The following is a 44,961-nucleotide window of genomic DNA, read 5'->3' on the forward strand; positions in this document are numbered from 1 at the left end:
CCGACGAGGGCCTCTGGGGCCAACGGCGAGTGCTCGGGGACGTCGAGGCCCAGCAGGGCGTTCTCGACGACCTCGCTCAGGGCGGGGTGGATCCAGTACTGGCCGCGGGCCATCGTGTGGGCGTCGAGGCCGAAGGACATCGCCTGCACGAGGGGCTGGATGAGCAGGGACGCCTCCTCGCCGATCAGGTGCGCGCCCAGGAGACGCCCGGTGCCCTTCTCGGCGATCAGCTTGCACAGGCCCGTGCGGTCCTCCATGGCCCACCCGTAGGCCGTGGCCCCGTAGTCCTGCACCTTGACGGTGATCTCGCTGCCCTGCTCGACCGCCCACTGCTCGGCCTCCTCCTGGGTCATGCCGACGGAGGCGATCTGCGGGCTGGTGAACACGGCGGAGGGCACGAACCGGTGGTCGGTGGCCCGGAGGTCGCCGGGGTGCAGGAGGTTGTGCTGCACCGCGCGGGCCTCGGCGTTGGCGACGTGCTTGAGCTGGTAGGGCGAGCTGATGTCGCCGAGCGCCCACACGCCCTCGACCGGACGGCCCCCGGACAGCGCGCGCTGGTACTCGTCCACGGCCAGCAGGCCGTCCTCCCGCACGTCCAGGCCGCCCGCCCGGGCGTCGAGCACGTCGGTGTTCGGCTGCCGCCCGGTGGCCACGAGCACCACGTCCGCGGGCAGGCGCAGGACGAGCTCCGGGTCCTGCGGGTCGTGGAAGGTGGCCATCACGGCGCACTCGTCGCCGTCCCACGGCTCGACCTCGCTCAGCGACCAGCCCGTCTCGAGCTTCCACTGCCGGGACGCCTCGCGCGCGAACCGCTCGGCGATCTCCGGGTCGTGGTAGCGCAGGATCCGGTGGGAGCGGTTGACCTGGGTCACCCGCGCGCCCAGGCTGGAGAAGACGTGGGCGAACTCGGCGCCGATGTAGCCGCCGCCCACCACCACCACGCGGCGGGGCAGCTCGTCGATGCGCATCACCGTGTCCGAGGTGTGCACCTGGGGCAGGTCGATCCCGGGGATCTCCGGCCGCACCGGACGGGAGCCGGACGCCACCACGATCTGATCGGCCGTGATGTCCTCCCCCGACGCCGTGCGCAGGGTCCGCGGAGCGGTGAAGCGCACGTGCTCCGCGTAGACCGTCACGTGCGGCAGCGTCCGGCGGTACTCGAGCCCGCCGTGGGAGATGGCGTCGATCCGCCCGAAGATCCGGTCCCGCATCTCCCGCCAGCGCACCCCGTCCACGGTGACGTCGAGGCCCAGCCGTTCGGCCTCGTGGGCGCGGCGGGCCACGCTCGCCGGGTACGCGTACATCTTCGTCGGGATGCATCCCACGTTCAGGCAGGTGCCGCCGAAGGTCCCGCCGTCGACGATGGCGACGTCCAGGCCCTCGTAGTCCTCGCTGAGGATGGAGTTGCCCGAGCCGGAGCCGATGATGATGAGGTCGAATGTCCGCATGGCGCCCATCCTATGCGGGTCTCGCGGATCCGCCGGGCGGAGCCTACCCTGGGCCCACGGACACGGACACGGGGGTGCGATGACGGGATCCGCGGCGGCCGCGGCCGGGTGGGACGCCTGGTGGGCCGAGCACGCCGGCACGGCGGCGATCGCCCGCCGGCAACGGACTCGGCTGGCCGCGCTGGTGCGGCACGCCCGGCGGGCGTCGCCCTACTACCGCCGGCTCTACCGCGGGCTGCCACCGGAGGTGACCGTCCCGGGGCCGCTGCCGCCGGTGGCGAAGCCGCAGCTGATGGAGCACTTCGACCAGTGGGTGACGGACCCTGGGATCACCCTCGCGGCCGTCCGCCGCGACGTCCTGGCCGACCCCGCTCTGGTGGGCACCCGATACCTCGGCCGGTACCGCGTGCTCACGAGCTCTGGGACCGGCGGGGACCCCGCGGTGCTGGTGCACGACCCCCTCTCGTGGACGGTCGCCGGCGCCGTGCTGGGCGTCCGGGCACGACGCACGGTGCTGCGCCCCGGCGTGGTGGGACCCGTGGCCCGTCACGGCGTGCGCGTGGCCGCCCTGCTGGCCACGGGCGGGCACTTCGCGGCACTCACCGCCGCCGAGGACCTGCGGCGGAGCCTGCTCCGGGGCGACCGGCTGCGCGTGCTCTCGGTCCTGCGCCCCCTCCCAGAGCTCGTGGCGGAGCTCGACGACTTCCGCCCCACCGTGCTCGTGGGCTACCCGAGCGCCGTCGCGCTGCTCGCCGCGGAGCAGCGCGACGGGCGGCTGCGGATCGCCCCGGCACTGGTCGCCGTCGGTGGGGAGACGCTCGCCCCCGCCGCCCGCACCCGGATCCGCGCTGCCTTCGGCTGCCCCGTCCTCGACGAGTACGCGGCCTCCGAGGTGCCGGGACTGGCCGTGCAGTGCCACCGGGGCGTACTGCACGTGAACGCCGACCGGTATCTGCTCGAGCCGGTGGACGAGGCGGGCCGCCCGGTACCGCCGGGCACCACCTCGGCCACCGTGCTGGTGACCAACCTCGCCAACCGCGTGCAGCCCCTCATCCGCTACGACCTCGGGGACCGCGTCGAGGTCGCGGCCCGCCCGTGCCCGTGCGGCAGCCCGCTGCCGGCGGTGCGGGTCGAGGGGCGCGCCGGCGACGTCCTCCGCTTCGCCGCCGGCGGCGGGCGGACGGTGCCGATCCTGCCTCTCGCCCTGGGCACGGTCGTCGAGGAGACCCCCGGGGTCCGGCGGTTCCAGGCGGTGCGGACCGCCCCCGACACGCTGGTCCTACGGCTGGAGCCGGAGCCCGGCGCCGATCCGGTGCGCTTGCGCACGGCCGTGGACACCCGCGTGCGGGCCTACCTCGCGACACAGGGCTTGGGCGCGGTCGGCGTCGAGCACTCCGTCGAACCGCCCCGCCAGGACCCCAGCGGGAAGTTCCGCGCGGTGTGGTCGGCCTGAGCCGGGCGGGCCGTCCACGGCAGGCCCGCCCGGCAGGGGTCCGGCCGGCTCAGCCGGCCGTGTCGAGCGCCAGGAGGAGGTCGCCGCCGGAGACCTGGGTGACGCCGGTAAGCGCCACCCGCCGGACGGTCCCTCCCGTGGGGGCGGTGATGGAGGCCTCCATCTTCATGGCCTCGATGGTGGCCACCTGTCCCCCGGCCTCCACGGTGTCGCCCTCGTTCACGGTCACGGTCACGGCCCCGGCGAACGGAGCGGCGACGTGGCCCGGGTCGGACGGGTCGGCCTTCTCGGTCTCCGGCACCGAGGAGGAGATCGAGGTGTCGCGGACCTCGATCATGCGGGGCTGGCCGTTGAGCGTGACCATCACGGTGCGCATCCCCTTGTCGTCCGGCTCCGAGATGGCCTGCAGGGTCACCAGCAGCCGTACCCCCTTGCCCAGGGAGATGACGTGCTCGTGCTCGGAGGTCAGCCCGTAGAGGAAGTCCCGGGTGTGCAGCAGCGCCAGCTCCCCGTACTTGGCCCGGCTGGCCTCGTAGTCCCGGGTGGGCCCGGCGAACAGCAGCCGGTTCAGGGTCGCCCGCCGGGTCGCCGGGTCCCCGGCCAGGGCCTGCGCGTCCTCCGGGGCCAGTTCGGTGATCCCGACCTTCACGGTGCGCCCCTCGAGGGCCTTGGAGCGGAACGGCTCGGGCCACCCGCCGGGGGGTGTGCCCAGCTCTCCTGCGAGGAAGCTGACCACCGAGTCCGGGAGGTCGAACTTCTGCGGGTTCGCCTCGAACTCGGCCGGGTCCACGCCCATGCCCACCAGCTGCAGGGCGAGATCGCCGACGACCTTCGAGGAGGGCGTGACCTTCACCAGGCGCCCGAGCATGGCGTTGGCGGCGGTGTACATGTCCTCGATGGCCTCGAACCGCTCGCCCAGACCCAGGGCGATGGCCTGCTGGCGCAGGTTCGACAGCTGCCCGCCCGGGATCTCGTGCCGGTACACCCGCCCGGTCGGAGCGGTGAGCCCGGACTCGAACGGGGCGTACATCCGCCGGATGACCTCCCAGTAGGGCTCCAGTGCGGTGGCCGCCTCCAGGGGGATGCCGGTGTCGCGGTCGGTGTGGGCCAGGGCGGCGATCAGCGCCGAGGCGGGCACCTGGGAGGTGGTGCCGGCCATCGAGGCCTCGGCCACGTCCACGGCGTCCACCCCGGCGTCGATCGCGGCCATCAGGGTCGCCAGCTGACCGCCGGCGGTGTCGTGGGTGTGCAGGTGCACGGGCAGCTCGAAGCGCTCCCGCAGGGCGGTCACCAGCCTCGCCGCCGCGGCGGGCCGCAGCAGCCCGGCCATGTCCTTGATCGCGAGCACGTGCGCGCCGGCGTCGACGCACTGCTGGGCGAGGTCGAGGTAGTAGTCGAGGGTGTAGAGGTCCTCGGCCGGGTCCAGCAGGTCCCCGGTGTAGCACAGCGCGACCTCCGCCACCGCGGTCCCGGTCGCCCGGACGGCCTCGATGGCCGGGCGCATCTGCTCGACGTCGTTGAGGGCGTCGAAGATCCGGAAGATGTCCACCCCGGTCGCCGCGGCCTCGGCCACGAACGCGTCCGTCACCTCGGTCGGGTACGGGGTGTAGCCCACGGTGTTGCGCCCGCGCAGCAGCATCTGGATCGGGATGTTGGGCATCGCCTCGCGCAGCAGCCGCAGTCGTTCCCACGGGTCCTCGCCGAGGAAGCGCAGGGCCACGTCGTAGGTCGCCCCGCCCCACGCCTCCACCGACAGCAGCTGCGGCAGGGTGTGGGCGTAGGCCGGTGCCGCGGCGAGCAGGTCGCGGGTGCGCACCCTGGTGGCCAGCAGGGACTGGTGGGCGTCCCGGAACGTCGTGGACGTCACCGCCACCGCCTGCTGCTCGCGCAGGGCGGCCGCGAAGCCCTCGGGCCCCAGCTCCTGCAGGCGCTGCCGCCATCCGTCCGGCGGGGTGTGCTCGGAGGGCCCGTCGAAGGGCGAGCGGAAGGGCTCGTCCTGCTTGTCCCCGGGGTAGCGGGGCAGCTTGGTGCGCGGGTCGATGCCCTCCACCCGCTCCCCGTTGGGCCGGTTGACCGTGACCTCGGCCAGCCAGGTCAACGCCTTCGTGGCCCGGTCGCCCGAGGTGCGGGCCTCGAGCAGCTCGGGGCGGCGCTCGATGAAGTCGGTGGCCACGTTGCCGGCCAGGAACTCCGGGTCGGCCAGCACGGCCTGCAGGAACTGGATGTTGGTGGCGACCCCGCGGATGCGGAACTCGGCCAGGGCGCGCTGGGATCGGTGCACGGCCGTGGCGTAGTCGCGGCCCCGGCAGGTGAGCTTCACCAGCATGGAGTCGAAGTGCGGGGAGATCTCGGCACCGGCGTAGACGGTGCCCCCGTCCAGGCGGACCCCGGCCCCGCCGGCGGAACGGTAGGCGGAGATCTTCCCGACGTCGGGGCGGAACCCGTTGGCCGGGTCCTCGGTGGTGATCCGGCACTGCAGGGCCGCACCCCGCACGCGCAGGTCCTCCTGGGCGATCCCCAGGTCCGTCAGGGTCTCCCCGGCGGCGATGCGCAGCTGGGACTGCACGAGGTCGACGTCGGTGATCTCCTCGGTCACGGTGTGCTCGACCTGGATGCGCGGGTTCATCTCGATGAACACGTGCTGCCCGGCCCGCTCCCCGGCGGTGTCCACCAGGAACTCGACCGTGCCGGCGTTGACGTAGCCCAGTTCCTTCGCGAACTTCACCGCGTCGCGGTGCAGCGCCTGGCGGATGCCGTCGTCCAGGTTCGGGGCGGGGGCGATCTCCACGACCTTCTGGTGGCGGCGCTGCAGGGAGCAGTCGCGCTCGAACAGGTGCACCATGCCGCCGTCGTTGTCGGCGAGGATCTGCACCTCGATGTGGCGGGGGCGCAGCACGGCCTGCTCCAGGAAGACCGTGGGGTCCCCGAACGCGGTGTCGGCCTCGCGCATCGCCGCGGCCAGCGCCTCGGGCAGCGCCTCGGGGGTCTCCACCCGGCGCATGCCGCGGCCCCCGCCACCGGCCACCGCCTTGACGAAGATGGGGAACCCGATCCCCGCCGCCTGCTCGAGCAGCGCCTCGGGGTCCGCGGAGGGCTCCGTGGAGGCCAGCGTCGGGATTCCCGCCCGCTTCGCGGCCTTCAGCGCCGCGACCTTGTTCCCGGCCAGCTCGAGGATCTCGGCCCTGGGGCCGACGAAGGTGATCCCTTCGCGCGCCGCGGCCCGGGCCAGCTCGGGGTTCTCGGACAGGAATCCGTAGCCGGGGTAGATCGCGTCCGCCCCGGACTCCTTGGCCACCCGGATGATCTCCGCCACGTCCAGGTAGGCGCGCACGGGATGGCCCTCCTCCCCGATCCGGTACGCCTCGTCGGCCTTCTGCCGGTGGATCGAGTTGCGGTCCTCGTACGGGAACACCGCCACCGTCTTGGCCCCGAGCTCGTACGCGGCACGGAAAGCACGGATCGCGATCTCGCCGCGATTGGCCACCAGGATCTTGGAGAACATCAACACCCGTTCCGTGCCCGGGCCGTCCGGCGGACGCCCGGGCACTCATTCGTCGAAGGTCGTGCGAGGTCGCGCCCACGGTCAGCATCGCCGTCCGCGGGCGCTCCTGACCAGTGAACCACGCCACCCGGGGGCAGACTGTGACCACTGTCACAGAGTGACGTCATGGTCGGCGGGCACCGGTGCGGCGCGGGACCGCGGGCCGTCCGCCGGGGGCTCCGCGCCGCGCCGGGGCGCAGCTCGCGCTCCCGGCTACGATGGGCGCAGCCGTCTCCTCGCCGCGGCCCCCGATCCCGGACCCGAGGAGCCGCTCCTCCCGTTTCCCCGCGAACGAAGGGTGTCCCCTCCGTGCAGATCGTCAGCGTCAGCAGCCTCAAGGGCGGTGTCGGCAAGTCCTCCGTGACCCTGGGGATCGCCTCGGCGGCCCTGCACGCGGGAGTGCCCACGCTGGTGGTGGACCTCGACCCGCACGCCGACGCCACGACCGGGCTGGGGGTGCATCCGGAGCGCGGTCACGACATCGGAGAAGTGCTGCGCAGGCCCCGCCGGGGATCGCTCGAGCGCGTGGTCGTGGCCTCGTCCTGGGCCGTGCGGGACGGCCTGGACACGCACGCCCTCGACGTCGCCCCGGGCTCGGCCCGCTCGTCCCACCTCGACCGCTCCGAGTACCGGGACAAGGACCTCGGCCGGCTGGAGCGGGCGCTCTCCGACGCCAGGGGCTACGACCTGGTGCTGGTCGACTGCCCGCCCACCCTGAGCGCCCTGACCCGCACCGCGTGGGCCGCCAGCGACAAGGTGCTCTCGGTGGCGGAGCCCTCGCTGTTCTCGGTCGCGGGCACCAAGCGCACGATGACGGCGATCGCCCAGTTCGAGCAGAGCCGCACGTGGGCCGTGCCCGCGGCCGGCGTGGTGGTCAACAAGGTCCAGCACTCGTCGGTGGAGCACCGTCACCGCCTGGGCGAGCTGCAGGAGCTGTTCGGGCCGCTGCTGGTCAGCCCGGTGATCCCGGACCTTCCCGTCTGGCAGCAGGCGCAGGGGGCGGCCTGGCCGATCCACCGCTGGCCGGGCGCGGAGGCCCAGGACGCCTCCGGGCGGTACACGGCCATCCTGCGGGGCCTGCTCGACGGCCCGTCCTGAGCCGGCCGGGTCAGCCCGCGTTCTGCCGGCGGGCCCGGCGGGCGGAGAGCTCGTCGTCGGGCAGGGGCTCCTGGACGGGGGCGCGGACGGGTCCGGTGTGCTCGCCGGGCAGCGCCGCGAGGGTTCCCTCGACCTCGCGCCACACCCGGCCCACGGCGATGCCGAAGACGCCCTGCCCGCCCTGCACCAGGTCGATGACCTCGTGGGGGGACGTGCACGCGTAGACGCTCGCGCCGTCGCTCATCATGGTGAGCTGGGCCAGGTCCTCGACGCCCTGGGCGCGCAGGGCCCCCACTGCGGTGCGGATCTGCTGCAGGGAGACGCCGGTGTCCAGGAGCCGCTTGACGATCTTGAGGACCAGGATGTCCCGGAAGCTGTAGAGGCGCTGCGTGCCGGACCCGGAGGCGCCGCGCACGGTGGGCTCCACGAGCCCCGTCCGCGCCCAGTAGTCGAGCTGCCGGTAGGTGATGCCCGCGGCCTTGCACGCGGTGGGTCCCCGGTAGCCCACGGACTCGTCCCGGACCACGGAGTCGTCGAAGAGGACGCCCTGGGTGCCGTGCGCCGGAGGGCTGCCGGTCCCCGCCGTGCCGCCGGGCTGCTCGCGGTCGCTCACGCCGCCTCCTCGCTCGTGGACCCGGTCCTCGCGGCGCCGGGAGTGGATGGTCTCGCAGAGACGTCCGGATCCCCCCGGGAACACCTCGAGTACAGCTTCGACGGTAGACCTCCCCGGGGACGGGGTCAAAGACATCAGCCGCCCGGTCCCCGTGTCGGGCGGCCGGGACCGGCTCAGAAGTCCTCGGGGTCGACGTTGTCGAGGAAGTCGCGGAACTGCTCGACCTGCGTCTCCGGCGGCAGCTGCTGCTCCTCCTCGCCGGCGCGGGGGGACGGCTCTCGCAGCTCCCCGTCCCCGCTCATCACGAGACCGGCCTCGTCGAGGACGGTCTCGGTGCACAGGATGGGGCAGTCGGTGCGGGCCGCCAGGGCGATCGCGTCCGAGGCGCGGGAGTCGACCACCGTCCCGTCCGAGAACTCGAGCGCGGCGTGGAAGACGCCCTCCTCGACCGTGTGGATGCGCACCCGGGTGAGGGTGCGGCCGAACGCGGTGGCCACCGACAGCACGAGGTCGTGCGTCAGGGGCCGGGGCGGCTCGATCCCCTGGACGGCGAAGACGATGGACGTCGCCTCGTTCGTGCCGATCCAGATCGGCAGGTGCCGTCCGCCCTCGACCTCGCGGAGCACGACGACGGGCTGCGCCGACGGCACGTCCATGCGGACGCCCGCGATCTCCATCAGGACCTGCTGCACGGCCATCTCAGCCCTCCACCGTGGCGCGCTCCTGGAGCGCGGCGATCTCCGACCGCACGAGCGAGGTGTGGATGGTGAGGCACAGTCCCGAGATCTCCTGGGCGCGCTCCACGGCCCGGGCCCTCGAGGCGGCGTCCCGGCGGGAGGTCAGGGGCGCCACGGCCCGCTCCACCAGGCCCAGCTCGCGGTCGGCGGCGGCCTTGAAGGGGCGCAGGTGCCGCGGTTCCAGGCCGTGGGCCGTCAGCGCGAGGGCGGCCCGGGTGATGGCGAGGGCGTGGTCGTCGAAGGCGCCGTTCTGCTCCCGGATCAGCCCGTAGCTCACGAGCTCGCGGACGAGCGGGATGCCGGCGCCGGTGCGGGCGGCGAGCTCGCGCAGACTGTAGGTGCGCGGCACGCTGACGACCGGCAGCGGGGCGGTGACGGGGTCGGCGGCCTCGGCGGCGCGCCGGGCGTCCTCGGCCCGGGCGTCCTCGTCGGCGTCCAGGCGCTCCCGGATCACCTTCAGCGGCAGGTAGCGGTCGCGCTGCAGCTCCAGGATCCGGCGCAGCCGGTCCACGTCGGCGCGCGAGAACTTGCGGTAGCCGGACGCGGTGCGCGCCGGATGGACCAGGCCCTTGTCCTCCAGGAAGCGCAGCTTCGAGGCGGTGATGCCGGGGTGGTCCGCGCCGAGCTCCTTGAGCACGGCGCTGATGCCCACCCGGGGCTCGTGCTGGACGTCGTCCCGGTGGGGATCGGTCTCCGCGGGGTCGGTCATGGCTCCCTTCTACTGCTCCGACTGCGGGCGCAGCGAACGGTAGAACGTGAACCGGAACTTCCCGATCTGGACCTCGTCGCCGTTGTCGAGCTGCGCGCTGTCCACACGGTCACCGTTGACGTAGGTGCCGTTCAGGGAGCCGGCGTCGATGATGTCGAAGGAGTCGCCGCGGCGGACGAACCTGGCGTGCCGGCGCGAGACGGTGACGTCGTCCAGGAAGATCTCGGAGGACGGGTGGCGGCCGGCGGGGACCTCGTCCCGGTCCAGGAGGAACCGCGACCCGGTGCCTCCGCTGTCGTGGGCGACCAGCAGGGCGCTGCGCGGCGGGAGCGCTGAGACCGCGGAGCTCTCCTCGGGGGAGAGCTTGTGGGAAGCTGCGTGCGAGAGGACCTCGGCCACGATCTGGATCGACGTGGTCTCCGGCTCCCCCTGGGGTGCGTTCGAGCCGTTCTGGGTTCTGGACATCTCTTCCCTCGACTGGTGACGTGCTGGTGGACGGATCCTGTGGGACCCCTACCCCGCGACCTCCTGTCCCGGCGGTTTCCGGGCGACCGGCCGCAGCCACCCGGTTGCTGTTCAGTGTACCGGGTGGTGGAGACACGGAGGGGCGGCCGGGACACGTCCCGGCGCCCGCGGTCCGGGCCCCTGCGCGGATCAGTCGAGCTGGGCGGCGTAGCCCTCGGCGTCGAGCAGGCCGGACCGGTAGTCCTCGCCGGCGGGACGGACCTCGAACAGCCAGCCCTCCGCGTACGGGGCGGAGTTCACGGTCCCGGGCTCGTCCTCGAGCGCCTCGTTGACCGCGGTGACCTCCCCGGAGACGGGGGCGAAGATGTCGCTCACCGACTTGGTGGACTCGATCTCGCCCACGGCCGCTCCGGCCTCGACCTGCTCCCCCACCTCGGGCAGCTGGACGAACACGACGTCGCCCAGCTCGCTCTGGGCGTGATCGGTGATCCCCACGCGCACCGCGCCGTCGGCGCCGGGGCCCGCGATCCACTCGTGCTCGGCCGTGTAGGACAGGTCGGCGGGGACGTTGCTCATGGGTCACTCCTGGTCCGGCGGGTGCGGTCGGCTCGATTATGGCACAGGCCTCACCGGGGGCCCGGGCGCGCGGAGCCCGTCCGGCCGGGCGCCCGGCGCCCCTCCCACTCGGTGATCTCGGCGTGGATCTCCCGCCGGCGCTCCGTCCCGGCGAAGGACGCGTCCACCGAGTTGCGGGCCAGGGCGGCCGCCTGCTCGTCGGTGAGGCCCAGCGCGTCGCGCAGGCCCTGGAAGACGTCCCCCACGTAGCCGCCGAAGTAGGCCGGGTCGTCCGAGTTCACCGTGACCAGCAGTCCCCGCTCGAGCATGTCCAGGACGGGGTGGTCGGCGAGCGTGTCGACCACGCGCAGCCGCACGTTGGACAGCGGGCACACGGTCAGCGGCACCTGCTCCGCGACGAGGCGGTCCACGAGCTCGGGGTCCTGCAGGCACTGGATGCCGTGGTCCACCCGCTCCACGCGCAGCACGTCCAGGGCCTCCCGGACGTACTCGGGCCCGGCCTCCTCCCCCGCGTGGGCGACGACGTGCAGCCCGGCCGCCCGTGCCCGCGCGTACACCTCCTCGAAGAGGGCCGGCGGATGGCCGACCTCGGCCGAGTCGAGGCCGATCCCGTCGATGCGCGGCAGCTGCTCCCCGAGGGAGTCGAAGAGCTGCCCGGCCTCGGCGGCCGGGCGGTCCCGGAGGAAGCACAGCAGCAGCGTGCTGGTCAGGCCGAGCTCGGCACGGGCGGCGTCGAGGGCCGCGCGGATGCCGTCGATCACCGTCCCGAGCGCCACTCCCCGGACGGTGTGCGCCTGGGGGTCGAAGAAGACGTCGACGTGCCGCAGGCCCTGCGCGGCCGCCCGCTCGAGGTAGGCCCGGGTCAGCCTCTCGAAGTCGGAGGCGTCGCGCAGCACCGCCATCGTGGCGTAGTACAGGGCGAGGAACGAGGAGAGGTCCTCGAAGTCGTACTGGCGCCGGAGCTCCTCGACGGATTCGTGGGGCAGCACCACCCCGTTCTTGGCGGCGAGCTCGAAGGCGAGCTCGGGCTCGAGGGTGCCCTCGATGTGCAGGTGCAGCTCTGCCTTGGGCAGGGTGTGCAGGTCGTTCAACTCCGGCGCTCCTTCGTGGTCGGCCCCGGTGACCGGAGCACTCGACGTCCCGTGCAGTGTATGCGCCGCGGTCCGCGGCGGGCCCCGCTCCCGCCCGGGACCGCCCGGGGCCGTCCGGGGCCGCACGGCCGCCGTCGGTCCCGGGGCCGGAGTGCTCTAGGCTCGCGAGCGGAACCCCTCGGAGGAAGGAGTGCCGGATGTCCGGTGTCGTCGTGGTCGGTCAGGTGGGACGGGACCTGGTGCTGACCGTCGAGGAGCTGCCCGGGGCGGGGGGCTCGGCCGACGTGCTCGCCCGCCAGGAGCTGCTCGGCGGCAAGGGCGCGAACCAGGCCGTGGCGTGCCGTCAGCTCGGCGCGGAGGTCGGCCTCGTGGGGGTCGTGGGCACCGACTCCGCCGGGACGGAGGTGCTCGCGCAGGCCGCGGGCGACGGGATCGACGTCGGCGCCGTGGTGCGCCGCCCCGGAGCCCCGACCGCCCTGCTCGTGGACCTCGTGGGGCCGCGCGGGGTCCGCCGGCTGCTGGAGGACGTGGACGCCCGGATGCTGCTCGGCGCCGAGGACGTCCGCGCCGGCCGGGGCCTGCTGCGCTCGGCGGACGCGGTCCTGGTCCAGCTGCAGCAGCCGGGACCAGCCGTGGCGGAGGCCCTGGCGGCCGCCTCCGCGGGGGGTGCGCTGACGGTGGCCGACGGCGCCCCGGCGGACGGCGCGGTGCGCCGTCAGGTGCTGAGCGCCGCCGACGTGGTGCGCGCCGACACCGCCGAGGCCGAGGCGCTGGTCGGCTGGGCGCCGCAGGACGTGCCGGGGACGGTGCGGGCCGCGGAGTCGCTGCTCGAGCAGGGCCCGCGCGTCGCGGCCCTGGGGACCGGGGAGGGCGACGTGGTGGCCTGGCCGGGCGGGCACGTCGTCCTGCCCCACCTGGGCGAGGACCCCGTGGACCCCACCGGGGCCGGCGACGCGTTCGTCGCCGCGCTCACCGTCGCGCTGCTCCGCGGCGAGAGCCCGGAGTCCGCGGCCTGGTGGGCCGCGGCGGCGGCGGCCGAGGTGGTCGGCACCGCCGGCGGCCGGCCGGACCTCGACCTCGACCGGCTGCGCGAGTCGGCGGCCCGGGCCCGGCGGTAGGCCCGCCGGGGACAGCGGCTCGGAGGCCGGCGGCCAGGAGGAGGCAGCGACGAAAGAAGGCCGGTGGTCCGCGTTCCCGCGGTCCACCGGCCTCGAATCGTCGGGCTGACAGGATTTGAACCTGCGACCCCTTGACCCCCAGTCAAGTGCGCTACCAAGCTGCGCCACAGCCCGAAGTGCTCAGTGCGTTCCCGCCCCGAGCACTCGCATCACATTACAGCAAGCTCCGGCGGAATTCATCTCGGCGGGCGCCTCAGCGCTTCCGGTTCCGCTTCTCCCGCACGCGCATGGACACCTCGATGGGCGTGCCCTCGAAGCCGAAGGTCTCGCGCAGGCGGCGGGTGATGAACCGCCGGTAGCCGGGGTCGAGGAAGCCCGTGGTGAACAGCACGAAGCGCGGCGGGCGCGAGGAGGCCTGGGTGCCGAAGAGGATCCGGGGCTGCTTGCCGCCGCGCACGGGGTGCGGGTGGGCGGCCACGATCTCGCCGAGGAACGCGTTGAGCCGCCCGGTGGGGACGCGGGTGTCCCACGAGGCCAGGGCCGTCTCCAGGGCGGGGACGAGCTTGTCCTTGTGCCAGCCGGTCTTCGCCGAGACGTTCACCCGCGGCGCCCAGGCCACGTGGGCGAGGTCGCGGTCGATCTCCCGCTCGAGGTAGTACCGGCGGTCCTCGTCCATGAGGTCCCACTTGTTGAAGGCGAGCACGAGGGCGCGCCCGGAGTCCACGGCCAGCTGCAGGATGCGGACGTCCTGCTCGGAGAGCACCTCGTCCGCGGCCAGCAGCACCACGGCCACCTCGGCGCGCTCGAGGGCCGCCTGGGTGCGCAGGGACGCGTAGAAGTCCGCGCCCTGCGCCATGTGCACCCGGCGGCGGATGCCGGCAGTGTCGATGAAGCGCCACGGCTTGCCGCCCAGCTCGATCAGCTCGTCCACGGGGTCGCGGGTGGTCCCGGCCAGGGGGTCCACGACGACGCGCTCGGAGCCGGCGAGCTTGTTGAGCAGCGAGGACTTGCCCACGTTCGGGCGCCCGATGAGCGCCACCCGGCGGGGTCCGCCGGTCAGCTCGGTCTCGGCCACGGCGGAGAACTCGGGGAGCACGTCCATGACGGCGTCGAGGACGTCGGCGGCGCCGCGCCCGTGCAGGGCGGACACCGGGTGCGGCTCCCCCATGCCGAGGGACCACAGGTAGGTGGCCTCGACCTCGAGCTGCGGGGAGTCCACCTTGTTCGCGACCAGGATCACCGGCTTCCTGACCTTGCGCAGCATCTTCACGATGGCCTCGTCCGCGGCGGTGACGCCCACGGTCGCGTCGAGCACGAGCAGCACGGCGTCGGCGAACTCCACGGCCATCTCGGCCTGCTCGGCGACCCGGGCGTTGATGCCCTTGGCGTCGTACTCCCACCCGCCGGTGTCCACGAGGGTGAAGTTGCGCCCGTTCCAGGTGGCCCGGTAGGAGACGCGGTCGCGGGTCACGCCGGGGGTGTCCTCCACGACGGCCTCGCGCCGGCCGAGGATGCGGTTGACGAGGGTCGACTTGCCGACGTTCGGGCGGCCCACGATGGCGAGCACCGGGGCGGGCCGGCGCTCCGGGGCCTGGTCGCCGTCCTCCGCCCACTCGGCGAGCAGCGCGGCGTCCTCCTCGTCGAGCTCGTAGTCCTCGAGCCCGGCCCGCAGCGCCTGCGCGCGCTGCTCGGCCTCGTCGTCGTCGATGGCCGCGAGCCGCTGTGCGACGTCGTCCGTGGTGCCGCCGAGGATCTCGGCCTCGTAGGGGTCGTGGGCGGTGTCGTGCGCGGGGTTCTCGGGGTTGCCGGTCATGGCTGTCCTTCGCTGGGCCGGGTGCGGCCGGTCGGGGTGCGGAAAAGTCGGGGAAGCGGGGGTCTAGGCGGAGCGGCCCGCGGCGCGGACGACGACGTCGATGACGGCCTGGACCGTCTGCTCCACGGTGAGCTCGGAGGAGTCGATCGTCACCACGCCGTCGGCGGCCTCGGTGAAGTTCACGACCGTGGCGTCCTTCGCGTCCCGGCCCACGACCCGCGCCCGCAGCTGCTCGGCGTCCTCGACGCCGCCGTTCTGCAGGCCGCGTCGGGCCATCCGCGCCCGTTCGTCGGCGGTGAGCAGGATCCGGGCGTCGGCGTCAGGGGCCACCACGGTGGTGGTGTCCCGGCCCTCGGCGACGATCCGCCGGCCGCTGTCGGCGATGAGCTCCTGCTGGCGGGCCACCAGCACCGCCCGCGCCGCCGGATTGGTGGCCACGGCGCTGACGGCCTCCGTCACCCGGGCGCCCCGGATCTCGGCGCCCACGTCGGCGCCGCCCACGAAAACCAGCTCCCGGTCGGGGTCGGTGCCCTGGGCCAGCGGGAGGGCACGGGCGGCCTCGACCACGGCGTCGCCGTCGGAGAGGTCCACCCCGCGGTCGAGGCACCACCAGGTGAGGGCGCGGTACATCGCGCCCGTGTCCAGGTAGGCGAGGCCGAAGCGGCGGGCCACCTCCCTGGACACGCTGGACTTGCCGGAGCCGGAGGGCCCGTCGATGGCGACGACCAGCTGCCGTCCGGCGGCCGCCGGCGCCTCGGTCCCGGGTGCTGCGCCGCGGGCGGTGTTCGTTCCGGTGTTCACTGCACGACCTTCCATCCGCGCTCCTGGAGCGCCTCGACGAGTTCCTTGCGGCGGTTGGGCAGCACGGAGACCTCGACGAGGCCCACGGGCTGGCCCGGGGAGTGCTCGAGGCGCAGGTCCTCGAGGTTGACGCCGATCTCCCCGATCTCGGTGAGCAGGCGGGCGATCTGCCCGGGGACGTCCCCCACGAGCACGGTGAGGGTCGCGAACGCGCGGGGCGCGCCGCCGTGCTTGCCCGGGATGCGGGCCCGGCCGGCGTTGCCCTCCGCCATGAGCTGGGCGATGTCCAGCCGTGCGCCCGGGGCCTGCGGGGCTTCGAGGGTGGCGATGAGCCGGTCGAGGTCCTGGCGCACCCCGTGCAGGGACGCGACCACCGGGGCGGCGTTCGCCGAGAGGATCTGCACCCACAGGCCGGGGTCGGAGGCGGCGATGCGCGTGGTGTCCCGCAGCCCCTGGCCGGCGAGGGAGAGGTGGTGCAGCGGGGTGTCCTGCAGCCGGGAGGCCAGCAGGGAGGACATCACCTGCGGCAGGTGGGAGATCAGCGCCACGGTCGCGTCGTGCTCGCGGGCGTCCATGAACGTGACGGTCGCCCCGAGGTCCACGGCCAGGTTCTTCGCCGCGGCGAGCGCCGCGGGCGCGGAGCGCCCGGAGTCGCACACGACCCAGGGCATGGACGTGAACAGCTCGCCGCGGGCGGCCACGGGGCCGGAGCGCTCGCGTCCGGCCATGGGGTGGGTGCCCACGTACCGGGTGAGGTCGCCGCCCAGGGCGCGCACGTCGTCGAGCACGGCCTCCTTGACGGAGGCGATGTCGAGGACGACCGCCTCGGGGTGGCGTCCCAGCGCCTCGACCACGGTCTGCGCCGTGACGTCCGGCGGGGTGGCGACGACGACGAGGGCCGGCTCCGGGATCCGGTCCTCCCCCGCCGCACGGCAGGAGCGGCCGGCGCCGATGTCCTGGGCCACGGCCTCGGCGGTGGGCGAGGCGTCCTGCAGCCAGACGTCCACGCCGAGGTGGCGCAGGCCCAGCCCGATGCTGGCGCCCAGCAGGCCGGCGCCGACCACGAGCACCGGCCCGGAGGTCGCCGCGGGGGCCGGCGGTGCGGAGGAGGTCTGCGTCATGGGCGCTCCCTACATGCCCACCGAGGCGAGGAGGTGCCCGACCTCGGTCCTGGAGAGCCGGCGGACGGTGCCCTGGCGCTGGTCCCCGATCCGGATGGGACCGACCTCGGTGCGCACGAGCTTCTCGACGGGGTGGCCCACGGCGTCGAAGAGCCGGCGCACGATGCGGTTGCGCCCGGAGTGCAGGACGACCTCCACGAGCAGGTGGCCGGGGGTGGAGTCCACGAGCCGGAAGGAGTCGACGGAGGCGATGCCGTCCTCGAGCTCGATGCCGGCCTTCATGGCCGCGCCGATGCCCTTCTCCATGGGCCCGCGCACCTGCACGAGGTAGGTCTTGGGGACCTCGTAGGAGGGGTGGGTGAGCCGGTTGGTCAGCTCGCCGTCGTTGGTCAGCAGCAGCAGGCCCTCGGTCTCGACGTCGAGGCGGCCCACGTGGAAGACGCGCTCGTTCTTCTGCTGGTTCAGGTAGTCGGACACGCACGGCCGGCCCTCGGGGTCCTCCATGGTGGAGAGCACGCCCTCGGGCTTGTTGAAGGCGTAGTAGACCAGGTTCTCGTCGAGCTGCACGCGCACGCCGTCCACGTGGATCTCGACGGTGTCCGGGTCCACCCGGATGCCGAGCTCGGTGATGGTCTCGCCGTTCACCTGCACGCGGCCGGCCTCGATCATCTCCTCGCAGACCCGCCGCGAGGCCACGCCGGCCTGGGCCATGAGCTTCTGCAGCCGCACCCCGTCCGGGTCGTGCTGGTCGAGCCGGTCCACGGGCGGGTTCTTGGGCCGCCGCTTCCGGTGCGGCGGGCGGTACGGGGTGGCGGGCATCCGCCGGGCGCTCTTCTCGGAGGACGCGAACGGGCGGGGCCCGCGGTCCTGACCGGCGCCAGTCGAGGCGCCGCCCTTGGCGCCGCCCTTGGAGGTCCCGCCCTTGCCGCCGGACTTCGCGGTCCCGGCCTTGGCGGGACCGCGGGCGGGAGCGCCCTTCCCACCCTGGAACGACGTGCCGCCCTGGCCGGTGCGGGGCTTCTGGCCGCCCTGGGAACCGGGGGCGCGGCGGCCGCCGGGTCCGGGGCGGCCCGATGATGAACGTGAAGTGGCCATGGTGGTGTCTCAGTCCTCGTAGTGGTCGATCTGGTCGATGCCCGGCAGATGAGGGGCGATGTCGGGGAGCTCGTCGAGCGAGCCGATGCCCATCTTCTCCAGGAAGAACGTGGTGGTGCCGTAGAGCACGGCGCCGGACTCGCCGTCCCGCTCGAGCTCGCGGATCAGGCCTCGCTGCACGAGCGTGCGCACGACGCCGTCGACGTTGACCCCGCGGATCGCGGAGATGCGTCCCCGGCTCACGGGCTGGCGGTAGGCCACGACGGCCAGGGTCTCCAGGGCCGCCTGCGACAACCGGGCGGTCTGTCCCTCCGCGACGAACGCGGAGACCACGGGGGCGAACTCGCTGCGCGAGTGGATCCGCCAGCCGGCACCGGTGCTGCGCAGCTCGAACCCGCGCGGCGCCAGCGTCCCATCATACCCCGGATCCGCGGCGACGCCGTCGTACTCCGCGCGGAGCCGGTCGAGGACCCGTTGCACGGAGGCCACCGGGACCACCAGGGCGGCGGCGATCTCGTACTCGCTGACGGGCTCGTCGGCGACCATCAGGATCGCCTCGACGGCGGCCCGCACGCCGCCGGGCAGCGCCTCGAGGTCCGGTCCGCCCTCGGTCGCGGCGCTCATGCGGACGCTCCCGAGACGGCGGGCACCCGGTCCGGGGCCCCGTCCTCGGGGCCCGCGGCGTCCTCGGACAGCCGGTCGGCGGTCCACCCGGTGCCGGCCCCGGTCCAGCGGACGGTCAGCTCGCCCAGCGGGTGCTCCTGGGCGAGCTCGAGCACCGCGTCACGGTACATCTCGAGCAGCGCCAGGAACCGCACCACCACCGCCAGGGTTGACCCGGCGTCCGCCACGAGTGCGCGGAAGGAGCGCGGGGCGCCGTCCTCGAGCAGCGCGGCGAGGATCTCGGCCTCGTCCCGGACCGAGACGGCGGCACCGTGCAGGTGGTCCACGCCGACCTCCGCGGGCGCGCCGGGGCGGGGCACGAAGACGGCGCGGGCGATCTCGGCGAACTGCTCGGGCGTGGTCCGCCAGTCGAGCTCGGGCAGCACGGCCGCCACCTCCGGGTCCAGCGGCACCGACCGGGGCAGCCGGGTGGACTCGGCCCGCATCCGCTCGTCGAGCAGGACGGCCACCTCCTTGAACGCCTTGTACTGCAGCAGGCGCGCGAAGAGCAGGTCCCGCGCCTCGAGCAGGGCAACGTCCTCCTCGTCCTCGACCTCCCCGCGCGGCAGCAGCCGGGCGGCCTTGAGGTCCAGGAGGGTCGCGGCGACCACGAGGAACTCGCTGGCCTCGTCGAGCGCGCGGGCCGAGCCGTGCTCGTGCAGGGCGCGCACGTACTGGAGGAACTCGTCCGTGACGGTGGCCAGCGCGATCCTGGTGATGTCCAGTTCGTGCTGGGCGATCAGGGAGAGCAGGACCTCGAAGGGCCCCGCGAAGTCCTCCAGCTGCACCGCGAAGCCGCCGGGCCCGTCGGGGACCGGCGGCTCCCCGGGGTGCATCAGGGTGCGCCGCCGCGCGAGATGAGCTCCCGCGCCAGCTGGCGGTAGGACTCGGCGCCCTGGTGGGCCGTGGCGAAGGAGAGGATGGGCTCGGCGGCCACCGTGGCGTCCGGGAACTTCACGGTGCGCTTGATGACGGTGTCGAAGACCTTGTCCCCGAACGCGTCCACGATCCGGGCCATGACCTCGCGGGAGTGCAGGGTGCGGGAGTCGAACATCGTGGCGAGCACGCCGTCGATCTGCAGGCGGGGGTTGAGCCGGTCCTGGACCTTCTCGATGGAGTCCACGAGCAGCGCCACGGCGCGCAGGGCGAAGAACTCGGCGATGAGCGGGATCACCACCCCGTGCGCGGCGGTCAGCGCATTGACCGTCAGCAGCCCCAGTGAGGGCTGGCAGTCGATGATGATGACGTCGTAGTGCTCCTCGAGCTTGCGCAGCGCGCTGGCCAGCACCTGCTCCCGGGCCACCTCGGTGACCAGCTGCACCTCGGCCGCGGAGAGGTCGATGTTGGCGGGGAGCAGGTCGACGCCCTCGACGTCGGTCTCCTGGACCACGTCCCAGACGTCCACGGAGCGGTCCATCATGACGTTGTAGACCGTCAGCTCCAGTTCGTGGGGGTTGGCGCCGAGACCGGCGGAGAGGGCGCCCTGCGGGTCGAAGTCGACGAGCAGGACCTTCCGGCCCAGCTCGGCGAGTGCTGCGCCCAGGTTGATGGTCGAGGTGGTCTTGCCAACCCCGCCCTTCTGGTTGACCATCGCGATGATCCGGGCGGGACCGTGGGTGGAGAGCTCGGGCGGCTCGGGGAAGTCGCGCGCGGGACGGCCGGTCAGGCCGACGGTTCCCGTCCCGGCCTCGCCCGTGCCGGGGTTCCTCTCGTCGCTCTGCTGGCTCACTCGTGGCACCGCTCTTTCGTTCGTGGTCGCGCTCGGGCCGGCCGGCCCCGGGCACGGGGCGGCCCGGGCCGGACGGGCCGACCTGGGGTTCTCCTGGACTCGATCAGCTACCAGGGTACCGCCGCCGCCGGGCCGCCCCGAATTCCGGGGCAGCGGTGGAGCCGGCGGACGACCGCGGCCCGTGCCCGCCGCGCCCCGGAGGAGCGCGGCGGGCACGGGCCGGGCGCGGGCAGCTGCGCGGGCGCGGTTCAGCGCGTTCCGGCCGCGACCTCCACCTTCTTCGCGACGGACTCCTCCGTGCGGGCCCCGGTGGCGGGCTCGGCAGCGGGCCGGTCCTCGGCGGTGCCGTGCGAGTGCGCCGCCATGGTGGACTCGTCGAACCGGTCCCGCCCGGAGAGCACGCGCTCGACCTGGACGAGGTCGATCTCGCGGGTCCACTTGCCGATCAGCAGGGTAGCCACGGCGTTGCCCGTGAAGTTGGTCAGGGCGCGTGCCTCGGACATGAAGCGGTCGATGCCGACGATGATGCCGACCCCGTCGACCAGGTCGGGGCGGTGGGACTGCAGGCCGCCGGCGAGGGTGGCCAGGCCGGCGCCGGTGACCCCGGCGGCGCCCTTCGAGGCAATGATCATGAACACCAGCAGCGAGATCTGCTCGCCGATGGCCAGCGGGCTGCCCATCGCGGAGGCCACGAACAGGGCGGCCATGGTCAGGTAGATGGCGGTGCCGTCCAGGTTGAACGAGTAGCCGGTCGGGACCGTGACGCCGACCACCGGCCTGGAGACGCCCACGTGCTCCATCTTGGCGATGAGCCGGGGCAGGGCCGCCTCGGAGGATGAGGTGGAGAAGATCAGCAGGTACTCGCGGCCGAGGTACCTCATGAGCCGGAAGATGTTGATCCCCGTGACGGCCTTGAGGAGCCCGCCCAGGACCACCACGATGAACAGGACGCAGGTGAGGTAGAAGGCGATCATCAGGGTGGCCATCGAGACGATGGCCTGGACGCCGGTCTCGCCGACCACGCCGGCGATCGCGCCGAACGCGCCGATGGGGGCGGCCCACATGACCATGATGAGGATCCGGAAGACCAGGGCCTGGACGTGGCCCACGGCCCGGAGCACGGGCCGGCCGGCCGGGCCCATCTGCTGCAGGGCGAAGCCCACGATCAGCGCCACGAACAGGGTCTGCAGGATGTTGCCCTCCGTCAGCGAGGAGAGCAGGGACGTGGGGATGATGCCGAGCAGGAAGCCGATCGTCCCGCCCTCGCCGTCACCGTGGCCCGCATCCGTGATCTCGTACTCCGAGCCCTGGATGTTCAGGCCCTCGCCGGGATGGATGAGGTTGCCGACCACCAGGCCGATGCCCAGCGCCATGGTGGACATCGCCATGAAGTAGGCCAGGGCCAGGCCGCCGACCTTGCCGACGGTCGCCGCCCTGGCGATGGAGCCGACGCCGAGGACGATCGTGCAGAAGATGATGGGGGCGATCATCATCTTGATGAGGGCGATGAACGCGGTGCCGACGGGCTTGAGCGTCCGGGCGAACTCGGGGGCCACGAGGCCCAGGACGGCGCCGGCGACGACGGCGACGATCACGAAGACGTACAGGTAGTGCGTCCTGTCCTTCTTCTGCTGCGGGGCGGGCGGCTGCGGGTCGACGGTGGCCATGCTTGTCCTCCGGTTCGGATGGGTGGAGCGGACGGGTGGAGCGCGGGCCCTGGATCGGGCCGATGTGACGAGTCTCACCGCCGCCCGCCGACCTGTCGTGTTGTGGTCATAATGGTCGTGACGCCCACCACAACCGCGGGAGGCACCGACCGGAGCGACAAGGAGCGGACATGTCCCTGGCCCGGCGCTTCCTCCTGATGCAGCTGGCCGTCGTCGCCCTCGTCACCCTCGCCGTCTCCCTGGTCCTGTTCGCCCACGAGCGCGGCGCGGTCGTGGACCGCGCCGAGGCGGTGACCCGGGTCCTCGCCACGGCCCTCGCGGACGACCCCTACGTGCTCGAGGCGGTGACCGGCCCGGACCCGCACGCGGTCCTGCAGCCGCTCACGGACCGGCTGCTCGCGGACACGGACCTCGACTTCGTCACGATCATGGCCCCGGACGGAACGCGCTGGACGCACCCCCTGCCCTCGTCCGTCGGCGAGGCCTACCGCGGGGACCGCTCGCACGCGCTCGCCGGTCGGACCTGGACGAGCACCGAACGCGGCAACCTCGGCCCCTCCGTGCGCACGATCGCCCCGGTCCGGGACGCGGACGGAAGGGTCGTGGCGCTCGTGGCCACCGGCGTCCTCCTCGAGGCCGTCTCGCAACAGGCGCTCGCCCAGCTGCCGGCGGTGCTCCTCGTAGGGCTGCTGCTGCTCGCCGCCTCGGCGGCGGTCGCAGCGCTCGGGGCCCGGTACCTGGGGCGGGTCACGCACGGCTGGGGACCGGAGGAGCTCGCCCAGGTGCACTCGCTGCACGACGCCGTGCTCAACGAGGCCACCGAGGGCCTCCTGCTCGTGGACACGGCCGGTGCGGTGCAGGTGCTCAACGCCCGGGCCCGTGAGCTGCTCGGCGTCCGGTCCCCGGCGGCCCCGGGCCCGGCCCGGCACGATCCCCTCCCGGTCGAGGACCTGGACCTGCCGGGCGCGCTGGCCGCCGTCCTGCGCTCGGGGGCACCGGTGCAGGAGCAGTGGTTCGTGGTCGGGGAGCGCACGCTCATCGTCTCGGCCCACCCGGCCCGCGGGGCGCTCGCCGGGCGCGGCACGATCGTGATCCTGCGGGACCACACCGAGATCTCCCGGCTCTCGGGCCAGCTGCGCGCCACCGCCGCGCTGGCCGGGGCGCTGCGGGCCCAGACCCACGAGCACGCCAACCGGATGCACACGGTCGTCTCGCTGCTGGAGCTCGGCCGCGACGAGGAGGCCCTCGGCTTCGCCTCCGCCGACATGGCCCGCACCCAGGTACTCTCCGAGGACCTCCTCGCCCACCTGGACGACCCCTTCCTCGCGGCCCTGCTGGTCGGCAAGACCGCCGCGGCCCACGAGCGCGGCGTGGAGCTGGAGGTCGTCGTGGACCCGGGCGCTCCCCGCATCCCCGTCTCCCCCGCCGACCTCGTGACCCTCGTCGGCAACCTCGTGGACAACGCCGTCGAGGCCGCCGCGGCCAACGCCGCCCGGGTGCGCCCGGTCGTCGAGGTCGAGATCGCCGGAGCCCCCGAGGGCACCGGTCCGGCCCGGGACACGGTCGTGATCACCGTCGCCGACACCGGGATGGGGATCCCCGAGGACCTCGCCCGGGAGGTGTTCGAGCTCGGCGTCACCACGAAGCCGGCGGGCCCGGAGGGCCGTGGCGTGGGCCTGCACCTCGTGCGGGAGGTCGTGGAGCGGTGGGGCGCCCGGATCGAGCACCGCAACGACGGCGGGGCCGTGTTCACGGTGACCGTCCCGGTGGCCCGCGATGCCGCGGCGGGGCGGGCGCCGTGAGCGCCCCGGTCCGTGTCCTGGTCGTCGACGACGAGCCGCTCACCGCCGCAGCCCACGCCCAGTACGTCGACCGCTCGCCGGGCTTCGAGGCGGCCGCCACCGCCGTGTCCGGGCGAACAGCCGTGCAGGCCGTGCAGGCCGCCCGGCGGGCGGGCCGTCCCGTGGACCTCGTGCTGCTGGACGTTAGCCTGCCGGACATGTCCGGTCTCGACGTGGCCCGGACCCTGCGCGCCCGCGGCGAGACGGTGGACCTGCTGGTGATCACGGCGCACCGGGACGTGGCGACCGTCCGGGCGGCGAGCACCCTCGGCGTGGTCGGCTACCTCATCAAACCCTTCACCTACGCCGTGTTCGAGGAGAAGCTCGAGGCCTACCGGCGCTACCGCTCCGCCCTCGGGGCGGCGGGGACGATGGGGCAGGCCGAGGTCGACCGTGCGTTCGCGGCCCTCGGCGCACCCACCCGCCCGGACGCGCCCAAGGGCCTGTCCGCCTCGACCCTGGAGTCCGTCACCGCGCTGATGCGGGGCGGGGAGTGGCTGTCGGCCGGAGAGGTCGCCGAGCGCAGCCCGCTGTCCCGGGTCACGGCGCGGCGCTACCTCGAGCACCTGGCAGGCCGCGGCCTCGTGCAGCGCCGCCCGCGCCACGGCACGCCCGGACGTCCCGAGCTCGAGTACGGCTGGGCCGGGCAGGACGTCTCCCCCGGCCGCTGACCCGGCGCGCGCACGGGCGGAGTGTCCCGGACGGCTCGCCCGGCGACTCGTGGTCCTGGGCGGCGCCCGTCTCCGCTCCTCCCCGAGGGCACGGCCCGTTCCGGCAGGACCGGGCCCGGCCCACGCCGTCCCTGTCCGGGAGGGCTGCGGCGATGGCGGCCGCCCCGGGGGAACGCCACGGGTTCGTTGCCGTGCGTCGACGCGTCACCGTCCGCCGCGCGGGCGCAGCACCTCCTCGAGGGCCTCCAGCACGGAGGCGTCCTCGATCGTCGAGGGCACGGCGTAGTCCTCGCCGTCGGCCATCTGCCGCATGGTCTTGCGCAGGATCTTCCCGGAACGGGTCTTGGGCAGCCCCTCCACCACGGTCACGTCCTTGAAGTCCGCCACCGCCCCGATCTGCCGGCGCACCAGCGCCACGAGCTCCTCCCGGAGCCGCTCGGGCGGCACGTCGGCGCCGGTCTTGAGCACCACGTACCCGGACGGCCGCTGGCCCTTGAGCGGATCCCCCACCCCGATCACGGCGCACTCGGCCACCGCCGGGTGGGAGGCCAGGACCTGCTCCATCGCCCCGGTGGACAGGCGGTGTCCGGAGACGTTGATGACGTCGTCGGTGCGCCCCATGACGTAGACGTAGCCGTCCTCGTCCACGTGACCGGAGTCGCCCGTGGCGTAGTAGCCGGGGAACGCGCTGAGGTAGGAGTCCACGAACCGCCGGTCGTCGCCCCACAGCGTGGACAGCGTGCCCGGCGGCAGCGGGAGGCGCAGGGCGATGTTGCCCTCCTCGCCGGTCCCCACCGGCCGGCCCAGCGGGTCCAGGACCTCCACCCGGTAGCCCGGCACCGGCACGGACGGCGAGCCGGCCTTGAGGGGCAGCCGCTCGATCCCGAAGGGATTGGCGCAGATGGCCCAGCCCGTCTCCGTCTGCCACCAGTGGTCGACGACCGGGACGCCCAGCACCCGGGAGGCCCAGTGGTACGTCTCGGGGTCGAGGCGCTCCCCCGCCACGAAGAGGGTCTGCAGGGAACCCATGTCGTGCCGGCGCACCAGCTCGCCCTCGGGGTCCGCCCGCCGGATGGCCCGCAGGGCCGTGGGGGCGGTGAACAGCACCTTCACGCCGTGGTCCTCGACGCGCCGCCAGAACGCCCCGGCGTCCGGGGTGCCCACGGGCTTGCCCTCGTAGAGCACGGTCGTGGCGCCGGCCAGGAGCGGACCGTAGACGATGTAGGAGTGGCCGACGACCCAGCCGACGTCGGACGCCGTCCACATCACCTCGCCGGGTCCGACGTCGTAGATGTGGCGCATGGACCACGTCAGGGCCACGGCGTGCCCGCCGTTGTCGCGGACCACGCCCTTGGGGGCCCCGGTGGTCCCGGACGTGTACAGGACGTAGAGCGGATCGGTGGCCGCGACCGGCACGGGCGGTGCGGGCTCGGCGCCCGCGACGGCACCCGCCCAGTCGAGCCACTCGACCACGGGCTGCCCGCCGGTCCCGGCCCGGCTCCGGGCGTCCTCGACGGTGGTCTCGAACCCCGGGCGCTCGTGCACCAGCACCGTCCCGGGGGCGTGCTCGGCCATCCGCAGGGCCTCCTCGATCGCCGGGATGTACTCGACCCGCCGCCTCGGCTCCACGCCACCGGTCGTGGTCACCACCACGATCGGCCGGGAGTCGTCGATGCGGGAGGCGAGCTCCTTCGGGGCGAACCCACCGAAGACCACGGAGTGCACGGCGCCCAGCCGGGCGCAGGCCAGCATCGCCACGACGGCCTGCGGGATCATCGGGAGGTAGACGAGCACCCGGTCGCCCTTGCCCACTCCACGGGCCGCGAGCGCCCCGGCGAACAGGGCGACGTCGTCCCGCAGCCGCGCGTAGCTGAAGCGCTCCTGGACCCCCAGCACCGCGGAGTCGTAGACCAGTGCGGTGCGCTCGCCGTGGCCGGCCTCCACGTGCCGGTCGAGGGCGTTGTAGGAGGTGTTGAGCTCGCCGTCCGGGAACCACCGGTAGAGCGGGGCGGCGGCGGCGTCGAGGGCGGTGGTGGGCTCGCGCACCCAGTCCACGGCACGGGCGGCCTCGAGCCAGAACCCCTCCGGGTCCTGCACGCTGCGGCGGTAGACCTCTGCGTATCCCTCGGCCTGCGGCGGTGTTCGGTGGTCGGTGCTCATGGATCCCTCCCGGGGTTGCGGTCCTGCCGGACACCCTAGTGGCGCAGGTCACACGCGACAAGAAGTGTGTATACACAGACACACAACCGACCCCGGAGCGACCAAATCCCTCGTCATTCGCCGGGAACTGTGTATACAATGTCCCTGTATTGTGATGCCTGTCACCCAGGGCCCGCGTCGCACTCCCCGGCGCGGTCGGCTACAGCGAGGAGGGAGCCGTGCGAGCCAGCGACCGCGCCTACGAGGCGCTGCGGGAGGACATCGTCGAGTGGCGGCTGCTCCCGGGACAGGTGCTCGGCGAGGTCGAGCAGTCGGAGCGCTTCGGCATCTCCCGCACGCCGATCCGCGAGGCCCTCAGCCGGCTCACCGCCGACGGCCTCGCGGAGGCGCACCGGGGCCGCGGTGTCGTCGTCTCCCAGGTCTCCCTCGAGGACGTCCGCGCCCTGTTCGAGCTGCGGGAGGCCCTGGACTGCCGGGCGGCCCGGCTCGCCGCCCGGCGCCGCGACCCCGTCGCGTTCCAGGGACTGGCCGCCGAGCTCGAGGCGGTCGTGGCCCAGCTCCACGGCCCGGGCACGGACCGGGCCGGGTACTACGACCTCGTGGAGCGCATGGACCGCGCCATCGACGAGGCCACGGCCAACCCCTACCTCACCGCGGCCCAGCGCTCGCTGCGCCTGCACCTGGCGCGGGTGCGCAAGCTCTCCCGCACCAACCCCGACCGGCTGGCGCGCGCCGCCGCCGAGCACGCCCAGATCGCCCGCGCCATCGCGGACGGCTCCGAGGAGATCGCCGAGGCCGCGACGCGCGTGCACCTGGCCAACTCGCTGCAGGCCGTCCTGACCACCCCTGTCCGGGAGTGGGTCCAGCCCGCACCCCCGCTCGAGGCCGCCGGCTGAGCGAGGCCCCGCTTCGACCGCTGCCGGCGGTCGCCCGTCCACACGAGAGGAAATCCCATGACCGTTCTCCATTCCGTGCGCGTCCACCCGTCCAAGGACAACCTGCCCCGCGAGGAGCAGCTGGCCTGGAAGATGGCCGAGGTCGCCGCGGACCCGGTCGAGGTCACCCCGGAGGTGACCGAGATGGTGATCAACCGGGTCCTGGACAACGCCTCGGTGGCGATCGCCTCGCTCGACCGGGACCCGATCGTCTCCGCCCGGGACCAGGCGCTGGCCCACGCGCCGGGACCGCACGGGACCGGCTCCGCCCTCTACGGGGTGCCCGCGGACCGGCACAAGGTCTCCCCGGAGTGGGCGGCCTGGGCCAACGGCGTGGCCGTGCGCGAGCTCGACTACCACGACACGTTCCTGGCCGCCGACTACTCCCACCCCGGGGACAACATCCCGCCGATCCTCGCCGTGGCCCAGCACGTCGGCGCGTCCGGCCACGACCTGGTGCGCGGGATCGCGACCGGCTACGAGCTGCAGGTGGACCTCGTGAAGGCCATCTGCCTGCACGCCCACAAGATCGACCACGTCGCCCACCTCGGCCCGTCCGCCGCCGCCGGCATCGGCACCCTGCTGGGCCTGGACGTCGAGACGATCTTCCACGCGATCGGCCAGGGCCTGCACACCACCACCGCGACCCGCCAGTCCCGCAAGGGTGAGATCTCCACCTGGAAGGCCCACGCCCCGGCCTTCGCCGGGAAGATGGCCGTGGAGGCCGTCGACCGGGCGATGCGCGGGCAGACCTCCCCCACCCCCATCTACGAGGGCGAGGACGGGGTCATCGCCTGGCTGCTGGACGGCCCCGGCGCCGCCTACGAGGTGCCGCTGCCCGCTCCGGGAGAGGTCAAGGCCGCGATCCTGGACACCTACACCAAGGAGCACTCGGCCGAGTACCAGGCGCAGGCCTGGATCGACCTGGCCCGCAAGCTGCACCGCGAACGGCCCGAGCTCGCCGACCCCGCCCGGATCGAGCGCATCGTGCTGCACACCTCCCACCACACCCACTACGTGATCGGCTCCGGGGCCAACGACCCGCAGAAGTACGACCCGGCCGCCACCCGGGAGACCCTGGACCACTCCATCCCCTACATCTTCACCGTCGCGCTCCAGGACGGGGCCTGGGACCACGTGGGCTCCTACGCCCCCGAGCGCGCCGGCCGGCCGGACACGGTGGCCCTGTGGCACAAGGTCACCACGGCCGAGGACGCGGAGTGGACCCGCCGCTACCACTCCCTGGACCCGGCCGAGAAGGCCTTCGGGGGGCGGGCCGAGATCGTCCTCGCCGACGGCTCCACCGTGGTCGAGGAGATCGCCGTGGCCGACGCCCACCCGCTCGGCGCCCGCCCGTTCGCCCGCGACCAGTACGTCACCAAGCTGCGCACCCTCGCCGCCGGGATCGTCGCCGACGACGAGCTGGAGCGCTTCATCGCCGCCGCCGAGAACCTCCCGGACCTGGCCGGCGGCGAGCTGGACGCCCTCAACGTCACCGCCTCCGCGGATCTGCGCACCGGCACGAAGGGAATCTTCTGAGCATGCTGTTCTCCACCACCACCCCCGAGGCCAAGCGGACCGCCCTGCGGCAGATGCTGGCCGGCCCGCGAGCCACCCGGTTCCCGGGCGCCTACACCCCGCTGTCCACGAAACTGATCCAGGAGCAGGGCTTCGACGGCGTCTACATCTCCGGGGCCGTGCTCGCCAACGAGCTGGGCTTCCCCGACATCGGCCTCACCGCCCTGCCCGAGGTGGCGCAGCGGGCCGGGCAGATCGCCCGGGTCACGGACCTGCCGTGCCTGGTCGACGCCGACACCGGCTTCGGTGAGCCCATGAACGTGGCCCGTACCGTCCAGGAGCTCGAGAACGCCGGACTGGCCGGGTGCCACATCGAGGACCAGTTCAACCCCAAGCGCTGCGGCCACCTGGACGGCAAGAACGTGGTGGACCTCGACACGGCCGTCAAACGGGTCCGCGCCGCCGCCGAGGCCCGCCGGGACGAGAACTTCCTCGTCATGGCCCGCACCGACATCCGCGGCGTCGAGGGCCTGGCCGCCGCCACCGACCGGGCGAAGGCCCTGGTGGACGCCGGCGCCGACGCGATCTTCCCCGAGGCGATGGCCGACCTGTCCGAGTTCGAGGCGATGCGGGCCGCGGTGGACGTGCCGATCCTGGCGAACATGACCGAGTTCGGGAAGTCGCAGCTGTTCACCGCCGACCAGCTCCAGGACGTGGGCGTGAACATGATCATCTACCCGGTGACCCTGATGCGCGCCGCCCTGGGCGCCATGGAGCGCGTGCTGGACACCATCCGGACCGACGGCACCCAGGAGGCGGCCGTGCCGGACATGCTCACTCGCGCCCGGCTCTACGAGCTGGTGGACTACAACGGGTACAACCAGTTCGACTCCGGGGTGTTCGACTTCGAGGTCCCCGGGCTGCACCACTGACCGCACCCACCGCACCGACCACGTGAAGGAGACCACCATGACCGAGACCCAGAGCGAGGTCCACAAGGGGCTGGCCGGCGTCATCGCTGACTACACGGCCATCTCCAAGGTCAACCCGGACACCAACTCGCTGCTCTACCGCGGCTATCCCGTGCAGGAGCTGGCCGCGTCCTGCTCCTTCGAGCAGGTCGCCCTGCTGCTGTGGAACGGCGAGCTGCCCACGGAGGAGGAGCTGGCGGAGTTCACGGCCCGGGAGCGGCAGCACCGGGCCCTCACGCCGGAGCTGAGGGCGATCATCGACGCCCTGCCGACCACGTGCCACCCCATGGACGTCTGCCGGACCGCGGTGTCCGTCCTGGGGGCCCAGGACCCCCAGGCCGAGGACTCCACGCCGGAGGCGAACCTGGCCAAGGCGCAGAAGCTGTTCGCGGCCATGCCCGCCGTCGTCTGCTACGACCAGCGCCGCCGCCGCGGCCAGGACGTGGTGGAGCCGAGGGCGGACCTCGGCTACTCTGCGAACTTCCTCTGGATGGCCTTCGGCGAGGAGGCCGACCCGCAGGTCGTGGAGGCGTTCAACACCTCGATGATCCTCTACGCCGAGCACTCCTTCAACGCCTCGACGTTCACGGCCCGGGTGGTGACCTCGACCCTGTCGGACCTGCACTCGGCGGTCACCGCCGCCATCGGCGCGCTCAAGGGACCGCTGCACGGCGGGGCCAACGAGGCGGTCATGGAGACGTTCGTGGAACTGGGCATCCGCAAGGAGGAGTCCGCCGAGGACGCCGAGGCCCGCGCCAGGGCCTGGATGGACGAGGCCCTGGCGGCGAAGAAGAAGGTCATGGGCTTCGGCCACCGCGTGTACAAGCACGGGGACTCGCGGGTGCCCACCATGAAGGCGGCCCTGGACGCGATGGTCGCCCACTACGGCCGGGACGAGCTGCTGGGACTGTACAACGGGCTCGAGAAGTCCATGGACCAGGCCAAGGGCATCAAGCCGAACCTGGACTACCCGGCCGGTCCGACCTACTGGCTCATGGGCTTCGACATCCCCACGTTCACCCCGCTGTTCGTGGCCGCCCGGATCACGGGCTGGACCGCCCACGTCATGGAGCAGGTGGCCTCCAACTCCCTGATCCGCCCGCTGTCCGAGTACAACGGCCCGGACGAGCGGCACCTGTAGCGCGGTGCCGGGGGCGGGTCCGCGGACCCGCCCCCGGCCCGGGCGCTCAGTAGGTGGGCGCCCCGGGGAGCCCCATGTAGTGCTCGAGCGTGGGGATGTCCTGCTCGACCATGCCGGTGGCCACGTGCACCCCGACGTAGCGCAGGTGCCACGGCTCGTAGGCGTAGCCGGTGGTCGCCGTCCGGCCGCGCGGATACCGCACGATGAAGCCGTGCTCGTGGGCGTGCTCGCGCGCCCACGCCCCGGCGGGGGTCCCCTCGAAGCAGCTCTGCAGACCGCACTCCCCGCTCGGGTCGCCGATGTCCATGACCAGCCCGGTCTGGTGCTCGCTGTGGCCCGGCCGGGCGGAGATCAGGTCCGCCTGCGCCTGGCCGTAGAGCGACACGTAGTGTCGGTAGAGGCCGGCCTGCGTGGCGTAGGAGCGGTACCCGCTGACCGCCGTCAGGGGCGCCCCGTCCCCGGCGGCGGCCCGCTGCATCCGCCGGAACGCCGCGGCGGCGTCCGCCCGCATGAGCTGCCCGCCCACGGACTCGAGGGGGCGCGGCACGTGGTCGGCGGGGTCGAGGGGGCGGCGCTTGTTGACGACGACGTACACCGACGTGGCGCGGTCGATCTCCCGGGCGACCCGGGTCCCGGCGCCGCGGGCCCAGGTGATGGAGCCGCGCTGGAAGCTCTGCCGGCATCCGCCGGCCGCGCAGGTCTCCGACGAGACGGGGTAGCCGAGAGCGCCGCGTTCCGCGCCGTGGCGCAGCCAGGCGGCCCGGATGCCGCCGACGGTGGGGTGGGCCCCGCTCGGCCGCGACCACACCACGACACCGCCCTCGAAGGCCTGGTAGCAGCCGGCGTCGCGCAGACCGCAGACCTCACGGCCCACGGGATAGCCCAGCCGCCCCCGCTCGTAGTCCTGGGCGGCCCACGCCGCGCGGATCGCGCCCCACGTGGGACGTGCCCCGGTCCGCGGCGACCAGTGGATGGTCCCGCGCTCGAACTTCTGGTAGCAGCCGTCCCGGACCAGCCCGCACCGCTCGGGGCCCAGGGCCCTGCCGAGCCGGCCGTCGGCTCCCCCGAGCCGCTGGTGCTCGGCCTGGATCGCCGTGGCCCCGAACGCCGGGGTGGCGAGGCCCGGGAGCACCAGGCCCAGGGCGCACAGCAGGACGAGCAGCAGCCGGCCCGTCCGTCCGGCTCTGCGCGCCGTGCGCTGCTCGGTGTGCTGTGTGGTGTGCCGTGTGACCTGCCGCATGACGTCCCCGTCCGTCCACCGAGCGGTGCGCTCGGGCGTGCCTCCAGGCTAGGCCGCCGACCGGTCTTCGCGATAGCACCGGCAGCTCTGTGACCTGTTCGGGACGCGGCAGCGGTCGGCGGGCCCGGCTACCGGGCGCGGGGGTGGGCGGCGGCGTAGACCTCGCGCAGGGAGTCGACGGTCACCAGGGTGTACACCTGCGTGGTGCTGACCGAGGCGTGGCCGAGCAGCTCCTGGACGACACGGAGGTCGGCGCCACCCTCGAGGAGGTGGGTGGCGAAGGAGTGGCGCAGCGTGTGCGGAGTGATCCGGTCCCCCAGGCCCACCCGCTCCGCAGCGCTCTTCACCGTGGTCCACGCCGTCTGGCGGCTGATCCGCCCGCCCCTGGCGTTGAGGAACAGCGCGGGTGTGCCCCGCCCCTCGGCCGCGAGCGCGGGCCGGCCCCGCACGAGCCAGTCGTCCACGGCCCGGACGGCCCAGGAGCCGAGCGGGACCATCCGTTCCTTGCCGCCCTTGCCGAACAGCCGCACGAAAGGCATTCCGGCCCCGGCCTCCTCCGGTTCCCCGCTGCGGCGCACGGCCCGGGACAGGTCGTCGACGTCGAGGCCGGTCGCCTCCGAGATGCGGGCGCCGGTGGAGTAGAGGACCTCGAGCAGGGCCCGGTCGCGCAGCTGCTGGGGGGTCTCGGTGCCGGTCGACTCGAGCAGCGCGGTGACCTGCTCGACGGGGACGGCCTTGGGCAGGCGCATCCCGGGTGTGGGCGGCTGGACGGGGGCCGCGGGGTCCGTGCGCGTGAGGCCCTCGAGGGCCCAGAACCGGTGGGCGCCCCGCACCGCGACGAGGCACCGCGCGGCGCTGCGGGTGCTCAGGGGCGCGCTGTCCTCCGACCCCGCGGACAGGTCCCGGAGGAAGTCGCGCACGTGTCCGGTGGTGATGCCCTCCAGGGTGGTCACGGGCGGGTCCGTGCGCTCCCGGAGGTGCTCGGCGTAGCGGCGCAGGTCCCGCCGGTACGCGGTGAGCGTGTTGGCGGCCAGGCCCCGCTCGACGCCCAGGTGCTGCAGATAGCGCTCCAGGGCCCGCTCGAGCGCGTCGCCGGGGACGGCCCCGGACGGGGCCCCGGACGCCGCACCGGCCGGGACCCCGGTCACCGGAGGCCGGGGTGGCCGGGCCACGGGGCGTCGGCCGGGCGCAGGGACCGGTAGCCCTCCGACCGGGCGGCGTGGGCGGCGAGGACCCCGATCACCACGGCGGGCGAGTTCAGGCGGCCCTCCAGCACCGCCCGCACCGCGCCGTCGAGCGGGACCCACGCCCCGTGGATCTCCGCCTCCTCCCCGGCGCGCTCGTGCAGCTCGTGGTCGGGGACGTCGCTGAGGCCGCGCGCCATGAAGATCCGGTTGGCTTCCGAGGAGGAGCCGGGGCTGTTGTGGAAGTCCACGAGGACGTCCCAGCGCTCGGCGCACAGGTCGGCCTCCTCCGCGAGCTCTCGCTGTGCCGCCGCGGCGGGGTCCTCCCCCTCGACGTCGAGCAGGCCGGCGGGGATCTCCCACATGGTCATGCCGACCGGCCGGCGGTACTGGTTGATGAGCAGCACCTCGTCGTGGTCGTTGAGCACGAGCACGGACACGGCACCGGGGTGGGTGATGTAGTCGCGCCGGAGTGGGTCCTCGCCCCGGGCGAGCTCGAACTCGTCGCGCCGGACGTCCCAGATGAAACCCTCGTAGACCGTCTCGGAGGCCACGGTGCGGCGGTCGCTGAGCTGGTCGGTGAGCTCCTCGGGTGCGAGGTGGCGGATGTCCATGGGGTCCCTTTCGGATCGGCCGCCCGTCGCGGGGCGGCGGGGGCTGCCTCGAGCGGCGCGCGGTACGGAGACGGTGCGGTGGGGAGACGGCGCAGGCGCCGGTCCCCGCGAGGACCGGCGCCTGCCCCGGGACGCCCGTGCGGCGACGGACGGGGTGTCAGCGGCCCTCGGCCGCGCGGCGCTCGAGGGCCGCCTTCACGAGCCCGTCGAACAGCGGGTGCGGGCGGGTCGGGCGGGACATGAGCTCGGGGTGCGCCTGGGTGCCCACGTAGTAGGGGTGCACGTCGGCGGGCAGCTCCACGAACTCCACGAGGGTGCCGCCGGGGGAGGTCCCGGAGATCACGAGTCCTGCCTCCTCGAGGCGCTCACGGTACTCGTTGTTGACCTCGTAGCGGTGGCGGTGGCGCTCCTTGACCTCGGTGGCGCCGTAGGCGCCGGCCACCACGGACCCGGCCCGCAGCTGCGCGTCGTAGAGGCCGAGCCGCATGGTGCCGCCGAGGTCGCCGGCGCCCTGGACGAACTGCTTCTGCTCGTCCATGGTCGCCACGACCGGATACCCGGTCTCGGGCTCGAACTCGGTCGAGGAGGCCCCGGTCAGTCCGAGTTCCGTGCGGGCGTACTCGATGACCATGCACTGCAGGCCCAGGCACAGGCCGAGGGTCGGGATGCGGTGCTCCCGGGCGAAGCGCAGGGTGCCGAGCTTGCCCTCGATGCCCCGGATGCCGAAGCCCCCGGGGACGCAGATCGCGTCGACGTCGCCGAGCTCGCGCTGGGCGCCCTCCGGCGTCTCGCACAGGTCCGAGGCCACCCACTTGATCTTCACGCGGGCGTCGTTGGCGAAGCCGCCGGCGCGCAGGGCCTCGGAGACCGACAGGTAGGCGTCCGGCAGGTCGATGTACTTGCCGACCATGGCCACCGTGACGAAGTGGGCTGGCTCGTGCACGGCCTTGAGCAGGCGTTCCCACTGCGCCAGGTCGGCGTCCCGGTAGTCCAGCCCCAGGTAGTCGAGGATGTAGGTGTCGAGGCCCTGGGAGTGCAGGGTGCGCGGGATGTCGTAGATGCTCGGGGCGTCCGGGCAGGAGATCACGGCGTCGTGGTCGACGTCGCAGGCGTTGCCGATCTTGCGCAGCATCGTGTCCGGGACCTGCCGGTCGGAGCGCAGCACCAGCGCGTCCGGCTGGATGCCGAGCCCGCGCAGCGCGGCCACGGAGTGCTGGGTCGGCTTGGTCTTCAGCTCGCCCGAGGGGCCGATGTACGGGATCAGGGAGACGTGCAGGTAGAACACGTTGCGGCGGCCGACGTCCTGGCGCACCTGGCGCGCGGCCTCCAGGAACGGCTGGGACTCGATGTCGCCGACCGTGCCGCCGATCTCGGTGATGATGATGTCCGGCTGGTCGTCGCCCTGCGCGCGGCGGCGCATGCGGTTCTTCAGCTCGTCGGTGATGTGGGGAATGACCTGGACGGTGTCCCCGAGGTACTCTCCCCGGCGCTCCTTGGCGATGACCGTGGAGTACACCTGGCCGGTGGTCACGTTGGCCGAGGCGTCGAGGTTCTCGTCGAGGAACCGCTCGTAGTGGCCGATGTCGAGGTCGGTCTCCGCCCCGTCGTCGGTCACGAAGACCTCGCCGTGCTGGAAGGGGTTCATGGTGCCCGGATCGACGTTGAGGTACGGATCCAGCTTCTGCATCGTCACGGAGAGCCCGCGTGCCCGCAGCAGCATCCCGAGGGACGAGGCGGTCAGGCCCTTGCCGAGGGAGGAAGCCACTCCGCCCGTCACGAAGATCTGGCGGGTCACCTTGCTCGGTCGCTGGTTTTCGGTCTGCTGTGCGCCGGCCTCGTGGGCGGCTTCGTTTGCATTCACCACGGAATTCGACCCTATCATTCTTGTCCGCTCAGGACGTCGGTTGCGTGCCGGGAATCACCGTGCGGAGGCACTTCAGAGCACCGCTCCGCGGACCAGTTCCCGGGCGTGCTCGCGCGCCGCCGCGGAGTCCTCGTGGCCCGCGAGCATGCGGGCGAGCTCCACCACGCGCTCCTCCTCGTCGAGCACGCGCACGTCGCTGACCGTGGCGTCCGTGCTCTTGGTGACGAGGATGTGCTGGTCGGCGAAGGCCGCGACCTGCGGCAGGTGCGTCACCACGAGGACCTGGACGTGCTGGGCGAGCATCTTCAGACGGCGGCCGATCTCCACGGCCGCTTTGCCGCCCACACCCGAGTCCACCTCGTCGAAGACGAAGGTGGGCACGGGGTCCACGGCGGCGAGGACCACCTCGATGGCGAGCATGAGCCGGGACAGCTCGCCGCCGGACGCGCCCTTGCCCAGGGGCCGCGGGGTGGCGGCGGCGTGCGGCTTGAGCAGGAAGGAGATCTCGTCCCGCCCGTGGCCGGAGAACTCCTCCGTGGGCTCGACCTCGATGACGAGGGAGGCGTTGGGCATGGCCAGCGCCGTGAGCTCGGAACTCACGGCCTCGGAGAGCCGGTGCGCCGCGTCCCGGCGTCGATCGGTCATCTGCCCGGCGAGCTCGCTCAGCTCGGCGTGCAGCTCAGCGAGGCGGGCCCGGAGCTCCTGCTCCCGCGCGGGGTCGTCGGTGAGCTCGTCCAGGCGCGCCCGGGAGCGCTCCGCCCAGTCGAGGACCTCGTCCACGGTGGCGCCGTACTTGCGGGTCAGGGCCTTGAGCTTGGCCCGCCGGGACTCGACCTCGGCCAGGCGGGCGGGACCCTCGTCGTCGAGCCCCGAGGCGTAGCCCGAGAGGTCGGCGGCGATGTCGTTGACGAGCACGGCCAGTTCGGCGACCCGCCCGGACAGTTCCTCGAGGTCGCGGTCGGAGCCGGCCTCCTGCTCCAGGGCACGGTGCGCCGCCGCCACCAGGGCGGTCGCGTCCGGGGTGTCGGCGTCGGCGAACTCCCCGCCGCTGAGGGCGGCGTGGGCCGTGAGGGCGGCCGCGCGCAGCTGCTCGAGGTTCGTCAGCTTCTGGCTCTCCTGGTCGAGGCTCTCGTCCTCCCCGGGCTGGGGGTCCACGGCGTCGATCTCCTCGAGGGCGCCCTGCAGGCTCTGCGCCTCCAGGGCGCGCTCGCGGCCGTGCTCGGTGACCTCGCGCAGGGTCTGCTGCACGGAGCGGTACTCGGTGAGCAGCTGTCGGTAGCGGCGCAGCTGCCCGGCCAGCTCCTCCCCCGCGTACTGGTCCAGGGCATGGCGCTGGGCGGCCGGTGACTTCAGCCGCAGCTGGTCGGACTGGCCGTGCACCGCCACCAGGGTCTGGCCCACCGCGGAGAGGGTGCCCACGGGAGCGGAGCGGCCACCGACGTGGGCGCGGCTGCGCCCCTCCGCGGTCACGGTCCGAGCGACGGTGACGAGGGCTTCCTCGGCGTCCCCGACGGCCTCGACGTCGACCGCTCCGCCGGCGTCCTCGACGAGGGCGGCGGCCGGGTGTCCGGCTGGGACCCGCACGACGGCCTCGGCGACGGCCTTGGGCGCCCCGGAGCGGACGGCGCCGGGGTCGGACCGGTTGCCCAGCAGCATCCCGAGGGCCGTGACGACCATGGTCTTGCCCGCTCCCGTCTCACCGGAGAGGATGCTCAGCCCCGGCCCGAGGGGGAGCACGGCGTCGGTGATGACGCCGAGGTCGTGGATGTGGATCTCCTCGATCATTCAGCCGGCCTCCCCGGTCGCGTCCCGGGCGGGTGTGACGGGACATCGGGCTCGTGGGGCATCTCGTGCCCCACCGTGGATTTCTGCAGCTCCTGCTTCCGGCTCTCGGTGATCTGGTCGCCGCGGACGGTGGGCAGGGCCGTGGTGCGCGCCGCGGCCGCCTCGTGCGGGGGCACCGGCCCGCGCCAGCCGCTCGTGGGCAGCTCGAACTTCCGCACGAGCCGCTCCGAGAAGGGCGTGCGGTGCATCCGCGCGAGGTTGACCGCCTTCGGGGAGCGGACCACCTCGATCCGGGAGCCGGGCGGCAGCTCCGTGGTCCGGCGCCCGTCGCACCACAGCACGCCACGGGCGTCGGTGCGGGTGAGGACCTCGACGGCCATCATGGAGTTCGGGGAGATGACCAGGGGCCGGGAGAACAGGGCGTGGGCGCTGAGCGGCACCATGAGCAGCGCCTCGACCTCGGGCCACACCACGGGCCCGCCCGCGGAGAACGCGTAGGCGGTGGAGCCGGTCGGCGTGGCGAGGACCACCCCGTCGCAGCCGAAGGTGCTCAGCGGCCGGCGGTCCACCTCGATGACCACCTCGACCATCTTCTCGCGGTCGCCCTTCTCCACCGAGGCCTCGTTCAGCGCCCAGGTGTGCAGGACCTTCGTCTCGTCCTGCCACACGGTGACGTCGATCGTCATGCGCTGCTCCACCGTGTAGCGCCCGTCCACGATGGCCTCCACGGACTCGCGCAGGTCGGAGCGCTCGCTCTCGGCGAGGAAGCCCACGTGACCCAGGTTCACGCCCAGCAGCGGGGTGTCCACGCTGCGCACCAGTTCGGCGGCGCGCAGGATCGACCCGTCCCCGCCGAGCACCATGACGAGCTCGATCTCCCGCAGGGAGACGTCCTCCTCGATGACCTCCACGGGGGCGAGGGGCGCCGCGTCCTCCCGGAGCGCGTCGAGGTCGTCCCGCCAGATGACCGGCACCAGGCCGGCTTCGTGCAGCTGGAGACAGGAGTCGCGGGCGGCGTCCTTGGCCTCTTGCCGGCCCATGTGGGCCATGACCAGGATCTTTCTGCTCACCGGGATCCTCCCGTTCTCGACTGCTCGGTGCACGCGGGCGTCGTCAGGACCGGGACCGGCCCGTGGCGCACGCCGTGCCCGCGGACCGGGCACCGCTCACCACCCTACGCGAGGGCGAGGACACTCAGGACGGCGGATCCCGGCGGCACCATAGGAAGAACTCGTGGTTGCCGTCCTGCCCCGGCAGCGGGCTGCGCTGCCGGCCCCGTACCGCGAGCCCGTGGGTCCGGGCCGCGCCGGCCACCGCATCGACGGCCCGGGCACGCTCCTGCTCGCTCGTGACGACCCCGGTGCGCGCGAGGCGGTCGGCGCCGACCTCGAACTGCGGTTTGACCATGAGCACGAGGTCTCCGCCGGGCACCGTGGCCGCCGCGAGCGGTTCCAGGACCAGGGTCAGCGAGATGAAGGACAGGTCGCAGACCGTCAGCTCCGCCGGGCCGCCGATGTCCTTGGGGCGCATCCAGCGCACGTTCATGCCCTCGAACACCCGGACGCGGGGGTCCGCCCGGAGCGAGGGGTCCAGCTGCTCGTGGCCCACGTCGACGGCGACCACCTCCCGGGCGCCCTGGCGCAGCAGCACGTCGGTGAACCCGCCCGTCGAGGCGCCGGCGTCGAGGCACCGCCGGCCCGCCACGTCGATCTCCGGGAAGGCGGCGAGCGCCCCGGCCAGCTTGTGCCCGGCCCGGCTGACGTAGTCCGGGACGTCCACGGGCCGGACCTCCAGCACGTCGCCGGGGCCGACCCGGACGGAGGGCTTGGTGGCGGGCCGGCCGTTCACGAGCACCCGTCCCTCGCCGATCCACCGGGCGGCGACCGTGCGGGACCGGGCCAGGGCCCGGGCGGTGAGCTCCTGGTCGAGACGGGAGCTCACCGCGGTCCCGCCTCGTCCTGCCCGGTCCGGGGGCGCGGCACGAGACCAGCGGGAACGGCGCCGGGCTCCGCGTCGAGCTCGGCGACGAGAGCCGCGTGCAGCTCCTCGTAGCGGCCCGGGTGCTCCGCGACGGGCAGCCCCTCCAGCTCGCCGGCACGATCCAGCACGGCGTCCACCCGGGCGTGACCGGTGCGGCGCAGGGCAGCGCCGTCGTGACCGGCTGCGCGCGGTGGCTCCGCGTCCCGGCTCACTCCCCCGCCTCCCACTCGGGGTCGGCGGGGACCACGGGGGCGTCGGCGTCGGGATGCGCCGCCCACCAGGCCGCGCACGCGGCCCGCCAGGCGTCGAGGTCGTCCCGGGCGCCCCGGATCCGCAACCGGGTGCCATCGGTCTCGGCGTCCGCCGCCCCGCAGTGCGCGGTGTGTTTGCCCGCCGAGCAGGAGAGCTCGATGTCGGAGTAGGGCTCGAAGAGTTCCTGCAGTGTGCCGATGATGTGGTCCGGGCGCTCCTCGGGGCACGCCGCGAGGATCGTGTGCACGGTGTCCACCCCGGTGAGGACCGCGATCGTGGCGAAGCCCGCGGCGTTGCCGCCTCGGATGTCGGTGTCCAGCCGGTCCCCCAGCACCACGGGACGGGTGCTGCCCGCCCGCTCCGCGGCGGTGCGGAAGATGGGCGCCTCGGGCTTGCCGGCGACGACCGGCGGTCGCGCCGTCGTGGCCCGCACGGCGGCCACCAGGGTGCCGTTGCCGGGAGCCAGGCCGCGGGCCTGCGGGATGGTGCGGTCGGTGTTGGTCGCGACCCACAGCACGTCCGGGTCGGCCAGCGTGTACGCGGCCTCGGCCAGCTCGGCCCAGCCCAGACCGGGGTCGAAGCCCTGGATCACGGCGCGGGGCTCGTCGGACTGGGCTCGGACCGGGACGAGGCCGGCGTCCGCGACGACGTCGGCCAGGGCCTGGGAACCGGTGACGAGCACCGCGGTGCCCGCCGGGACGCGCTGCGCCAGGAGCTCGGCTCCCGCCTGCGCGGCGCTCACGACGCCCTCGGGGTCCGTGGGCACGCCCAGCTCCGTCAGATGCTCGGCGACCGTCGCGACGGAGCGGGAGGCGTTGTTGGTCACGAACACCACCGGCACGCCGTCCGCGGAGATCCGGCGGAGGGCCTCCGGCGCCCCGGGGATCGCGTGCGGGCCCGCGTAGACGACGCCGTCCAGATCGCTCAGGACGGCGTCGAACCGGTCGAGCAGCCGCTCAGCCACGCTGCGGGCCGCCGTTCTCGCCGTCGTCCACGTCCTCGCCGTCGAGGTCTGCGAGTTCCGCGTCGTCGTCAGGGTCGAGATCGTTCTCGGAGCCGCCCTCGAAGTCGTCGTCGGGGTCCAGGTCATCCTCCTGGTCGTCCGCCTCGTCGTCCGGCTCCTCCTCGGCACCGTCGTTGAGCACGTCATCGGCCTCGTCGTCCACACTCCCGTCGAGGTCACCGCCGGGCGCAGCGGTGGCGCTCACGGCCGGGTCCGTCCCGACGGCCGCTCCGACCGGGTCCGGGTCCGGTGCCCCCGCCCGGTCCTGGTCGGTCTCCTGGTCCGACTCCGCGGCATCGGCGAGGACGACGCCGTTCGCCGGCTCCTGCTCGGCCTCCTCCTCGTCGTCGAAGTCGACGATCTCCGGCTCCGCGAACTGCCCCGTCCCGAGGGCGGCCTCGGCCACCACGGCCTGCCGGTCCCACGTCAGTGCCTCGTGGTCCTTCCCGATGCCTCGCAGGGCCTCGGCGTAGGCGCGGAACAGCCGGGGGCTGTAGGGGAACCCCCGGTTCTTGTCGAGCTGCGGAATGGTCAGGGCGTCCACCGCCCCCTGGGGGTCCCCCTGGTCCCGTCGCATGCCGGCCAGGACGATGGCCAGTTCCACCTTCTCGCTGGGCTCGAGCGACTGCACGGCCTCCGACGTCGCGAGCTCCACGGCCTTGTCCAGGCGCCCGAGAGCCCGCTCGCAGTCGACCATCAGGGGGAGGTGCACCTCGGCGCCGGTCATCCGGCGGAACGTGCGCAGCTCCTTGAGCGCCAGCGCGTAGTCGCCGGCCTCGTACGCCGCGATACCGGTCGCCTCGCGCACCGCGGCGATGCGACCGCCGCGCCGTCCGGCCGCCTGCGCGTGCTCGAGCGCGAGCTCGGGGATGTCGAGCAGGTAGCGGCCTGCCATGACCAGGTGCTTAGCGACGGCCTCGGCATTGCGCGGCTCGAGCGCTCCCAGCTGGGCACGGGTCGGTTTGTCGAGTTCGCGACCTGTGATGTCCTCGTCGACCTCGGGCGCACGGTGGCGGTGGGTCGAGACGTCGTCCCGGTCGTCGCGCCGGCCCCGGTAGCTCTCGTTGCGGTCCGCGGATCCAGCACGGTGGTCGCCTCGGGGGGCGTACCCACCACGCCGCTCACCCTGGCGGTCGTCGCGGCGGTCACCGCGCGGGCCGTACCCGCCACGGCCCTCCGCCTGGCGGTCATCACGACGGCCGCGGTAGCCCTCGCCCTCACGACGCGGCCCCCGCTCACCCGCCCGATCATCACGACGATCACCCCGAGGGGCGTACCCCCCACGGCCCTCAGCCTGGCGGTCATCACGACGATCACCGCGCGGGCCGTACCCGCCACGGCCCTCCGCCTGGCGGTCATCACGACGGCCGCGGTAGCCCTCGCCCTCACGACGCGGCCCCCGCTCACCCGCCCGATCATCACGACGATCACCGCGCGGGCCGTACCCGCCACGGCCCTCAGCCTGGCGGTCATCACGACGATCACCCCGAGGGGCGTACCCGCCACGGCCCTCAGCCTGGCGGTCATCACGACGATCACCCCGAGGGGCGTACCCACCACGACCCTCAGCCTGGCGGTCATCACGACGGCCGCGGTAGCCCTCGCCCTCACGACGCGGCCCCCGCTCACCCGCCCGATCATCACGACGATCACCCCGAGGGGCGTACCCACCACGGCGATCGTCCTGCCGGTCGTTGCGGGGCCTGTCGACGGCGCCTCGTCCCTCGGAGCCGCGTCCGCGCGCCTCGCCGTCGCGAGTGGGGCCGCGCCGACCGTCGTCGAACCGGCGCCGGTCCGGAGCACCGGACCGGTCGCCCTCGCGCCCGGCTCCTCCGCCGGACCGGCGATCGCCGGAACTCCCGTTCCGGCGCTCGTCCCGGGACCCGTGCTGGAAAGACTCGGACACGTACCGCTCCTCTGTGCCGACGCGGTGCCGGTCGGCTCTCGTGGATGTCGGCGGTGACCGGAGAACGGTCCGCCACGTTGATCGTTCCCATTGTATAAGCAGGCCCGGAGGCCCTCTGTCCCGATTGGTCCCCGGCTGCGGCCTCGGCGGATGATGGGCCCATGACCATAAAACCCCTCATGTCCCACCTGCTGGCGCGCGTGCTGCTCGGCATCGTCCTGGGCATCGTCTGCGGATTCTTCTTCCCCGAACCGCTCGCCCGGGTCTTCCTGACGTTCAACGGCATCTTCAGTGCGTTCCTGGGCTTTCTCATCCCGTTGCTGATCGTCGGTCTCGTCACCCCCGCCATCGGAGACCTCGGCCGAGGGGCCGGCAAGTGGTTGGGCGTGACGGCCGCCATCGCGTACGCCTCCACTGTTGTCTCCGGACTGCTGGCTTTCGTCGTCGCGCGCGCCGGATACCCGTGGCTGCTGGGCGGGGAGCGCGACGTCGACGCCCTGGCCAACCCCGAGGAGACCGCCCTCTCCGGGTTCTTCACGCTCGAGATGGAACCCGTGTTCGGCGTCATGACAGCACTGCTCCTGTCCTTCTGCCTGGGCGTGGGCATCACCCTCATTCCCGGTGAGACCCTGCACCGGAGCATGGACGACCTGCGGCGGATCATCATGCGCATCGTGGAACTGGTCATCATTCCTCTGCTGCCGCTCTACATCTTCGGGATGTTCCTGGGCCTCACCATGAACGGCCAGATCCTGCTGGTCGTCTCGACCTTCTCGAAGGTGGTGCTCGTCGCCCTGGCGCTGTCCGTCGTGCTGCTCATCACCCAGTACGTGGCCGCCGGGATCTGCGTGGGCCGCAACCCGGCGGTCCTGCTGAAGAACATGCTCCCGGCGTATGCCACCGCGCTGGGCACGTCGTCCTCCGCCGCGACCATCCCGGTGACCCTGAGGTGCGCGGAGGTCAACGGCGTCCGTCCGTCCGTGGCAGGCTTCGTCGTCCCGTTGAGCGCGACGATCCACCTGGCGGGTTCCACCCTCAAGATCGTGCTGTTCTCGACCGCCGTCATGACCATCACCGGCACCCCCATCGACGACCTGGCCTATGTGGGCTTCATCCTCATGCTCGGGATCACGATGGTCGCCGCCCCGGGTGTCCCCGGCGGTGCGATCATGGCCGCCGTCGGCCTGCTCCAGGGCATGCTCGGTTTCGACGAGACCGCGGTGGCACTCATGATCGCCACCTACATCGCCATCGATTCCTTCGGCACAGCGACGAACGTGACCGGGGACGGCGCCATCGCCGTGGTCGTGGACAGGCTGATCGGCCCGCGTGCCGTGGAGGAGCCCGTACGCAGCACCCCGGAAGAGCCGGCCCTCCCGGACGCCCGGCCCGCTCGGTAGCTCTGCGGGCGACGTCTCCGCGGGACGAGGAAGGCCCCGACCGTGCGGTCGGGGCCTTCCTCGTCGTGGGGTGTCCGCCCCCGTGGGACCTCAGGGACGGAGCGCCCAGTGGAGCTCGGTGACCATGTCGACAGGGTCGTCCCCCGGCTTCGGCTCGGTCACGTACACCTCCCACATACGGTCGCCGAGGGAGAGCTCCTGGCGGTCCGCCCACTCCGCCAGATGCTGCCAGGAGCGTCCCAGATCGTCGTAGTCACCACGGTGCACGGACGTCACCACACGGCAGGCCGGCAGTCGTCCGGCCACCACGGGGCCGTGAGCATCCACCCGCCCTCGCACCGGGAAGCCCACCTCGAGGTGCACCGTCTCCGCCGGCACACCGTGGTACACGGCCAGGGGCGGCCCCGACGGCTCGAACGCACCGTCGGCCATGGCCTGTGCCAGATCGCCGAACGCACGGTCGAAGAACTCCCGTAGCCCGGTCATGGCCACCGTCCCCGTCACCACCGCCGTCGGCTGCTCGTCCTGCTCGGTGACTGTCGGGGTCTCGGAACCGTGGTTGCTCGCGTCCATGCCTGCATTGTCCGCCGAGGACCGGAGTCGTGCTTCTGTTACGGGGCCGGCGAACACGGTGGGAGGCTCGTGGTCCTGGGCGTGCAAGGCCCCCGGCCGTGATCGGTCCGGGGGGTCGATGGGGGTGGGTGGTGAATGCGGGGAGCCCCCGCACCGGTGTGGTGCGGGGGCTCGACCCTTCTGGT

39 protein-coding genes and 1 tRNA gene are annotated in these 44,961 nt (G+C 73.5%); 11 read left to right on the plus strand and 29 right to left on the minus strand.

Annotation, left to right across the window (positions count from 1 at the left end):
• Positions 1 to 1,448: mycothione reductase (locus tag ABD220_RS04745; protein ID WP_344120264.1), on the minus strand; the 1,448-nt coding region annotated here is incomplete at its 3' end.
• Positions 1,449 to 1,527: 79 nt separating this feature from the next.
• On the opposite strand from ABD220_RS04745, the gene ABD220_RS04750 reads away from it, so the two are divergent.
• Complete coding sequence (locus tag ABD220_RS04750; protein WP_344120266.1) at positions 1,528 to 2,901, plus strand: phenylacetate--CoA ligase family protein; 1,374 nt, start codon at positions 1,528 to 1,530, stop codon at positions 2,899 to 2,901.
• Between the two features lie 49 nt (positions 2,902 to 2,950).
• On the opposite strand, the gene ABD220_RS04755 is transcribed toward ABD220_RS04750, so the two are convergent.
• Positions 2,951 to 6,403, minus strand: coding sequence for a pyruvate carboxylase (locus ABD220_RS04755; RefSeq protein ID WP_344120267.1), 3,453 nt, complete (start codon positions 6,401 to 6,403; stop codon positions 2,951 to 2,953).
• Positions 6,404 to 6,751: 348 nt separating this feature from the next.
• On the opposite strand from ABD220_RS04755, the gene ABD220_RS04760 reads away from it, so the two are divergent.
• Positions 6,752 to 7,540: a ParA family protein gene (locus ABD220_RS04760; protein ID WP_344120268.1), complete on the plus strand. Its 789-nt coding sequence runs from the start codon at positions 6,752 to 6,754 to the stop codon at positions 7,538 to 7,540.
• Between the two features lie 10 nt (positions 7,541 to 7,550).
• Here ABD220_RS04760 and ABD220_RS04765 read toward each other — a convergent pair whose 3' ends face one another.
• The 6 genes from ABD220_RS04765 to ABD220_RS04790 form a co-directional block, all read right to left on the minus strand.
• Positions 7,551 to 8,153 carry a MerR family transcriptional regulator gene (locus tag ABD220_RS04765; protein ID WP_344120269.1) on the minus strand — a complete coding sequence of 201 codons (603 nt, stop codon included), beginning with the start codon at positions 8,151 to 8,153 and terminating at the stop codon, positions 7,551 to 7,553.
• Between the two features lie 173 nt (positions 8,154 to 8,326).
• On the minus strand, positions 8,327 to 8,851 hold the full coding sequence (locus ABD220_RS04770) for a bifunctional nuclease family protein (RefSeq protein ID WP_344120270.1): 525 nt from the start codon (positions 8,849 to 8,851) through the stop codon (positions 8,327 to 8,329).
• A gap of 1 nt (position 8,852) precedes the next feature.
• Positions 8,853 to 9,599, minus strand: coding sequence for a transcriptional regulator FtsR (gene ftsR / locus ABD220_RS04775; protein WP_344120272.1), 747 nt, complete (start codon positions 9,597 to 9,599; stop codon positions 8,853 to 8,855).
• Positions 9,600 to 9,608: 9 nt separating this feature from the next.
• Positions 9,609 to 10,064 (minus strand): FHA domain-containing protein, encoded by a 456-nt coding sequence (locus tag ABD220_RS04780; RefSeq protein ID WP_344120274.1) that lies wholly within the window; start codon positions 10,062 to 10,064, stop codon positions 9,609 to 9,611.
• 189 nt (positions 10,065 to 10,253) lie between these two features.
• Positions 10,254 to 10,640 (minus strand): glycine cleavage system protein GcvH, encoded by a 387-nt coding sequence (gene gcvH / locus ABD220_RS04785; protein WP_344120275.1) that lies wholly within the window; start codon positions 10,638 to 10,640, stop codon positions 10,254 to 10,256.
• 50 nt (positions 10,641 to 10,690) lie between these two features.
• Complete coding sequence (locus ABD220_RS04790; protein ID WP_344120276.1) at positions 10,691 to 11,731, minus strand: adenosine deaminase; 1,041 nt, start codon at positions 11,729 to 11,731, stop codon at positions 10,691 to 10,693.
• A 197-nt stretch (positions 11,732 to 11,928) separates the two neighbouring features.
• On the opposite strand from ABD220_RS04790, the gene ABD220_RS04795 reads away from it, so the two are divergent.
• Complete coding sequence (locus ABD220_RS04795) at positions 11,929 to 12,849, plus strand: PfkB family carbohydrate kinase (protein ID WP_344120278.1); 921 nt, start codon at positions 11,929 to 11,931, stop codon at positions 12,847 to 12,849.
• Positions 12,850 to 12,949: 100 nt separating this feature from the next.
• On the opposite strand, the gene ABD220_RS04800 is transcribed toward ABD220_RS04795, so the two are convergent.
• From ABD220_RS04800 to ABD220_RS04840, 9 genes are all read right to left on the minus strand, one after another.
• Positions 12,950 to 13,023, minus strand: a tRNA-Pro gene (locus ABD220_RS04800).
• Positions 13,024 to 13,102: 79 nt separating this feature from the next.
• Positions 13,103 to 14,662 (minus strand): ribosome biogenesis GTPase Der, encoded by a 1,560-nt coding sequence (der, locus tag ABD220_RS04805; RefSeq protein WP_344120279.1) that lies wholly within the window; start codon positions 14,660 to 14,662, stop codon positions 13,103 to 13,105.
• A gap of 63 nt (positions 14,663 to 14,725) precedes the next feature.
• The gene (gene cmk / locus ABD220_RS04810; protein WP_425552508.1) at positions 14,726 to 15,463 is read right to left on the minus strand and encodes a (d)CMP kinase; all 738 of its coding nucleotides are present in this window, start codon (positions 15,461 to 15,463) and stop codon (positions 14,726 to 14,728) included.
• Positions 15,460 to 16,584 carry a prephenate dehydrogenase gene (locus ABD220_RS04815; protein ID WP_344120281.1) on the minus strand — a complete coding sequence of 375 codons (1,125 nt, stop codon included), beginning with the start codon at positions 16,582 to 16,584 and terminating at the stop codon, positions 15,460 to 15,462. The genes cmk and ABD220_RS04815 overlap by 4 nt, the downstream gene beginning before the upstream one ends.
• Positions 16,585 to 16,593: 9 nt before the next feature.
• Positions 16,594 to 17,679 (minus strand): pseudouridine synthase, encoded by a 1,086-nt coding sequence (locus tag ABD220_RS04820; RefSeq protein ID WP_344120283.1) that lies wholly within the window; start codon positions 17,677 to 17,679, stop codon positions 16,594 to 16,596.
• Positions 17,680 to 17,688: 9 nt separating this feature from the next.
• Positions 17,689 to 18,303, minus strand: a complete 615-nt coding sequence (gene scpB, locus ABD220_RS04825; protein WP_344120284.1) for an SMC-Scp complex subunit ScpB — start codon at positions 18,301 to 18,303, stop codon at positions 17,689 to 17,691.
• On the minus strand, positions 18,300 to 19,178 hold the full coding sequence (locus ABD220_RS04830; protein ID WP_344120286.1) for a segregation and condensation protein A: 879 nt from the start codon (positions 19,176 to 19,178) through the stop codon (positions 18,300 to 18,302). Before ABD220_RS04830 ends, scpB begins: the two co-directional genes overlap by 4 nt.
• Complete coding sequence (locus ABD220_RS04835; protein ID WP_017833723.1) at positions 19,178 to 20,071, minus strand: ParA family protein; 894 nt, start codon at positions 20,069 to 20,071, stop codon at positions 19,178 to 19,180. The genes ABD220_RS04830 and ABD220_RS04835 overlap by 1 nt, the downstream gene beginning before the upstream one ends.
• 248 nt (positions 20,072 to 20,319) lie before the next feature.
• Positions 20,320 to 21,738, minus strand: coding sequence for a cation:dicarboxylate symporter family transporter (locus tag ABD220_RS04840; protein ID WP_344120293.1), 1,419 nt, complete (start codon positions 21,736 to 21,738; stop codon positions 20,320 to 20,322).
• Positions 21,739 to 21,908: 170 nt separating this feature from the next.
• Here ABD220_RS04840 and ABD220_RS04845 point away from each other — a divergent pair, with 170 nt between their 5' ends.
• Together ABD220_RS04845 and ABD220_RS04850 are read left to right on the plus strand one after the other, a co-directional pair.
• Entirely contained in the window at positions 21,909 to 23,540 is a 1,632-nt protein-coding gene (locus ABD220_RS04845; protein ID WP_344120294.1) for a sensor histidine kinase, read from the plus strand.
• Complete coding sequence (locus ABD220_RS04850) at positions 23,537 to 24,250, plus strand: response regulator (protein WP_344120296.1); 714 nt, start codon at positions 23,537 to 23,539, stop codon at positions 24,248 to 24,250. The genes ABD220_RS04845 and ABD220_RS04850 overlap by 4 nt, the downstream gene beginning before the upstream one ends.
• 204 nt (positions 24,251 to 24,454) lie before the next feature.
• On the opposite strand, the gene ABD220_RS04855 is transcribed toward ABD220_RS04850, so the two are convergent.
• Positions 24,455 to 26,410, minus strand: coding sequence for a propionyl-CoA synthetase (locus tag ABD220_RS04855; RefSeq protein ID WP_344120298.1), 1,956 nt, complete (start codon positions 26,408 to 26,410; stop codon positions 24,455 to 24,457).
• Between the two features lie 218 nt (positions 26,411 to 26,628).
• On the opposite strand from ABD220_RS04855, the gene ABD220_RS04860 reads away from it, so the two are divergent.
• Genes ABD220_RS04860 through ABD220_RS04875 form a run of 4 tightly spaced genes read left to right on the plus strand, consistent with a single transcriptional unit; the run spans position 26,629 to position 30,975 of the window.
• On the plus strand, positions 26,629 to 27,306 hold the full coding sequence (locus tag ABD220_RS04860) for a GntR family transcriptional regulator (RefSeq protein ID WP_344120299.1): 678 nt from the start codon (positions 26,629 to 26,631) through the stop codon (positions 27,304 to 27,306).
• Between the two features lie 57 nt (positions 27,307 to 27,363).
• Positions 27,364 to 28,884: an MmgE/PrpD family protein gene (locus ABD220_RS04865; RefSeq protein ID WP_344120301.1), complete on the plus strand. Its 1,521-nt coding sequence runs from the start codon at positions 27,364 to 27,366 to the stop codon at positions 28,882 to 28,884.
• A gap of 2 nt (positions 28,885 to 28,886) precedes the next feature.
• Positions 28,887 to 29,795, plus strand: coding sequence for a methylisocitrate lyase (gene prpB, locus ABD220_RS04870; RefSeq protein WP_344120303.1), 909 nt, complete (start codon positions 28,887 to 28,889; stop codon positions 29,793 to 29,795).
• A 37-nt stretch (positions 29,796 to 29,832) separates the two neighbouring features.
• Positions 29,833 to 30,975 carry a bifunctional 2-methylcitrate synthase/citrate synthase gene (locus ABD220_RS04875; RefSeq protein WP_344120305.1) on the plus strand — a complete coding sequence of 381 codons (1,143 nt, stop codon included), beginning with the start codon at positions 29,833 to 29,835 and terminating at the stop codon, positions 30,973 to 30,975.
• A 46-nt stretch (positions 30,976 to 31,021) separates the two neighbouring features.
• Here ABD220_RS04875 and ABD220_RS04880 read toward each other — a convergent pair whose 3' ends face one another.
• From ABD220_RS04880 to ABD220_RS04925, 10 genes are all read right to left on the minus strand, one after another.
• A complete protein-coding gene (locus tag ABD220_RS04880) occupies positions 31,022 to 32,215 on the minus strand; it encodes a D-alanyl-D-alanine carboxypeptidase family protein (protein WP_344120307.1) in 1,194 nt (397 codons plus the stop codon).
• A gap of 128 nt (positions 32,216 to 32,343) precedes the next feature.
• Positions 32,344 to 33,363 carry a site-specific tyrosine recombinase XerD gene (locus ABD220_RS04885; RefSeq protein ID WP_344120308.1) on the minus strand — a complete coding sequence of 340 codons (1,020 nt, stop codon included), beginning with the start codon at positions 33,361 to 33,363 and terminating at the stop codon, positions 32,344 to 32,346.
• Positions 33,360 to 34,013 carry an NUDIX domain-containing protein gene (locus ABD220_RS04890; protein WP_344120309.1) on the minus strand — a complete coding sequence of 218 codons (654 nt, stop codon included), beginning with the start codon at positions 34,011 to 34,013 and terminating at the stop codon, positions 33,360 to 33,362. The genes ABD220_RS04885 and ABD220_RS04890 overlap by 4 nt, the downstream gene beginning before the upstream one ends.
• 157 nt (positions 34,014 to 34,170) lie before the next feature.
• On the minus strand, positions 34,171 to 35,895 hold the full coding sequence (gene pyrG, locus ABD220_RS04895; protein ID WP_344120311.1) for a CTP synthase: 1,725 nt from the start codon (positions 35,893 to 35,895) through the stop codon (positions 34,171 to 34,173).
• 54 nt (positions 35,896 to 35,949) lie between these two features.
• A complete protein-coding gene (gene recN / locus ABD220_RS04900; RefSeq protein ID WP_344120312.1) occupies positions 35,950 to 37,662 on the minus strand; it encodes a DNA repair protein RecN in 1,713 nt (570 codons plus the stop codon).
• Positions 37,659 to 38,732: an NAD kinase gene (locus ABD220_RS04905; protein WP_344120313.1), complete on the minus strand. Its 1,074-nt coding sequence runs from the start codon at positions 38,730 to 38,732 to the stop codon at positions 37,659 to 37,661. Before ABD220_RS04905 ends, recN begins: the two co-directional genes overlap by 4 nt.
• Positions 38,733 to 38,856: 124 nt before the next feature.
• The gene (locus ABD220_RS04910) at positions 38,857 to 39,603 is read right to left on the minus strand and encodes a TlyA family RNA methyltransferase (protein WP_344120314.1); all 747 of its coding nucleotides are present in this window, start codon (positions 39,601 to 39,603) and stop codon (positions 38,857 to 38,859) included.
• Positions 39,600 to 39,854 (minus strand): hypothetical protein, encoded by a 255-nt coding sequence (locus ABD220_RS04915; RefSeq protein WP_344120316.1) that lies wholly within the window; start codon positions 39,852 to 39,854, stop codon positions 39,600 to 39,602. Before ABD220_RS04915 ends, ABD220_RS04910 begins: the two co-directional genes overlap by 4 nt.
• Positions 39,851 to 40,858: an HAD-IIA family hydrolase gene (locus tag ABD220_RS04920; protein ID WP_344120318.1), complete on the minus strand. Its 1,008-nt coding sequence runs from the start codon at positions 40,856 to 40,858 to the stop codon at positions 39,851 to 39,853. The genes ABD220_RS04915 and ABD220_RS04920 overlap by 4 nt, the downstream gene beginning before the upstream one ends.
• Positions 40,851 to 41,792, minus strand: a complete 942-nt coding sequence (locus tag ABD220_RS04925; protein ID WP_344120320.1) for a hypothetical protein — start codon at positions 41,790 to 41,792, stop codon at positions 40,851 to 40,853. The genes ABD220_RS04920 and ABD220_RS04925 overlap by 8 nt, the downstream gene beginning before the upstream one ends.
• A 6-nt stretch (positions 41,793 to 41,798) precedes the next feature.
• Here ABD220_RS04925 and ABD220_RS04930 point away from each other — a divergent pair, with 6 nt between their 5' ends.
• Together ABD220_RS04930 and ABD220_RS04935 are read left to right on the plus strand one after the other, a co-directional pair.
• Entirely contained in the window at positions 41,799 to 42,860 is a 1,062-nt protein-coding gene (locus ABD220_RS04930) for a hypothetical protein (RefSeq protein ID WP_344120321.1), read from the plus strand.
• Between the two features lie 104 nt (positions 42,861 to 42,964).
• Positions 42,965 to 44,203 carry a dicarboxylate/amino acid:cation symporter gene (locus ABD220_RS04935; RefSeq protein ID WP_344120322.1) on the plus strand — a complete coding sequence of 413 codons (1,239 nt, stop codon included), beginning with the start codon at positions 42,965 to 42,967 and terminating at the stop codon, positions 44,201 to 44,203.
• Between the two features lie 90 nt (positions 44,204 to 44,293).
• Here ABD220_RS04935 and ABD220_RS04940 read toward each other — a convergent pair whose 3' ends face one another.
• Entirely contained in the window at positions 44,294 to 44,776 is a 483-nt protein-coding gene (locus ABD220_RS04940) for a GyrI-like domain-containing protein (RefSeq protein ID WP_344120323.1), read from the minus strand.
• Positions 44,777 to 44,961: the final 185 nt, after the last annotated feature.

The organism is Kocuria aegyptia (genome assembly GCF_039530085.1).
Taxonomy (GTDB): domain Bacteria; phylum Actinomycetota; class Actinomycetes; order Actinomycetales; family Micrococcaceae; genus Kocuria; species Kocuria aegyptia.

Excerpts from the sequence above, each read along its gene's own strand:
- ABD220_RS04780 (WP_344120274.1), bottom strand. The coding sequence starts at position 10,064 with ATGTCCAGAACCCAGAACGGCTCGAACGCACCCCAGGGGGAGCCGGAG.
- ABD220_RS04925 (WP_344120320.1), bottom strand. The coding sequence starts at position 41,792 with ATGGCAGGCCGCTACCTGCTCGACATCCCCGAGCTCGCGCTCGAGCAC.
- ABD220_RS04890 (WP_344120309.1), bottom strand. The coding sequence starts at position 34,013 with ATGGACATCCGCCACCTCGCACCCGAGGAGCTCACCGACCAGCTCAGC.
- ABD220_RS04935 (WP_344120322.1), top strand. The coding sequence starts at position 42,965 with ATGACCATAAAACCCCTCATGTCCCACCTGCTGGCGCGCGTGCTGCTC.
- ABD220_RS04795 (WP_344120278.1), top strand. The coding sequence starts at position 11,929 with ATGTCCGGTGTCGTCGTGGTCGGTCAGGTGGGACGGGACCTGGTGCTG.
- der (WP_344120279.1), bottom strand. The coding sequence starts at position 14,662 with ATGACCGGCAACCCCGAGAACCCCGCGCACGACACCGCCCACGACCCC.
- prpB (WP_344120303.1), top strand. The coding sequence starts at position 28,887 with ATGCTGTTCTCCACCACCACCCCCGAGGCCAAGCGGACCGCCCTGCGG.
- ABD220_RS04840 (WP_344120293.1), bottom strand. The coding sequence starts at position 21,738 with ATGGCCACCGTCGACCCGCAGCCGCCCGCCCCGCAGCAGAAGAAGGAC.
- gcvH (WP_344120275.1), bottom strand. The coding sequence starts at position 10,640 with ATGAGCAACGTCCCCGCCGACCTGTCCTACACGGCCGAGCACGAGTGG.
- ABD220_RS04855 (WP_344120298.1), bottom strand. The coding sequence starts at position 26,410 with ATGAGCACCGACCACCGAACACCGCCGCAGGCCGAGGGATACGCAGAG.
- pyrG (WP_344120311.1), bottom strand. The coding sequence starts at position 35,895 with ATGATAGGGTCGAATTCCGTGGTGAATGCAAACGAAGCCGCCCACGAG.
- ABD220_RS04830 (WP_344120286.1), bottom strand. The coding sequence starts at position 19,178 with ATGCACCCCGGGGAGCCGCCGGTCCCCGACGGGCCCGGCGGCTTCGCG.
- scpB (WP_344120284.1), bottom strand. The coding sequence starts at position 18,303 with ATGAGCGCCGCGACCGAGGGCGGACCGGACCTCGAGGCGCTGCCCGGC.
- ABD220_RS04875 (WP_344120305.1), top strand. The coding sequence starts at position 29,833 with ATGACCGAGACCCAGAGCGAGGTCCACAAGGGGCTGGCCGGCGTCATC.
- ABD220_RS04815 (WP_344120281.1), bottom strand. The coding sequence starts at position 16,584 with ATGACGCAGACCTCCTCCGCACCGCCGGCCCCCGCGGCGACCTCCGGG.
- ABD220_RS04880 (WP_344120307.1), bottom strand. The coding sequence starts at position 32,215 with ATGCGGCAGGTCACACGGCACACCACACAGCACACCGAGCAGCGCACG.
- ABD220_RS04750 (WP_344120266.1), top strand. The coding sequence starts at position 1,528 with ATGACGGGATCCGCGGCGGCCGCGGCCGGGTGGGACGCCTGGTGGGCC.
- ftsR (WP_344120272.1), bottom strand. The coding sequence starts at position 9,599 with ATGACCGACCCCGCGGAGACCGATCCCCACCGGGACGACGTCCAGCAC.
- ABD220_RS04755 (WP_344120267.1), bottom strand. The coding sequence starts at position 6,403 with ATGTTCTCCAAGATCCTGGTGGCCAATCGCGGCGAGATCGCGATCCGT.
- ABD220_RS04770 (WP_344120270.1), bottom strand. The coding sequence starts at position 8,851 with ATGGCCGTGCAGCAGGTCCTGATGGAGATCGCGGGCGTCCGCATGGAC.
- ABD220_RS04940 (WP_344120323.1), bottom strand. The coding sequence starts at position 44,776 with ATGGACGCGAGCAACCACGGTTCCGAGACCCCGACAGTCACCGAGCAG.
- ABD220_RS04865 (WP_344120301.1), top strand. The coding sequence starts at position 27,364 with ATGACCGTTCTCCATTCCGTGCGCGTCCACCCGTCCAAGGACAACCTG.
- ABD220_RS04845 (WP_344120294.1), top strand. The coding sequence starts at position 21,909 with ATGTCCCTGGCCCGGCGCTTCCTCCTGATGCAGCTGGCCGTCGTCGCC.
- recN (WP_344120312.1), bottom strand. The coding sequence starts at position 37,662 with ATGATCGAGGAGATCCACATCCACGACCTCGGCGTCATCACCGACGCC.
- ABD220_RS04820 (WP_344120283.1), bottom strand. The coding sequence starts at position 17,679 with ATGGCCACTTCACGTTCATCATCGGGCCGCCCCGGACCCGGCGGCCGC.